The 42,126-nt window shown below is 59.2% G+C and carries 43 protein-coding genes; 27 read left to right on the top strand and 16 right to left on the bottom strand.

Annotated features, from left to right (window positions below):
* From MOV14_RS02515 to MOV14_RS02490, 6 genes are all read right to left on the bottom strand, one after another.
* Window positions 1-844: ABC transporter permease (locus MOV14_RS02515; RefSeq protein ID WP_318537660.1), on the bottom strand; the 844-nt coding region annotated here is incomplete at its 3' end.
* Window positions 845-860: 16 nt separating this feature from the next.
* Complete coding sequence (locus MOV14_RS02510) at window positions 861-2,150, bottom strand: extracellular solute-binding protein (RefSeq protein ID WP_318537659.1); 1,290 nt, start codon at window positions 2,148-2,150, stop codon at window positions 861-863.
* 310 nt (window positions 2,151-2,460) lie between these two features.
* Window positions 2,461-2,940 (bottom strand): hypothetical protein, encoded by a 480-nt coding sequence (locus MOV14_RS02505; protein ID WP_318537658.1) that lies wholly within the window; start codon window positions 2,938-2,940, stop codon window positions 2,461-2,463.
* Window positions 2,933-4,705 (bottom strand): hypothetical protein, encoded by a 1,773-nt coding sequence (locus MOV14_RS02500; RefSeq protein ID WP_318537657.1) that lies wholly within the window; start codon window positions 4,703-4,705, stop codon window positions 2,933-2,935. The genes MOV14_RS02505 and MOV14_RS02500 overlap by 8 nt, the downstream gene beginning before the upstream one ends.
* A gap of 91 nt (window positions 4,706-4,796) precedes the next feature.
* Window positions 4,797-5,687 carry an ABC transporter ATP-binding protein gene (locus tag MOV14_RS02495; protein WP_318537656.1) on the bottom strand — a complete coding sequence of 297 codons (891 nt, stop codon included), beginning with the start codon at window positions 5,685-5,687 and terminating at the stop codon, window positions 4,797-4,799.
* Window positions 5,680-6,840, bottom strand: coding sequence for an ABC transporter permease (locus MOV14_RS02490; protein WP_318537655.1), 1,161 nt, complete (start codon window positions 6,838-6,840; stop codon window positions 5,680-5,682). Before MOV14_RS02490 ends, MOV14_RS02495 begins: the two co-directional genes overlap by 8 nt.
* A gap of 381 nt (window positions 6,841-7,221) precedes the next feature.
* On the opposite strand from MOV14_RS02490, the gene MOV14_RS02485 reads away from it, so the two are divergent.
* Complete coding sequence (locus MOV14_RS02485; protein ID WP_318537654.1) at window positions 7,222-8,340, top strand: MFS transporter; 1,119 nt, start codon at window positions 7,222-7,224, stop codon at window positions 8,338-8,340.
* On the opposite strand, the gene MOV14_RS02480 is transcribed toward MOV14_RS02485, so the two are convergent.
* The 4 genes from MOV14_RS02480 to MOV14_RS02465 form a co-directional block, all read right to left on the bottom strand.
* On the bottom strand, window positions 8,294-9,334 hold the full coding sequence (locus tag MOV14_RS02480; protein ID WP_318537653.1) for a radical SAM protein: 1,041 nt from the start codon (window positions 9,332-9,334) through the stop codon (window positions 8,294-8,296). The genes MOV14_RS02485 and MOV14_RS02480 overlap by 47 nt on opposite strands.
* 115 nt (window positions 9,335-9,449) lie before the next feature.
* Window positions 9,450-10,664: a SufD family Fe-S cluster assembly protein gene (locus tag MOV14_RS02475; RefSeq protein ID WP_318537652.1), complete on the bottom strand. Its 1,215-nt coding sequence runs from the start codon at window positions 10,662-10,664 to the stop codon at window positions 9,450-9,452.
* Window positions 10,645-11,364: an ATP-binding cassette domain-containing protein gene (locus MOV14_RS02470; RefSeq protein WP_318537651.1), complete on the bottom strand. Its 720-nt coding sequence runs from the start codon at window positions 11,362-11,364 to the stop codon at window positions 10,645-10,647. Before MOV14_RS02470 ends, MOV14_RS02475 begins: the two co-directional genes overlap by 20 nt.
* Window positions 11,365-11,416: 52 nt before the next feature.
* Window positions 11,417-12,409 carry an NAD(+)/NADH kinase gene (locus MOV14_RS02465; protein ID WP_318537650.1) on the bottom strand — a complete coding sequence of 331 codons (993 nt, stop codon included), beginning with the start codon at window positions 12,407-12,409 and terminating at the stop codon, window positions 11,417-11,419.
* Between the two features lie 135 nt (window positions 12,410-12,544).
* Here MOV14_RS02465 and nadA point away from each other — a divergent pair, with 135 nt between their 5' ends.
* The 7 genes from nadA to MOV14_RS02430 all read left to right on the top strand — a co-directional run bounded on the left by nadA (window position 12,545) and on the right by MOV14_RS02430 (window position 17,751).
* Window positions 12,545-13,459 carry a quinolinate synthase NadA gene (nadA, locus tag MOV14_RS02460; RefSeq protein WP_318538118.1) on the top strand — a complete coding sequence of 305 codons (915 nt, stop codon included), beginning with the start codon at window positions 12,545-12,547 and terminating at the stop codon, window positions 13,457-13,459.
* A complete protein-coding gene (nadC, locus tag MOV14_RS02455; protein ID WP_318537649.1) occupies window positions 13,456-14,304 on the top strand; it encodes a carboxylating nicotinate-nucleotide diphosphorylase in 849 nt (282 codons plus the stop codon). Before nadA ends, nadC begins: the two co-directional genes overlap by 4 nt.
* A 1-nt stretch (window position 14,305) precedes the next feature.
* Window positions 14,306-15,088: an aspartate dehydrogenase gene (nadX, locus tag MOV14_RS02450; protein ID WP_318537648.1), complete on the top strand. Its 783-nt coding sequence runs from the start codon at window positions 14,306-14,308 to the stop codon at window positions 15,086-15,088.
* Between the two features lie 61 nt (window positions 15,089-15,149).
* Window positions 15,150-15,791 (top strand): nucleotidyl transferase AbiEii/AbiGii toxin family protein, encoded by a 642-nt coding sequence (locus tag MOV14_RS02445; protein WP_318537647.1) that lies wholly within the window; start codon window positions 15,150-15,152, stop codon window positions 15,789-15,791.
* Window positions 15,788-16,408, top strand: coding sequence for a type IV toxin-antitoxin system AbiEi family antitoxin domain-containing protein (locus MOV14_RS02440; protein WP_318537646.1), 621 nt, complete (start codon window positions 15,788-15,790; stop codon window positions 16,406-16,408). The genes MOV14_RS02445 and MOV14_RS02440 overlap by 4 nt, the downstream gene beginning before the upstream one ends.
* A gap of 130 nt (window positions 16,409-16,538) precedes the next feature.
* Entirely contained in the window at window positions 16,539-17,333 is a 795-nt protein-coding gene (locus MOV14_RS02435) for an SDR family oxidoreductase (RefSeq protein ID WP_318537645.1), read from the top strand.
* A gap of 115 nt (window positions 17,334-17,448) precedes the next feature.
* Window positions 17,449-17,751, top strand: coding sequence for a hemerythrin domain-containing protein (locus tag MOV14_RS02430; RefSeq protein ID WP_318537644.1), 303 nt, complete (start codon window positions 17,449-17,451; stop codon window positions 17,749-17,751).
* A 53-nt stretch (window positions 17,752-17,804) separates the two neighbouring features.
* On the opposite strand, the gene MOV14_RS02425 is transcribed toward MOV14_RS02430, so the two are convergent.
* Together MOV14_RS02425 and MOV14_RS02420 are read right to left on the bottom strand one after the other, a co-directional pair.
* Entirely contained in the window at window positions 17,805-19,682 is a 1,878-nt protein-coding gene (locus tag MOV14_RS02425; RefSeq protein ID WP_318537643.1) for an aldehyde ferredoxin oxidoreductase family protein, read from the bottom strand.
* The gene (locus MOV14_RS02420) at window positions 19,679-20,182 is read right to left on the bottom strand and encodes a 4Fe-4S dicluster domain-containing protein (protein ID WP_318537642.1); all 504 of its coding nucleotides are present in this window, start codon (window positions 20,180-20,182) and stop codon (window positions 19,679-19,681) included. The genes MOV14_RS02425 and MOV14_RS02420 overlap by 4 nt, the downstream gene beginning before the upstream one ends.
* 112 nt (window positions 20,183-20,294) lie before the next feature.
* Here MOV14_RS02420 and MOV14_RS02415 point away from each other — a divergent pair, with 112 nt between their 5' ends.
* From MOV14_RS02415 to MOV14_RS02395, 5 genes are all read left to right on the top strand, one after another.
* On the top strand, window positions 20,295-20,588 hold the full coding sequence (locus MOV14_RS02415; RefSeq protein ID WP_318537641.1) for a HypC/HybG/HupF family hydrogenase formation chaperone: 294 nt from the start codon (window positions 20,295-20,297) through the stop codon (window positions 20,586-20,588).
* Window positions 20,585-21,634: a hydrogenase expression/formation protein HypE gene (gene hypE, locus MOV14_RS02410; RefSeq protein WP_318537640.1), complete on the top strand. Its 1,050-nt coding sequence runs from the start codon at window positions 20,585-20,587 to the stop codon at window positions 21,632-21,634. The genes MOV14_RS02415 and hypE overlap by 4 nt, the downstream gene beginning before the upstream one ends.
* Window positions 21,635-21,641: 7 nt before the next feature.
* A complete protein-coding gene (locus MOV14_RS02405) occupies window positions 21,642-22,238 on the top strand; it encodes an MBL fold metallo-hydrolase (protein WP_318537639.1) in 597 nt (198 codons plus the stop codon).
* A gap of 5 nt (window positions 22,239-22,243) precedes the next feature.
* Window positions 22,244-24,082 carry an AMP-binding protein gene (locus tag MOV14_RS02400; protein ID WP_318537638.1) on the top strand — a complete coding sequence of 613 codons (1,839 nt, stop codon included), beginning with the start codon at window positions 22,244-22,246 and terminating at the stop codon, window positions 24,080-24,082.
* A gap of 148 nt (window positions 24,083-24,230) precedes the next feature.
* Window positions 24,231-25,193, top strand: a complete 963-nt coding sequence (locus tag MOV14_RS02395; RefSeq protein ID WP_318537637.1) for an asparagine synthetase A — start codon at window positions 24,231-24,233, stop codon at window positions 25,191-25,193.
* 4 nt (window positions 25,194-25,197) lie between these two features.
* Here MOV14_RS02395 and MOV14_RS02390 read toward each other — a convergent pair whose 3' ends face one another.
* Window positions 25,198-25,854: a glycerophosphodiester phosphodiesterase gene (locus MOV14_RS02390; protein WP_318537636.1), complete on the bottom strand. Its 657-nt coding sequence runs from the start codon at window positions 25,852-25,854 to the stop codon at window positions 25,198-25,200.
* A 47-nt stretch (window positions 25,855-25,901) separates the two neighbouring features.
* Window positions 25,902-26,795: a phosphate uptake regulator PhoU gene (locus MOV14_RS02385; protein WP_318537635.1), complete on the bottom strand. Its 894-nt coding sequence runs from the start codon at window positions 26,793-26,795 to the stop codon at window positions 25,902-25,904.
* A gap of 87 nt (window positions 26,796-26,882) precedes the next feature.
* On the opposite strand from MOV14_RS02385, the gene MOV14_RS02380 reads away from it, so the two are divergent.
* The gene (locus tag MOV14_RS02380; protein ID WP_318537634.1) at window positions 26,883-27,317 is read left to right on the top strand and encodes a hypothetical protein; all 435 of its coding nucleotides are present in this window, start codon (window positions 26,883-26,885) and stop codon (window positions 27,315-27,317) included.
* A 15-nt stretch (window positions 27,318-27,332) separates the two neighbouring features.
* On the opposite strand, the gene MOV14_RS02375 is transcribed toward MOV14_RS02380, so the two are convergent.
* The gene (locus tag MOV14_RS02375; protein WP_318537633.1) at window positions 27,333-27,935 is read right to left on the bottom strand and encodes a mechanosensitive ion channel family protein; all 603 of its coding nucleotides are present in this window, start codon (window positions 27,933-27,935) and stop codon (window positions 27,333-27,335) included.
* Between the two features lie 285 nt (window positions 27,936-28,220).
* On the opposite strand from MOV14_RS02375, the gene MOV14_RS02370 reads away from it, so the two are divergent.
* The 11 genes from MOV14_RS02370 (at window position 28,221) to MOV14_RS02320 (ending at window position 39,988) form a co-directional block, all read left to right on the top strand.
* A complete protein-coding gene (locus tag MOV14_RS02370) occupies window positions 28,221-28,880 on the top strand; it encodes a hypothetical protein (protein WP_318537632.1) in 660 nt (219 codons plus the stop codon).
* 38 nt (window positions 28,881-28,918) lie between these two features.
* The gene (locus MOV14_RS02365; RefSeq protein ID WP_318537631.1) at window positions 28,919-29,431 is read left to right on the top strand and encodes a hypothetical protein; all 513 of its coding nucleotides are present in this window, start codon (window positions 28,919-28,921) and stop codon (window positions 29,429-29,431) included.
* Window positions 29,432-29,541: 110 nt separating this feature from the next.
* A complete protein-coding gene (locus tag MOV14_RS02360) occupies window positions 29,542-30,771 on the top strand; it encodes a S8 family peptidase (RefSeq protein WP_318537630.1) in 1,230 nt (409 codons plus the stop codon).
* Between the two features lie 37 nt (window positions 30,772-30,808).
* Window positions 30,809-31,582: a radical SAM protein gene (locus MOV14_RS02355; protein WP_318537629.1), complete on the top strand. Its 774-nt coding sequence runs from the start codon at window positions 30,809-30,811 to the stop codon at window positions 31,580-31,582.
* 54 nt (window positions 31,583-31,636) lie between these two features.
* Window positions 31,637-33,028 carry an NAD(P)/FAD-dependent oxidoreductase gene (locus MOV14_RS02350; RefSeq protein WP_318537628.1) on the top strand — a complete coding sequence of 464 codons (1,392 nt, stop codon included), beginning with the start codon at window positions 31,637-31,639 and terminating at the stop codon, window positions 33,026-33,028.
* Entirely contained in the window at window positions 33,007-33,975 is a 969-nt protein-coding gene (locus MOV14_RS02345; protein ID WP_318537627.1) for an NAD(P)/FAD-dependent oxidoreductase, read from the top strand. Before MOV14_RS02350 ends, MOV14_RS02345 begins: the two co-directional genes overlap by 22 nt.
* Entirely contained in the window at window positions 33,975-35,417 is a 1,443-nt protein-coding gene (locus MOV14_RS02340) for an FGGY-family carbohydrate kinase (protein ID WP_318537626.1), read from the top strand. Before MOV14_RS02345 ends, MOV14_RS02340 begins: the two co-directional genes overlap by 1 nt.
* On the top strand, window positions 35,381-36,781 hold the full coding sequence (locus MOV14_RS02335; protein WP_318537625.1) for an FAD-binding oxidoreductase: 1,401 nt from the start codon (window positions 35,381-35,383) through the stop codon (window positions 36,779-36,781). The genes MOV14_RS02340 and MOV14_RS02335 overlap by 37 nt, the downstream gene beginning before the upstream one ends.
* Before the next feature lie 5 nt (window positions 36,782-36,786).
* Entirely contained in the window at window positions 36,787-37,557 is a 771-nt protein-coding gene (locus tag MOV14_RS02330; RefSeq protein ID WP_318537624.1) for a hypothetical protein, read from the top strand.
* A gap of 59 nt (window positions 37,558-37,616) precedes the next feature.
* A complete protein-coding gene (locus tag MOV14_RS02325; RefSeq protein ID WP_318537623.1) occupies window positions 37,617-39,413 on the top strand; it encodes a phosphoenolpyruvate carboxykinase (ATP) in 1,797 nt (598 codons plus the stop codon).
* 38 nt (window positions 39,414-39,451) lie between these two features.
* The gene (locus MOV14_RS02320) at window positions 39,452-39,988 is read left to right on the top strand and encodes a QueT transporter family protein (protein WP_318537622.1); all 537 of its coding nucleotides are present in this window, start codon (window positions 39,452-39,454) and stop codon (window positions 39,986-39,988) included.
* Window positions 39,989-40,057: 69 nt separating this feature from the next.
* Here the strand turns inward: MOV14_RS02320 and MOV14_RS02315 are convergent, their stop codons facing one another.
* Complete coding sequence (locus tag MOV14_RS02315) at window positions 40,058-40,399, bottom strand: hypothetical protein (protein ID WP_318537621.1); 342 nt, start codon at window positions 40,397-40,399, stop codon at window positions 40,058-40,060.
* 135 nt (window positions 40,400-40,534) lie between these two features.
* Here MOV14_RS02315 and MOV14_RS02310 point away from each other — a divergent pair, with 135 nt between their 5' ends.
* Both MOV14_RS02310 and MOV14_RS02305 read left to right on the top strand, forming a co-directional pair.
* Complete coding sequence (locus tag MOV14_RS02310; protein WP_318537620.1) at window positions 40,535-41,380, top strand: hypothetical protein; 846 nt, start codon at window positions 40,535-40,537, stop codon at window positions 41,378-41,380.
* 12 nt (window positions 41,381-41,392) lie between these two features.
* Window positions 41,393-42,126 (top strand): BREX system Lon protease-like protein BrxL (locus MOV14_RS02305; RefSeq protein WP_318537619.1); only part of this gene is annotated, 734 nt, incomplete at its 3' end.

The raw sequence follows: 42,126 nt of genomic DNA, 5'->3' as shown, positions 1-42,126 counted from the left end.
TCCACCCCCACCTCGTGATTTTCGAGTAGAAGTAGGTTATCACAAGAGAGGTTACGAGGTATATGACCGCGCCGACCGACGCGAAGCTCCACTTGTAGAGAACCGCAGCGTCCTCGAAGATCCTCACGGAGAGGTAGTTGGGGAAGCTGGCGCCGAGGATGTACGCGACTGAAAAGCCGCCGAACATGCTTATGAAGACGAGCTGGAGGCTTGCAAGGATGCCGGGTATGGAGAGGGGTATGAAGACGTACCGGATTGTCCGCCGCATGTTTGCGCCCAAGACCCGCGCGGCCTCTATGAGCTCCGGGTTTATGACCTTTAACGTTCCTATGGAGATGAGCATCACGTACGGTATGTGCATCCAGACGTTGGCGAATATTATGCCTATTCCGAGCGGGTCGTTGGCCAGTTTAACCTGCTCGTTGATTAAACCCAGGTGAAGGAGTAAGTCGTAGACGTAGCCACGGGGCGTCAGAAGCAACCACCACATGAAGGCTGCGATGAGGTAGGGCACGAATAGAGGGATCTTGGAGATCATGTTGAAGACCCTTTTGCCTTTAAACTCATAAATGAACGCGATAAGCGCCGTGAAGTAGCCTATCACGAGAGCTAGGAGGACCGCCACTAAGCTGTTCCAGAAGCTAAACCACAAGTAATCTAGGTATCTCGTCGAGAAGAACGTCACATAGTACGTGAGCGTGGGGTATTCTCCCTCGGCCCTCGTCGTGAGAGCGGGTATACCGAATGACTGTAAGACTACTAAGAGTAGCGGGTACAGCCAGACGAGGATGTAGAAGCTGAGGATCGGTATTAAAAATAGAAAAATAATTATTTTTTCGTTCATCGGGTTATCCCGCTCTTTATCCTCCGCCCACTTTAGTTGCCCACTGCTGCATGGCGTAGTACATGAAGTCAGCGTGCCTCTGCAGGAACTTGCTCTGGAGTTCCTCGATGGGGAGGTACTTCCACTTGTCCTTGAAGGTCTGCGGCACTTTCTCCCAGACGCCTTTGACGACCGGGTAGACTCCGCCTCTCTCAACGACGTTGCGGTACTGGACTTCTTCGCTGAGCAGGTAGTTTATGAACACCAGGGCGGCGTACTTGTGCGGCGCGTTCCAGGGTATGAAGACTCCGTCGAAGCCGCCGACAGCTATACCCGGATCTGGGTCGTAGACCCCCACGTCGTCAGGGTTGACGCGGCCCTCCTTCATCCACTCAGCAACCACGTCGATCCACTGCGGCTCGAGCCAGACCTCACCTCTCGCGAAGAGCTCCATTGCCGCCGAGTTACCGGGTGGGTAGCTGCCAGGCTGGTACATGTACTTCTCAAGTTCGTTGAGGTAGTCCCATAGGTTCATGCCGTTTTTGCCCGGGCTGCTGAAAAGCCTGTCAGCGTACGCCTGGTCGAAGGGCCTCATGACGAACTTGTCGTAGCCGTAGAGCCAGTAGATCACGGAGATTAAAAACGTGTGGCCAGAGCCACCCTTGTTGGGGTCGCAGTACGTGAAGCGCCCAGGGTTCTTCTTAGCCCAGTCGAGGAGAGTGTCTAAGGTGGGTAGCTGGTCTGGCTTGACGTACTTCTTGTTGTAGATGAAGACGACCTGCCACCACACTACGGGGATGAACTTTCCTCCAGTGGGTATGAGGTCGTTGAAGTAGAGGAGCGAGGGGTCGATGAGGTTCTTGGCGTTGGGTATCACCTCTGCTATTGGAACGTTCCAGACCAGATCCTCAGTTAGCGCCTGCTTGAAGGGAACCGACCAGACGAGGGCTACGTCGACGTCACCGACAGCTTTCCCAGCCTTTTTGTCGGCCTCAAGCTTCTGGATCGTGCTGAACCAGTCCCCGTGGACGTACTTGACCTTTATCCCGTACTTCTGCTCGAAGGCCTTGGAGATGTTCTCGAAGTAAATCCTGTCCCAGTCGGCGCCATAGCCGTAGAACGTAACCTCGCCCTCTTCTTTAGCCTTCTGCACTATTTCATCCCACGTCATGCTGAAGAGGTCCTTCGCAGCGGCGGGGGGCGTTACCGTTGTTGTCGGCGCGGGCGCTGTTAGCCTTCCCGCGAAGAAGCCAACAATGCCTGAAAGCAGTATGAGGATTATGGCGATGGCCAGCGTTGTTTTGGAAGCGCCTTTAGGGGTGCTCATACCCTTTCGGCAAGTGTTCCTGCAATTAAGTATAATATAAAGTTTTCTATTTGGATTAAAATATACACTCTAATACGAGGTAAATAAATAAACGTTAAATATAAAGATATATATAGGATTCTAAAAACCTAGGTATTTTGTACAAATCAACGTAGCTACCAATCCATCGAGGCAGGCAATGTAACTCTAGTCCAGCTGATCTGGGAAGCATTTAATTATTTCATTAACCGGTGTTCTCGGAACAAAGTCCTGAGAAAAACTGAGATGTTAGCCCGCCTTAAGGTAAAAATTTCTCTACAACGGCCATACCCTAAATTTTCTCCACTACTTCTCGCACGAACAGCGACCTCGAGAGTAGGGTGAGCTTGTCTAAGCCTCGGTGTATCACTACCCGGCCGCAGTCCACGATCCTCAAGACTTTCTCCTCGAACAGCTTCGTGTCCACGCTCGGGTCGAACACCAGCTCCTCGATCCCCACGAGGAAGAGGGGGCCGGGGGCTTTCTCTAAGTCCTCTCGGGAGAGCACGAGCCTGCCGATGTGCCGGATAAACACGGGCTTCTTCTTCAGCGCTCCGATGGGTATAAGCCTCTTCACGATCTCCGGTGTGTCCTGCGGCAGGCCGGCGAGCTGTGGGCCCGCGTCCACCAGGGCTAGGATGAGCTTGAAGGCCTGCGACGCAACCGCACCCACGCTGAGCCCCATCCTCCTGGCAAGCCGGGACATCTCCTCGTAGGCCGACGCGTCTACCCCCCTTATCACCACGTTCTTAATTCTCCCAGCCTCAGACACCGCCCATCCCCTCCAGAGCCCTGAGCTTGCTCTTGAGAGCCTCGATCCGCCCGCGCAGCTCGGCGCTGTCCCTTTGGGCGAGGTGCCTCTCCTTTCTACCGCTGAGCGTGAAGTATGCTCCAGCCGCCAAGACAGCCAGGACGGCGGGCCAGTAAGCCTGTACCTTTTTAGTCGCGGGCTCGAGGCTTACGTTCGAGACTTGTGGCTCGCTCCGCTTTACCTTGAACAGGGGCAGGGACACGTACACCACGTCCCCCATGAGCTCCGTCCTCAGCTGCTTATCCCCGGCTGTCGCTATAGCTCTCTGCGAGAGGATAGTGGTGTTGAACTGCTTGAAGCTATCCGGGTAGAGGGGCCCCTCGATCATGTTTGAGAGCCTCACGAGGCTTGAGTCGATGAGCCGGGCTGCCTGCCTTAAACCACCCGCGAGTTCGCGGAGCTTGCGCGCCGACTCTCGTAACACGCCAGCCATGAGTCTAAGCTTTGTGGAAGCCGCTCTCATGTTCTCGGTTGCGGCGTACAGCTGGGACTTGACAGCTCCGTACTCTCCGACAAGCATCTTGAGGTCGTTGACCTCGCTCTCGAAGAGGGACAGCTGTTTTCTAGCCTCAGCGAGGAGGGAGTCCACTTCTGACACAGTGAGGTTGAGGCCCGTGATGTTTAACGACTCCAAGAGCCTTCTGAGCTCGTCCTCACGCGCCGAGAGGTTCCCCTGAATCCTGTCCAGGGTGTCCTTAGCCCTCCTAAGCGCCAGCGAAGCGTTCTCGAGCACCGGTTTAACCCTCGCCTCCACGGAGTTCATCATGTCGAGGCCCCTCGTCAGCTGAACGGCCGCGTTATCCATAGCGGTGGAAGCGGCGTCGGCTAGGCTGGAGGCGTTATCGAGCAAACGCGCCTCCTCGTCGAACCCGTTGCTGAGGTTGTACAGCAGGTCCCTGAGGGTCGTGACGTTCTCCTGAAAGGCCGTCAGGTTCCCGACGTTCTCCTCTAGGAGCTTTAGGGTGAAATCCCTGTACCTCTCAATGAGAGACGCCTGCAGCCTCGGATCGAGGCTTACAGTTACCGTGGGTGGAGGAATGAGTACCTCACCCCACGGGTTCTCCCCCCTCACCTCGAAGACAACGCTCAACCTGTAGCTACCGTTCATGAAGGAGGTCCACTGGAACGAGACCTCCGTTCCGCTCTCCCTCAAGCTCTGCGGGCTCTCACTGTAGCTTATAGGGTACAGGTAGAGGGGGTCTATGCTCCAAGAAATCGAAATAGGTAGCTGCTGCTTTTTCAGCAGGTCTTCTCTCGCCTCGACTTCAACTGTGTAGTTGAGGGTGTGGGCCTTGAGCGCTACAACGTAGCAGTAACCCCTAGAGCAGTCCGCGTGAACTTCTCTGCCGTCTGCCACAAGGCGCACGTTAACGTCGAACAGGTTCTTACCGCCAACACTGTACTTTATAGAGTCGCCTGGCTTAAGCTCCACCTTTTCCCATGAAACGCTGAGGAACCCCTGCGACACGCCTACTCGCACGGGAGGAACAGTGGCGGATAGAGCGTCAGACGTGGCGAAGGCGAGGTGGTCGGTTAGCCCACCTGTGTAGGCTGAGTCGAAAACCAGGGTCACAGTAATCGTCGTGTTCTCACCGCACCCCGGGAGGACGTCAAGCTCCCGGATTATCGTCTTTCGGACAGTGATCGTCTCAACAGGATACGCTAGCACGAGCGAGGAAATGAGCAAAGCTAGGATTACCGCGCTCAAGGCAGTCCGCACAGACATGAGAGCACCTGAAGAAACGAATGTATATCAAACATTTAAGTTTAACGCTTAATGAAATGCAATTTTTCGACAATAAGCGAAATCAAGGCTACTAGGCGTACTTCTCAAGCCTGCTGATGCGGCGTTCAAGGGCCTTGATCTCCGCCTCGAGGAGTAGCTGGTCTATTCTCCCGACTTTCGCCGCCCTCTCCAGGGCCTCGAGCTTGGTTCTGAGGATGCTGATCTGCGTCTTCCTAATGTCCTCGGACTCGCCACCTGCCTTCAGCTCTCTTATAATGTCCATGAGGGTTTTCTTGGGTGGTTCCTCGTATATCCTGCCAGCTCTGATGTAGAATGTGCGCGTGGCAAGCTCGGCGATTTCGGGGTTGTGGGTCACAATTATGATGGTCTGCCCGAAGGCCTGGTTGAGCCACTTCACGAGCGAGAGCACCTTCGCCGCTGTGTCTACGTCGAGGGCGCCGGTGGGCTCGTCCATGAGTATGATGTCGGGGTTTGGGGCTAGCGCCCTTGCTATCGCGACTCGTTGTTGCTGGCCCCCGCTCAGCTGGCTGGGGAACTTGTCCTCGTGGCCTTTGAGCCCGACGATCTCGAGGATCTTCGCCGCTATCTCCCTGGCCTCCTTCACGCTGTAGATCCCGGTGAAGAGAAGCGGAAGCATCACGTTCTCGAGGGCCGTGTAGTTTCGGATTAGATTGAATGACTGGAAGACGAAGCCTATCTTCCTGGCCCTGATTTTCGTCAGCTGCTCCTCGCTCATATCCGTTATGTCCACTCCCCCCACCACCACGCGGCCAGACGTGGGCCTATCCAGGCCGCCGGCTATGGAGAGGAGGGTGCTCTTCCCGCTGCCAGAGGGCCCCATGATCACGGTGAGCTCGCCGTCTAGGACTGTGAGGTCGATCCCCTTCAGGACCTCGATCTCCTCGGTTGCGGTCCTGAACACCTTCCTGACCTCCTTAAGCTCCAGGGCAGCCTCACTCACTCTTCAACACCTCTACAGGCCTTATCGAGGTGGCTCGCCAGACGGGGTAGATTGAGGCTAGGACGCTCAGCGCTGTAGCGAGAGCCACGCCAAGGACGAGCGTGGGGACCTCAAGTATCAGGGGAGGGTCAAGGAAGCCGTAGGAGGAAACGATTTCGATGCCGACGCGCGCGCCAGCGACGCCGAACGCCAGGCCTATAAGGCCCCCTGAGATGCCGTAGATCAGCGCCTCCAGCATGAATATTGCAGCGACGCTCGCCCTGCTAGCCCCCTGAGTGCGCATGATCGCGATTTCCCTCTGGTGCTCGCGGACAGTGGAGGTTATCGTGCTCGTGGTGCCGAAGACTGCCACAGCTAACCCGACCAGAGTCGTGGATAGCAGGAGGCCCTCTATGAGAGATATAACCTTGAAGACAATGCCTATGACCTCCTCCCTTAGCATGACCCTCGAGCCCGGGTAGACCATAGATATGAGGTTCTTCACGGTAGCGGGATCCACGCCGTCTTCAACCTTCACGACGGCCATGCTGACGTAGCCCGGCCTTCCGAGTAGGTTTTGAGCCTCGCGCAGCGGAAGGATGATGTAGCCTCCTGCCGCGCCTATCTCCTCGATCTTCATCGTGACTTCCGCTATGCCGATGACCTCGTACTGCTTGAAGAAGCCACCGTACGGAGGCCTAACGGTAACCTTGTCCCCTACGGTCAGGTTCAGCCTTTTCGCCAGGCCGATGTCGGCGATGGCATACGGTCCCGATAGACTGCTGAAACCTGTCCCCGCGTCGAAGCGTGAAACTACGTTCTTTAGGTCCTCCGGCCTGACTCCTAGAACGAACACAGCGTTTCTTCCAATGTAGCCTGTAACGAGGATCGCCGGCGTCACGTCCTTAACTCCCGGGAGCTTCTTGAAGTCGTCTAGAACGTTCTCGGAGACGTCGTAGAGGCCCTGCCCGTAGACGACGACCTCACCCGGAAGCACTTGCTCTACTATACTCTGCGCCGCGGTGCGGCTGCCGACGCTGAGGATCCTGAGCGATATGAACGTAGCAACGCCGCTCGCGATAGCCAGTATGGTCAAGGCGGCTATGAGCTTCTTGAACAACATGTCTCTCTCTACGAACTTTAGGGCTATGTAGAGCAGGCTGGTCTTAGACACGTTCTCTTAAAACAGCGAGGCTATTTCAATGTGTCTTGCTTTTCATTACCTCCGAAATTCCCTTAATGGCTTCGTCGAGGGTGATCGCGTTCAGGTGAACCCCCTTGTCCCTCAGGATGAGGGATGGTTGAACGATTTGAGGCGGCTTTATGGCTGCTTTTCTCAGAACGTCAACCGCGTACAGCACCTCTCGGTGGGCCCATCGAGTAGGATCTGGCCTTCCGCGACGAGGACTGTTCTCTCGGCGACCTCTGCCACGAAGCGCATGTCGTGAGTTGCCACAGCGCTAGGGAATCCCTTATAAGAATTTCTACATCAATATCATCACCCAGCCGAATAAAAGCATTTTAACCTGGCCCCGAGCGGTGAAGGGGTGTCTCGATGAGTGCTCAGAGGCTTCTCGTTGCCGCTTCATTCACGTTCATGCTGGGCGTCGGCTCGGCGGTCTCCACTCTCCCAATCGTTCTCAGGCAGATCAGCTCCAATGAGCTTGAGGTCAGCCTCGCGGTTACCGTGTGGGGGCTAGCGTACCTTGTCTCCAACATACCTGCAGGCGTGCTCGCGGACAGGCTGGGCGCTGGCAGGGTAGCCCCCTTAGCCTTTCTCTCCAACGTGGCTGTAGGCTTGGCGTTGTTCACTTCCACATCAGTAGCTGGCTTCGCCGTTGCCAGGGCTGCTGAAGGCGTGCTGGAAGCCATGGTGTGGACCAGTGTCCTCGGCCTCGCGGCTAAAAGCGAGGGCCGGCTACTCGGGATAAGCGGCGTCTTCGCGGCCATCGCGCTGGGTTTCTCGCTGGGGCCCATTGCGGCGAGCCAGATAGCGCTGATCTCAGCCAGGTTGCCTTTCCTGGCTTACTCCCTGTGCGCCCTCATATCCTTCATTCTAACCCTCCCGCTGAGATCCGAGCGTCAAGCTAGGGTTGAAAAGCCGGTTATCCGCGCGCCAGCGTCGTTGCAAATCCTACCTCCGCTCATAGTCTCCCTGACGGTGGGGCTAACCGAGAGCCTCATCATCGTGTACTCGCCTGTCATCGCTGAGATAGCAGGCCTAGGTGACTCTAGGTTAATAGTGTCAGGCTACTACCTCTTAGGACTTTTAGGGCAGGTTGCCATCAGGCTGAACCCCCGCGCAGTAACGCGGGAGTACTACGTGCCAGCCTCATTCCTCCTAGCCGCGCTGGCGCTAGCCTTCACCCCGCTGAAGTTTACAGCTCTAGGCGTGCTGCTCCTAGGCTTCGTCAACGCCCAGGCGGCGAGCAGGTCGCAGGCTAAGGTCGCGGAGCTCATGCAGGGGGTGGAGTCCACGGGAGCAGGGCTGGCAAACCTTGCCTGGGCTCTCGGCTACTTCGCCGGCTCTCCTCTTTACAGCTCTGCCTTGGCAACGTCGCTAGACCCTCTCATGGGGATTGCTCTGTTCCTTGCGGCATCGCTGGTGCTTCAGATCACACTCGGATTCACAGCCAGATCACGGGCTTCCCGGGCACGTACGAGCCTCGGATAGGTATTTCGTAGCCGCAGTACGGGCACCTGTACTTCCCGCTCTCCACGTCCAGCTTGAAGTAGGTAACCCTGTAGTTCTCGCGCCTCACGAGAAGCCTCCGGCACCTCGGGCAGTATGTTGACTCGAGCTCGGGCTCGTGTAGGTTGCCGACGTACACGAACTCCAGCCCAAGGCTTTCAGATTTCCTCTTCGCGCCCATCAGCTTGTCGATAGGCGTAGGGGGCTTGTGCCAGGCGTGCGCGGGGAAATACCTGTTTATGTGCAACGGGACGCTGGGCCCGAGCACGTCGAGGTGCCTTCTGAGAACCCAGTCGATGCATTCCTCGCTGTCGTTCGCACCGGTCACGACGAGGTAGACCATCTCCACGTGCCCCCCGCTGTCGAGGATGTAGCGAGCGTTCCTCAAGACCTTCTCGTGGTCAACACCCCTGAGCACGCTCATACCGGGACACCCCTTCAGGTCCACGCTCCACCCGTCCACCCCGAGCTCAATCAGCAGCTTGAGCGCCGAGAGGGTAAGGTAGCCGTTCGTCACCATCATGAAGTAGAAGCCCCGCTTCACGGCCAGCTCCGCTAGGTCCGCCACGTAGTCGAAGTTGGTTGAAGGCTCGTTGAAACTAGCCGAGAAACCCTCATCCCCCCTAACGCCGGCCAACTCGAGAAGCTTCTCGGGAGGCGTAACCTCGTCGCGCTCGTCCGGCTTCCTGAAGCTGATGTGGTGGTTCTGGCACCACGGGCAGTAGAAGTTGCAGCCCCAGTTTGAGAACGTCAGCGCGGTGCTGTTCGGCCAGTAGTGGAATAGAGGCTTTATCTCGATAGGCCTGCTCTCGACGGCGCTCAACCTGCCGTAGCCAAGGTGGTACAGCTCCCCGCCGACGTTCAGGTAGTTGCCGCATATTCCCGTACGCCACGGTTTAACCTTGCACCTTCTCTCACACACACCGCACTCTACAACACCCTCATCAAGCTTCTCCTGTAGCCTCGCCCGCCTCATCCTTCACGAAGATTACGTGCTTGTGCGAGATAAGCTGTTATGTGCAACAATGTTTTATTTGAATAAAATAATGTTACGGAACAATGTAACAAAGTTACACTTAAGTGTAACCTCGTTATCCTAAAGCGTGGCGGACGATGTAGTCGACGACGCGGTCTATCTCCGCCTTCACAGCGTCGGGTATCCCGGACGCCTCAGCAGTCAGGAAGCCTCGGAGTAAAAGTGACCGCGCCTCATCCTCGCTGAACCCCTTGGACATCAGGTACTCGATCTTCTCGCCGGCGATCATCCCTATGGCCGCCTCGTGGGTCAGCTCAACCTCCTGCGCGCGGGAGGAGAGCACAGGCACCGCCTCTATGCTTGACTCGTTGTCCATCAGGATACCCAGGCACTCAATGTGGCCCTTCGTCTTCCCCGACCTGGCTTCGATCATCCCCCTGGAGTACACCCTAGCCCCCCTGCTCGCAAGCACCCTTGAAACAAGCTCAGCGCTAGCGCCCTCGCCCTCAAGTACCGCCACGCCCCCTACGTCGTAGATGCCGCTTCCCGTGCCCGACACAACCGATATCATTTTAGCGTGAGCCCCTCGAGCGAGGTAGACTTTAGGCTCAGTCTGTATGGAGGCAACAGGGCTGTACACAGCGTAGTAGCTGATGTACTGGCCCCCCTCTTCCACCCTGACGACAGTCCGGGGCCTCACGTGCGTCCCCTCTCCCCAGCTGTGCAGCATCGTGTAAACCAGCTTAGCCCCCCTAGCTACGTAGAACTCAGAGATCCCGATGTGCAATCCCCCTCTGCTCCCGTGCGGGACCAGGCACCCGGTTGTCACGACGACCTCAGCGCCCTCATCGACGTAGACGATGTTGTGGGCGTGCTGAACCTCCTCCCCGCCGGTGAACAGGCTCAGGCAGGTGTACACGGGCCAGGGAGCCTTGACCCCCGGCGGTACGTAGACGAAGTACCCGGCTTCTCCTCCGTAGAGGTAGGTGTGCGCAGTGTACTTGTCCGTGGCTGGATCCACGAGCCTCCAGGAGAGGCTGGAAGCTAGCTTGTTTTCCTTAAGCGCCCTGGTGAGCGGCTCAACCACTACGCCGATCGACCTGAACCTCTCGGACATGACCCTGGCCAGGACCGTCTCCCCAACCTGGAGGTAGCTCAGCTGCTCGGGCCGCACTCCCACCTTCCTCTGGATGGACTCCTCCACCAGCGCGCCCCCGCCTTCACCTAGCTCCGGCTTCGCGACCTTGTAGGCTGCGAGGTCCAGGTCTGGGCCGTGCGGGGAAGGCTTGCTCAGAGCCTTCACGATGTCCTCAATCAGAGCACGCTCCATCGAACCCCCTCTCCTCAAGCCTCTTGAGTATTTCGAGCGCCCTCCCGGTGCAGGTCAACCTGCCGTCGCTCAGCACGTAGCCTGTAGCCTGACCCCCGAGCTGCTCCGCCAGCAGCCGGGTGTGCGTGACGACCAGCACGCCGGAGTTGAACTCCTCGACGAGGAAGTCGATGGCGTGAGCTATCAGCTTTACGCTGTCGACGTCCACCCCGCTGTCAGGCTCGTCGAGCAGGGCAAACCGGGGCCGCATGAGGGCGGTTAGGAAGACCTCGACCCGCTTCCGCTCACCGCCGCTGAACCCCCTGAAGGCGTCCCTGCCGAGAAGGTACCCGATCTCCAGGATCTCCACCAGCTGCTGCACGAACTCCTGTGTACCAGCCCTCCTGGAAATAAGGTCGGCGAGCCTGGAGACGCTCACACCGGTCAGCTCGGGTGGGATTTGGTACGCTAGCACAATACCCCTGCGCGCCCTCTCGTAGGCCGGGAGCGGCGTCACGTCCTCCCCGTCCAGGATCACCCTGCCGCCGGTCACCCGCACGTGGGGGAGCCCGGCTACCGCGCATAGCAGGGTGGTTTTCCCGGCCCCGTTAGGGCCGAAAAGTAGGGCTTTCTCGCCGCCTCGAATAGTCAGGCTCACGCCCCTCACTACCTCACTCGAGTCCACGGATGCGGTAATGCTGTCAACGGTTAGAGTCGCCATCCTTAAGCTAAAGAGGGGGTGCACCTAAAGTATTTTGCCCCCGAAAGGGGGGTTATGCAACTGCTTGAGAGACCCTATATAGAATCCTCTTCGGGTTCACAGGGTCTTCCAGCTTAGCGATGAAGCCCCTGGACGAGAGCAGGGCCAGTGCGTGCCTGACCGTCCTCTCCGGCAGACCAGTCAGGTCGATGATTTCGCTTATGCCCAGCTCGCCCTCCTCCTCAAGCACTTTAAGCACAAGCTTAGCGCTTGGAGGCAGGTCCCGCAGCTCGGCGTACGTGAGCTTTCTCTTAACCAGCGCGGTACCCCTGCTCTCGGTTACCACGAGGTTTAGGTAGCCGCCTACAAACACTCGAACCTCCTCCTCCACTTCAACCCTCTCCACGCCGTCAGCCACCGCCTCCACAGCCGTGCGGGAAGCGATGCCCCCCACCCGTATGCTACTCCCCAGGCTCACCACAACCGGCCTCCGACCCGGCTCTGTGCTGTTGACAGAAACGATGACCAGCGCTTCGGTGTCGAGGAGCACCACGGGCCCACCTGCTGACAGAGCGTACGCCGTCGAACCCAGCGGGGTGGCAACGATCACCCCATCGGAAGTGTCGTGCCACAGGAGGTCCCCGTTCACCTCCAGGTCGTACTCCATGAGAGTGGCACTCCTCCTGGGGAACACCGCGACCTCGTTGATTGCTCTCACGTTTGCCGTACCGTCCACCGAAGCAGACAGGACGGGTACACGCAGCGGCTCGATCCTGCCAGCTTCAAGTTGCTCGACCACCTGGGCGCATTTCTGGAACGGGGTTAAAGCCACGTAACCTGTGTACGAGGGTGGCGCCACGGGCAGAACCGTCGACTGGTACGGTGCGTGGTGAAGGGCCTCGAGCACCTCCCTGTCAAGCCCCAATACGATCAGGAGGCCCCTTCCTAGCTCCTCAACCTTCTCGAGGGCAATCGCCTGAGGGGGGTACCCTCTCTGCGCTAGCTCAGCCTGGAGCCTCTTAGCGTACTTCTCGAGGCGCGACGGGTAGATGAGTTGAACCTCCACGTGTAAAACCGACTCTCCGGACGATTTAAACGTTATAAAAGCTCTGTGACTAATTGCAGAGAATAACTTGGCCCCCTATGCAACCTTGGCAGAGAACCGTTATATCCCAACGTCATCCCCCGATGCACGGTGGCTATGCTCTACGAAGAGATAGCCAGGCTGAAGAAGCTCCGAAACGCGGTGATCCTGGCGCACAACTACCAGCTACCGGAAGTCCAGGACGTGGCGGACTTCGTCGGCGACAGCCTCGAGCTGGCGCTGAAGGCACAGGAGGTAGACGCGGACGTGATAGTGATGGCTGGAGTGAAGTTCATGGCGGAAATGGTGGCCGCGCTGAACCCAGACAAAGTGGTCATTCACCCTAACAGCTACGCTGGCTGCCCCCTCGCCGACTTCCTCAATGGCGGCGTGCTGAGCGGGTACAGGTCCAAGTTCCCGGGAGAGCCGCTAGTGGTCTACGTAAACTCCCCGATCGAGGCCAAAGCATCCGCGGACTACGTGGCCACGAGCTCCTCCGCGGTGAAGCTCGTCTCAAGGCTTGGCGCTGATAGAGTGCTCTTCGGGCCTGACAGGAACCTCGCGGAGTTCGTAGCCGAGAAGACGGGGGTGGAGGTGATCCCCGTGCCCCCCAACGGCCACTGTCCTGTCCATGAGTTTCTGATCTCACGCTACTACGCCGAGAAGGCCCTCGAGGAGCACCCCGGGGCAGAGCTAGTAGTGCACCCCGAAGCGCCTAGGGAGGTGAGGCGGATGGCCAGCTTCGTCGGTAGCACGAGCCAGATGCTGGAGTACGTGCAGAGGACGCGGGCCAGCAAGGTGCTTCTGGGCACAGAGGAGGGGCTAGCCTACCGTGCGCGGAAGCTCGCGCCCGGTAAGGAGATACTCCCTCTGAACGCGAGGGCCGTCTGCGCGGACATGAAGAAGATCACTCCCCGCCACCTCCTCGAGTCTCTCGAGAGGCTTGAGCCAAAGGTCACCCTCGACCCCCGAATAGCCTCTAGGGCCCGTGAGGTAATTGAGCGGAGCCTGGAGCTGGTGAGGCGCGGATGATGGCTAGGCTACTTGCGGATAAAATACTCAGGTGGGTGGAGGAGGACGCGCCCCACGGCGACCTGACCACCAGCCTCGTGGTGCCGCGGGGGAAAACCGTGGCGGCAGAGGTCGTGCTTAAGAGCGAGGAGGCCGTGGTCGCGTGCACGGAGGACTTAGCCGAGGCACTGGAACTACTCGGCTTCAGAGTCACCTCGCTTATGCCCAGTAGCGCGGTGGCGCGCAAAGGGCAGGCGGTCATGCGCTTGGAAGGGGATGCAAGAGGAATCCTGCTCGTGGAACGCACCCTTCTCAACATCCTAAACTACTGCATGGGGGTCGCGATGACTGCCAAGATGTTCGTGGAAGCCGCCAGGAGAGCCAACCCCGCCGTCAGGGTAGCAGTGACGAGGAAGACCCCACCCGGCCTGCGGGACTTCGCGAAGCTCGCAGCGGCGGCGGGAGGGGCGGACACGCACAGGCTCTCTCTGAGCGACGCGGTGCTGATAAAGGACAACCACATCGCTGTCGCGGGTAGCCTCGAGGAGGCCGTGAGGAGGGCTCTAAGCGGTAAGAGCTTCATCCACAAGCTCGAGGTCGAGGTTCGCACGCCTGAGGAGGCCGTTCTAGCCGCGAGGCTGGGGGTGGACGTCGTCATGCTCGACAACTTAAGCCCCCCTGAGGTCAGGAGGGCGGTCAGGCTCCTTGAATCCGAGGGCCTGAGGGGCAGGGTTCTCGTGGAGGCGAGCGGAGGGATAACGCTTGAGAACGTGGCGGAGTACGCTAGCGCGGGTCCCGACGTCTTAAGCTCCAGCGTTATAACGATGAGGCCTCTGCCCGTAGACATAAGCCTAGAGGTGGTCTAGCGTGAAGAGAGTCGCGATCATCGGTTGCGGCGCGATCGGCGGCGTGATAGCCCGCGCGGTCGACCAGGGCTCGGTTAGGGCTGAACTCGTAGCGCTCATGGACGCGAGGCCCGACGCCTGCCGGGAGCTGGCTAGCCGGCTCGAAAGGAGCAGACCCGCGATCACTTCCCGCTTAGAGGACGTCTTGGCCCTGAATCCCGACATTGTCGTTGAAGCCGCGAGCCAGGAGGCGGTTAGGGAGTACGCCAAGAGGATCCTCGAGCGCTCGGACTTACTCGTGCTGAGCGTAGGGGCCCTCATGGAGGAGCAGACCCTCCGCGAGCTCCTTGAGGTAGCGCGGAGGAGCGGTAGAAGGATCTACGTACCCGCGGGGGCCGCTGGCGGGCTCGACGTGCTGAAGGCCTACTCGCAGGTGGGGGTCAGCAGGCTTAAGCTGGTGACGCGCAAGCCGGCGAAGTCCCTGGGGGCGGAGGTGCAGGGGCCCACGGTGGTCTTCAGGGGGAGGGCCAGCGAAGCGGTTAAAGCCTACCCGAAAAGCCTGAACGTCGCAGCCACCCTCTCGCTAGCGGCAGGCGTCGAAGCGGAGGTCGAGGTCGTGGCGGACCCCAGCCTCAGCAGGAACGTGCACGAGGTCGTGGCGGAGTCTCCCGCGGGCAGGGTTAGAGTGACCCTCGAGAACGTCCCCTCTCCCGAGAACCCCAAGACGAGCTACCTCGCAGCCCTCTCTGCCGTCCGAGTGCTCAAAGAGATCTGCTCAGCTGAGGGAGGGCTTGTCATACTCTAATCCAGGTGTAAGAAGAGGGGAAAGCATATACCTAGGTTACGGTTTTTCATAACCTAGGTATATGAGCATAAGGATTTACATACGAAGGCGCGAGCAAAGGGAGATCGCCGAGCTTCAGGACATAGTCGTCAGCGTCCTATACAGGGTGCTCAAGCCGCCGCCCGTGCTTCACGGGGGGACTGTGATCTGGAGAGTGTACAAATCCCCACGTTTCTCAGAGGACTTGGACTTGTACCACGAGAATCCGACGCTGTACCGGAGCCAGCTTGAGAGAGAGGTGGAGTCGTTTGAGCTGACTCTTAGGAAGTTGCGCGAAACGGCAAACGCGGTTTTCATGGTCGTCGGCGACCGCCGCGAGGTTAGGGTTGAGTTCACTAAACGTGATATGAGCAGTGTCTCCGTTGAGGCGGAGTTCGAGCTGGTTGACGGGGGCTTTATCGTCGTTCGCACACTCCCTCCGGAGCTTCTGCTAAGGGAGAAAGTCCAAGCTTACATCGAAAGGCGTAAGGCCCGGGATCTCTACGACGTGTACTACCTCTTGAGCCACCTGGACCCCTGCTCGGTGCGGGAGGAGCTCCAGAGGCTCTCAGCTCACCTCGACGAACCTCCTCGGGACTGGGGGGAGCTCAGGGTTTTAATACTGAAGGGCCTTCCCCCGAGCTTCGAGACTGTAAGGGAGAGGATTGTAGGTGCTTTGAAATGAGGCACGTGGATAAGGTGAGAACCTACCTCAACAGACCCGACAAACCGGCTTTCTCGGTGCACGAGCTCTACGCGCTCGGAATACCCCCCTCCTACGCCAAAGTGCTAGTTCACACCCTGTTGTCGAGGGGTGAGGTCGTCAGGCTGAGAAAAGGGTGGTACAGCTTCCACAAAGACCCACTCGTCTTTATATACACTCTGCCACCGCACACAGCGTACTATGGCCTCGGGTTTGCGGCCTACCTCCACGGAGCCTGGGACCAGGTGCCGAACCCCGAGGTGCTCACCTACGCCGCGCCTAGGAAGGTGAGAGCCGGCGTCTACACCGTGCTCGATACACCGCTCGTCGTTCGCCGCATATCCAGGAAACTCTTCGGCTCCTACACTCTCGTCAGGTACGGAGACTGGAGCCTGCCCGTCTCCACCCCCGAGAAGACGCTCACGGACCTCTACTACTTCGACTACCCATTCCTGGACGAGATCCTACCCCACCTGTTAGAGAAAACCCGACCAGAAGCCGTCAAAGCTATTCTAGAAGAGTACCCGTACCCGCGGAGCGTGAAGAGGAAAGTACTCAAAGCCCTAAAGGCTAACTCCGCAAGCTCCTTTGAGCTATGAACTTGGAACTGCGTCACCAATGTATCGTTCTCACAAACATTATCTCCCCGTCCCTCGAGAGCCTTAAGCGTTATCTGCACACCTTGAGCCGTAGAAACCGTTATCTGAGACCACCCGCATCTCTAGATGCATGACGCTGGAGATAAGCCTTAAGGGTAGGAGAGCGCTGGTCACCGCGGCCTCGAGCGGCATCGGCCTAGGTGTGGCGAAAGTCCTCGCCTCGGCTGGCGCCAGTGTTGTGATCGTGGCGAGAAATCCAGAACGGCTGGAGAGGGCGAAAAGGGAGGTTGCGGCTTTTTCGGGGCAAGAGCCCTTCGCGATCAAAGCCGATCTCACGAAGGAGGAGGACCTCACTGAGGTCGTCAGGAAGCTCGAGGAGGCAGGCCTCCCCGACATCTTCTTCTACTCGACCGGCGGTCCCAAGCCCGGTGCATTCCTCGAGATGCAGATGCAGGATTGGGTCGACGCCTTCAGGCTCCTCGTCTACCCAGCCCTGTACCTAACGAGAGCCTTACTCCCGCACATGATCTCGCAGAAGTGGGGCAGGATCATCTACCTGACGAGCCTCGCCATAAAGGAGCCGATGCCGAACCTAGCTCTCAGCAACGTCGTGCGGATAAGCCTGGCAGGCCTGGTCCGAACACTAGCCAGGGAGGTCGGGAGGCACGGAGTCACCGTGAACGGAATCATGCCCGGCGTCATCAAGACGCCAAGAGTCGAGGAGCTCGCCAGAGATACCGCACGCAGAGAAGGGGTGAGCTACGACGAGGCGCTCAGGAGGCTCTCCTCCGACGTGCCGGCTGGCCGCTTGGGTACTCCTGAGGAGATAGGGTACCTTGTAGCCTTCCTTGCCAGCGACTACGCTTCGTACATCAACGGCGCGATGATACCCGTAGACGGAGGCAAGCAAGTGTCGGTCTTCTAACGGAAAATTCATCGGAAACACCGCACGAGCAACATAATGTTTATTTTTGTTTACGCTTTAATACTGTGTCCAGTACTCAAAAGGCCTCGGAGAGAAGGGAAGCGGTTAGGGAGGAGTGGCTGAGGCAGCACGGGCAGTAGAGGAGAACGTTATCAGCTACGCGGATTACGTCCTGAGCGATTACGGGAAAGATCCGGAGAAGTACTCGAGGCACATCAACGACTTCATTGAGAGGGTTGAAGGCCTCCTGTACCCTCACAATCGGCGGGAGGAGGAGAAGGCGTTTCCCCTATTCCGCGGCCACCCGCTAGTTAACGCCCTCACCTCACAGCACAGGGAGTTTGAGCAACTGCTTTCGGGGGCGAAAAGCGAGGTAAACCCCGTGAGGAAGGTTCAGATGCTGAAGACCTTTCTCTAGGTTTTCAGGATCCACGTTAAAACAGAGAACGAGCAGCTCATCCCTATGCTGCGCTAGGCCCCAACAAGGGGAATTAAGCTCTTAGCGAACCCCAAGCCCAGGGCGTCGAGCGTCTCTGGGGTCGGCACGCCGCGCTCATCCCAACCCATGAAGGCAAAGTACTCGGCACGCGCCCTCTCCAGCTCACCCCTGTCAACTGCCTTACCCTTGAAGGGGCCTGAGGGTAGCGGCTCGTAGAACCGCGGGGGCAGGTCGTCGTCTACGAGTGGCCTCCAGCTGACGTCGGGGCCACCGAGGAGCAACGCGATGCGTTGCAGCGCGAGTATCCTCTTGCCGTGCACGCTCATCCACTCCTCGCGGGTTATCCCGAAGCCTGTTATGGCTTCGAGGAACTGGAACATCAGGTCGTCGATCGCGTTGAATGCGCATATGACTGCGGAGTCAGGGAACGTCATCCATAGCTCTCCCCATGGGGCGTCGAAGGGCTTCCTGGGGGCCGAGGTGTGGTCCCCACCCTGAGTGCTCGTCGCATAGGAGAAGTGCGGCAGGTAGTCTTTCCCACTTCTCACGCCGTGCGCGCCGATTCCAACGCCTTTGGAGTGGACCGCGTACCTCGTCGCGTCAACTCCTTTCCGCTTGCTCACCGCCAGCGCGAATCGCAGGGTGCCCTCGGCCATAAGGTCTCCTATGCCCTCCCGCCTCGCAATGAGCTCCATGAGCCTAGCGAACGCCTCCGCGTTCCCCCACCTGGGCTCTATCCCGTGAAGCTCCTCCCTGGTGAGGATACCCTTCTCGTACAGCTCGGCCACGAACCCCAGCAGGTTGCCGGTCTGTATGCCGCACAGCCCCAGGTCGTCTGCGACCGAGGAGAGGTATATGCACGCGCGCGGCTCGAAGACGCCCAGGTTGGTCCCCATGTACGCCTGTAGCTCGTAGTCAGGCGTATCGGTCAGGGCACCTTTCCTGTCCCCGGACCTGAGATAGGATATCTTCATGCAGGTGGACGGGCAGCCGTAGTCGCCCCAGTACCGCTTAACCCAGTGGGCCTCGAAGTTCTGCTGACCCATGGAGCGGTTGTCGTGCCACTCCTCCTGCCAGTTCCTGACAGGCTCGCTGCTCGTCAAAGCGCCCGTAGCGTAGCCGCCCGACCCGGTCCCCCACTGCTTGAACGTCGTGTTCCTGTTGAGGCGCGCCCAAGCCTCCTTAATCAGAAGCTTCACCCAATCGGGGTGCTTGGCGCGGGGCATGGGCCCGTAGCCCTTGACAACCACGGCTTTAAGCCTCTTCGAGCCCATGACCGCGCCGTAGCCACCGTAGCCCGCGGCGTGGGTGAGCTTGGCCATGACCGCCGCCGTCCTCACGAGGTTCTCCCCCGCTGGGCCAATGTACAGGAAGCTTGGCTCCTTCGTGAGGCCCTCCCGCGCGAGGTGCTTGCGCTTGAGCTCAGACCACACCTCTCTCATCAGCTTCTCGTAAGTCTCGCGCCCCCTAAGCCCCCACAGGTGCTCCGCACCCCGTATCTCGACGTTGTCGCCCTCCACGTACAGGTACACGGGGTCGCGCGCCCTGCCTCTGACCACGATCCCGTCGTAGCCGGCGGCCCTGAGGTCTATCGCCACCTCGCTCGAGAGGACGCTGCCCAGTATGCCGTTGCTCTGCGGTGACTTACCTGAGACCGCCAGCTTCACACCAGGGTAGTAGCCCGTCAAGGGGCCTGTGAGGAAGAGGAGGATGTTCTCCTCCCCGAGAGGGTCAAGGTCGCGCCAGCGATCCCCGAGCTCGCGGAGAAGGAGGTACGCCGCTAGCCCGCGCCCACCGAGGAACATCCTCAGGACCTCTTCCTCGAGCTCCCTGACCGTCGCCTTCTCCCTGGAGAGGTCCACCTCTAAGAGCCTCCCGTTGTAGCCGTACACCACTCCAGACCACCTCATGGGCCTCCGAACATTGTCTCGAAGAGCCTCCTCGAGACCTCCTCCGGGAAGGCCGAGTAGACCTTGTAGGCGACGCTCTCGTAGGGAACCACCTTGAGCGCAAAGTACCCGGCCTCCTCGCAGGCCTTAACGCACTCAGGCTCGCCTCCGCACAGGTCGCAGACCATCGCCTTCCGAGTTCTGGGGTGCAGGCGCATCACTTTCCCGGGGCAGGCGCGCACGCAGGCCCCGCAGCCCGTGCACTTAGTCTCGTCGACGAGGACGGCGCCTGTCCGCTCGTCGGCCCTGAGGGCACCCTCCGGGCACGCCTTTACGCAGGGGTAATCTCTGCACTGAGCGCACGTGTGGGGGACGTCGACACCCGGGAAGAGCTCGAAGACCCTGATCCTGCTGGCTTCGGGCCACACGGTCCCCTCGTGCTTCAGGCTACAGGCAACCTCGCAGAGCCTGCAACCGGAGCACTTCAGGGGGTCCCTGAGGATGAATATGTGCTGAGCCATTGACTAGGGAAGTCTCACTACGCGCAATTATTCTTTTCCGTTTACCGCGCGGAGTTGCCCACAAGCTGTGCAACCTTTATTAAGCTGTCATAATACAGTCAGGGTGGTTAGCATGTGCTGGGGAGCGCCCGCGGTTGTCGTCGAGTCCAGTGGGTCGATCGCTAAGGTGGACTACGGCGACGGCGTGATCCGGGAAGTATTCGTGGGCATATCCGAGGGCCGGATCGAGCCCGGAGACCTCGTGATGGTGCACGCTGGCGTCATCATTACGAAGCTGACCCCCGAGGGGATTCTCGAGCAGATAGAATTCATCAAGAGCGTGGTTGGCGAGGAGGCCTCAGCCTGGACGAGCATGTACGAGAACATCCTGAGGCTAGCCGATGAGCTGAAAAGGGGTGGCCGATGAGCCTCGAAGAGGCAGTCACGCTCGCCCACGGCCAGGGGGGCTCGGAGACCCTCGAGCTCTTAAGGAGGCTCGTTTTCTCCAAGGTGGATGAAAGCCTGAAGAAGGTTCCCAGGGGGCTGGGCATCGACAAGCCCGACGACGGCTCCCTAATACCCCTGCCGGACGGCCGCTACCTGGTGGCGACCGTCGACTCCTACACCGTCAACCCGCCCTTCTTCCCCGGTGGGAACATCGGGAGCCTCGCGGCGCACGGGTCGATCAACGACGTGGTCATGATGGGCGGAAAGCCCCTAGCAATGCTCGACTCGATAATCGCCGAGGAGGGCTTACCCATGGAGAGCCTCGAGAGGATAGTGGACTCATTCATCTCCGTCCTGAGGAGCGAGGGCATCGCCCTGATAGGCGGGGACTTCAAGGTCATGCCGAAGGGCCAGGTCGACAGGATCGTGATAACCACAGTCGGGCTCGGGGTAGCGGAGCACCCAATAGTCGACGAGCCCAAACCGAGTGACAAGATCATCGTCACCGACTACGTCGGAGACCACGGGACAGTGATACTCATGTCGCAGCTGGGCCTCGGAGACGTGGAGGAGATAGCCAGCGGCCTCCTGAAAAGCGACTCGAAGCCACTAACCCCCCTCCTCCCCGTTCTAGAGAAGTTCCACGGCTACATTAACGCCGCCCGCGACCCCACGCGAGGTGGCCTAGCGGGTGTCCTAAACGAGTGGGCTCAGGAGTCTGGCCTCGTCTTCGTGGTGGAGGACGCTGAGCTGCCGATCCGGGAGCACGTGAAAAGGTACGCGGAGATGCTGGGCGTGGACCCCGTTTACCTCGCCAGCGAGGGAGTCGCTGTGCTCAGCGTGCACCCCGAGGTAGCGGAGGAGCTCCTGAGGGAGCTCAGGGCGAGAGGTTTCCCCAACGCGAGGATCATAGGCGAGGCTCGCTCCAGCGAGAAGTACAGGGGCTACGTTCTCTCCAGAACGCCGGTGGGCGGCTTTAGGGTCATCGAGCCCCCGCGCGGCGTGCTTGTGCCAAGGATATGCTGAGGGAGAGGTGAAGAGCCTGAGAACGCTCAAGTTCAGAGGGGTTACCCTGACCAGGAGCGGCTTCGCGGGCGTCAAGCTCTCGTACATGGAGTCCTCCATATGCATTGACGTGCCTCAGCCTGACGGCTGCACTGCGGCTCTCTACACGCATAACCACCCGAGGCACGCGCCCCAAACCCCTCCTCAAGTGCCCGTTTACTCCCCGTTCGCTGGCCGTAGGGTAGCCCCCGGTGAGCGGCTAGAGCTGGTTGCTGGCGTAAAGCTTCTCACGGTCCACGCGTACAGCCTCGGCTACGGCGGCGCTGAAGCCCACCCCAAGGGCGTGGGGGTGGGTTTCCTGCTCGAGTTCCCCACCAGGCTCCGCGTCTACCACGCCGGGGACACGGACCTCGTCGACGAGGTGCTCGAGCTCAGGGGCCTCGTCGACGTGGCTTTCCTCCCGGTCTCCGGGAGGGGAGTAATGAACCCGGAGGAGGCCGCGGAGGCCGTGAGGACGCTGAGGCCCGCCATCGCGGTCCCCGTGCACGAGGAGACCATCTCTCAAGCCCGCACGTTCAAGAGGCTGGCGCAGCCCTACACTCAAGTCGTCTTAATGGAGGCCTGAGGCTCATGAGTGTCGAGAGGATTGTCCCTCCGTCCATGAGGTTTAAGGCTATCAGCCTCCAGGAGTACCGCAAAGCCTACGCGGCGAGCATCGACGACCTTCAGGGCTTCTGGAGCCAGCAGGCTAAGGGGCTTGTGTGGAAGCGCGAGTGGGCAGCGGCCGTAGCGGGGCTTGGGCCGAGCACCAGGTGGTTCGTCGGCGGGGAGCTGAGCCCGTACGAGAACGTGATCTTGAGGCACAAGGAGACGAACGTGTGGTCCAAAACTGCAATCCTCTACGTGAACGAGAACGGCGAAGGCCACACCCTGACCTACAGCGACCTAGACTCGCTGGCCGAAAGGGTGAGCTGCGGCCTCAGGGGGCTCGGCTTGAGTAAGGGTGACTGGGTGGCCGTCTACAGCCCCCCGAACGTCGAGAGCTTCGCTTTCATGCTGGGAGCGCTCCGCGCGGGGCTACCCTTCGAACCAATATTCACGGGCTTCTCGCCGGCGGAGATGGCGCGCAGAGTGCTCAGAAGAGGGGCTAAGGCGCTTTTCGTGACTCCCAGCTACCTCAGGAGGGGGAGGCTCGTGGACTTCATGGGCTCGGGGAAGACCCAGCTCGAGAAGCTCGCTGAAGCGGGAATCAAGGTGATTGTCAACGACCCTGCCGGCGCGTACGAGTCCTTCACAGGCTTCGCAGACATCCTCGAGAATTGTAGCGCTGGGGCTGAAAGCCTGGAGTCGAGTAGCCCGCTTTTCGGGCTCCACAGCGCATATGCGGACGGGTTCAAGCCCATAACCCACCCAGCCGGAGGCTTTCTTGTTCAGACCTACGCCACTTCGAGGTGGGTCGGGCTCAGGCCCAGGGATACGGTCTTCTGCACGGTCTGGCCCGGGTGGATCACAAGCGTGACGTACCAGTTCTTCGGCTCTCTGATGCTCGGATCAACCATTCTGCTCTACGACGGGGCACCCGACTGGCCAAGCTGGAGCAGGTGGATTGACATGATCGACTCCTACGCCGTCACGGTGTTCCTGACCACGAGCAGCGCCCTCCGCATGCTCTCGAAGCAGGACTCTACGATCTTCGCGGGTAAGAACGACACCCTGAGGGAGATCATCGTCACCGCCGAGCCCCTCGAGCCAGAGGTCTGGCGCTGGGCGTACACCACCATAGGCACCCTCCCCTACCCCGTCGTCGACTCGAACCCCGGGAAGGGTGGAAGCATCCCCGTCCTAAGCATGTTCATACAAAGCGAGGTCGGGACGTTTTTCACAGGAAACCTAGTGAACTACACCTTCACGCACATCGAGCCCGGCTCCTCGGGCCCACCATTCCCAGGCTTCCACGTAGACGTGGTCGACGATCTTGGGAACAGTATTAGAGGAAAGCCCGGAAGGCTAGTACTCAGGAAGCCCTGGGTCTCTGTGCCCGTGGAGGCCCCTGAGGAGTTCTACGAGGCGTGGAGGAACGGGTACTACGACACAGGCGACCTCGCGTTGATGAACCCGGAGGGCTACGTGTATCCTCTCGGCAGGAGGGACGAGGTGATGAAGGTCAGCGGTTACAGGCTCAGCCCCGGGGCTCTAGAGGAGGCTGCACGACTAGCCGGCGCGGACTGGGCTTTAGCGTTGCCCTTGAGGAACCCTGATAGGCTGGAGGCCCCCGTGCTCATCTATCACGGTGACGCTGAAGAGGAGGAGGTGATTAGGGCGGTGCGCGAGGCTGTAGGTCCCATAGCGACCCCGGTCAAGGTCATCCAAGTCAGCGGTAAACCCGTGGTAAATGCATCGCGCGTGGATTTGGCGTCTCTCACGAGGAAAGGGGAGCTGGAGTCCGTGCTAAGGCTACTCTCCTCCTAGGCGAAATTTCAAGCATACAAAAGGTCTAGCGGAAAATTTTTCATGATATTTGTGGAGAAACCTGTTTAACTTGCAACTTTTTCCGGATAAAGCTCAGAACGCTTTTATGAGTGTAGTTCATGGACTCAAACCGCAGAAGGGTGAAAACATGAAGACCCAGGTTCTCCTCGAGAACATACAGGTCTCCGACTTGTTCGAGTCTCTTTCAAGCGCCCAAAAGAGGCTCGTTCTCCACGTATTCTCAGAAACCCTACGCGCCTTAACATCATCCTTCCTAAGGAGGGGTTTCACGTGGCTACTACCGGTAGTGACGAGTAAAGCGACAGACCCCCTATGGCCCGATCCCGTGGCAAGCATTGAGGCGCGCCCAGAGCTGGAACTCTACGGGGAGCGTGTGAGGCTGACGCAGAGCATGATCCTCCACAAGCAGCTACTGGTGGCGGCCGGTTACGAGAAGGTATTCGTTCTCTCACCGAACGTCAGAGTCGAGAGGCGCGACCGCGCGAAAACCGGGAGGCACGCGTACGAGTTCACGCAGCTCGACTTCGAGGTAAAAGGAGCCAAGCGCGAGGACATTTTCAGGCTAGTTGAGGGTGTGCTGTCGGAGGTTGTAGAGCACCTGGAGGAGTGCTGTGAGAAACAGCTATTGGAGCTCGGCGCTGAGCTGGAGAAGTTCAGAGCCCCGTTCAAGGTTTACAGGATGAAGGAGCTTGAAGAGAAGTACGGCCCCGATTGGGAAACACTGGCCTCAATCGAGTCGAGCGAGCCCTTCTGGGTGACGGACATCCCGAGGGAGTTTTACGACTACGAGGACCTCGAGAGGGGGGAGTGGCACAACTACGACCTGATTCTCCCTGAAGGATACGGGGAGGTGCTGTCGGGCGCTGAGAGGGAGTGGCAGTACGACAAGATAGCTTACAAGATGAGGAGAGACGGCGTGAGCATGGACTCTTACAGGTACTACTTAGAGCTCGCGAAGAGGGGAGTACTTGTACCGAGTGCCGGAGCGGGGATAGGTGTGGAGAGGCTTGTTCTCTGGCTCACGAAGCGGTCGCACATCGCGGAGGTTCAGCCTTTCCCGAGGATCCCCGGAATCGTGACGCCCCTATAGGATTTTACGCCTCCCGAACAACGTTTCTTATTTTTTCTGGCACATCTGTTATAATGTAATCCACTCCGAGATTCGAGAGCTCTAGCGCCTTCGCCGGGTCATTCACGGTCCAGACCGCCACCTTGTACCCAGCAGAGTGGAGCTCCTCGACGAGCCCCCCGTCGATGAAGTCGTAGTGTATGGATACCCCGTCAGCGCCGGCCAGCTCAACCTCCTTCACGGGGTCAGCGGGGCGGTACTGGACGTTCCCGAGAAACACGAGAACCGCGCTGTCTGCTTCCTTGGCGTGGCGTAGAGTGTGGTGGAAGCCGCTACTGACTATCACCTCCTTTACGCCGAACCGGCGGGCGAGAGCTACAGCCCCCCTCTCTATCCCCCGGGACTTCAGGTCCAGCCAAACGCCGCTCCTGCCGTCTACAATCGTCAAGTGCTCTTCAAGAGTGCTGGGCCTTAGCAAGGGGTCGCGGCCCTCTATGAGGAGGTACCCGTAGCCCATTATCATCCTCCTAATCCCGTGGGATGCTGTCTCGGTCCCGTGCCTGACGACCAGGGCTCCGTCACTCCTGCGAGCCACGTCGAACTCTATAACCTTAGCTCCCTCCCTAAGGTACTTCAGAAGAAGGCTTCTCTTATTGGCCTTGTGGGCCACGATAACGGGCATACCGCTACGTTTCCTAACCTCACATTGGGAGAATATATCGCTTGCGTTCAAGCAAGGTCCAGTATGTCCCGGAGGAGCGATGACACGCCGTCAAGAGTCTCCAGCACTCTAGGCGAGATAGACGTCCTGCTACCCTCTAGCGCCTTCTCCAGCTTACTGTAAAGCTCGAGCGCATTCTCTCTGCTGCCGCTCTCGCCTAAAACTAGCGCCACAGCGCTCCTCTGGAGGCTTTCCAGCAGGCTTAGAAGGTCACCTGGTACCTTCTCGGGCTCGATTCCGCCCCGGAGCAGCCTCTCGTATAGGTCGCCGATGTTCTCGAGGTTGCGCACAACAAGCCTGATGTCCACGAGGCGCGGCTTCTCAGAGCTCGGGTACAGAGGGTCCGAGACCCTGCTCCTGATTATCCTGACAGCCAGAAAGTAAAGCCTGTCAACGATGTCGTCCATGGCAAGGACTTTCTCAGCGAGAGAGGGGTCCCCGGTTTCCAGCACCTGAAAGGTCAGCCTAAGCATCGCGAGGGTTATCGAGCTCATCCTCTGCACGATGGAGTTCAAGTCGTAGTCCGGTCTCGTGAAGCACTGAAGAGTGATCGTGCCTGGCTCTTCTCCAACCACCTCCAATCCGAGCAGTATCTGCCTAGCCCGCTCCACGACCCTTAGAACCTCATCGCGGCACTCATCGCTAACGGCTACTTCCACGACCTCAAACCCCCTCAGGTACGCGGAGACGAGCTTCCTGTGTAAGTCGCCTCCGCAAGTGACCCTGATGCTCTTCACTCCCTCCCTCCTGTCCCTGATCTTCAAGGGCGTGATTCGTAGCGACCCGTCCTCCTCAGCCTCGAGGACCACTACACCCCTGTCTCCAATGTTCTCTGACACCCAGCTCCTCGGCAAGGCAACGTAGTAGCTACCACCTATCTTCACTACGCGACGAGTTTCCACAGTTGATTAAACATGTTTAGCCTATTAAAGTTTGGCTCTCATCGCAAAGCATATTACTGCTCCGCGCAAGTGTGGACGCGAGGGGCTTTGCCCAGCACGCTCAGAACCGCACTGATTGTCGCCGGGTCCCTACTCTACGTTGTACTCGTGATGCCGATCAAAGCCCTACTGAACCTCATGGAGGCTGGTCCCGACGGCGTGCTGCTTATAGCCCCCGGAGCCGGCAAGGTGGTAGTGGAGCCCAGGGTCAGGGGAGAGGTGCTCGGCCTCGTGTACTCGTGGAGCGCGGGGGCAGGCCTCCTGCTAACCCCCCAGGGTAAACTCATCAGAAAGCTCCGCTCCGTAGACTTCAAGGGCTACGTCTTAAGCCTCGCAGCGTCCCTGAAAACGTACCTTGAGTCCAGGGGCTACAGCGTCAAGGTGGTGCTAAGAGAGGTATTCCAAGAGGAGCTGGTTGCCGTCGTGGAAGTTAAAAAGAAAAGCGTGGCGACGCGGATTCTCGAGCTGCTCAGAAACGCGTAAAACGGCTCAGCCCCCTTAGGATCTTTTAATGATGTAGATTTTCGAACCGATAAGCTGGTTGTTTGGGACTAAAGCCAGAGTGCCGTCGTCCTTCTTAATGAAGGTGAACAGCGTCGAAATATCCTCGACGATCCCCTGCTCCCCTGCAACATTCACGTAGTCGCCTATCTTTATTGGCCGCACGAGGAGAACGAACAGGCCCGCAATAGCCTGGCCGAGAACCTGCTGCGTCGCGAAACCGATAACCATTCCTATGAAGCCTCCCAGCGCTACGCCAGCCGCTCCACCAGCGGCCCCTCCAGCTATCCCCGCCGCAAGGGCCCCTATGCCCAGGATCGTGAATATGCTCCTCACAGCCGCGGCTGTGCTGTGCGGGTACTTAACCCTCAGCATCCAGTAGACGAGGTTGGAGAAGCTCCTAATTATCATGTAGCCGAAGAACAGGGCGAGACCTATAGCTACATAGGAGGAGTACGGGTCCAGGAGAGGCTTCACCTGCGGGATGACCGACGGTAGCGTTGCGAAAATCAAAGCGCTCACGACGATGTAAGCCGCTATCCAGGAAACAAGGTTTACAATGCTACCCCTAATCTTACCGGCAACGTTATCTCCCGACATCATTGACGAAGAACACAGCTTGCATTTAAAGCATTTAGTTCAAAGCTCTCCAGGGCAGGACGCAGCTTGTAAGCCCTTGTATTAGGTTGAAAGTTCTCTGCGACTCGGTCCGGCCAGCGCTCCTCTATCCTCACTTTAATCTGCTTTAAAGCCCCGAAAGTCTATCGGAGGTAGGCAAAACTGTGAGCACTGAGTACCACTGCTACAAGAAGCGCGGAGGATCGAGAGCCGGACCAGCGGGTAAAAGCTAATGAGTCGCTACTTGTTTGAAAACCAGTGGCGGGTATGAGGTGCGCAGTAGCTCTGGTTACTATGGTTGTCGCATGGGCTATCCTCGTTCAGGCACAGTGCCCGGAGCCGTTAGACGCTAAGGCATGCGAGGTGGTTCTGAGCATTCCTGGGGCCAGGCTCGACGCCCTTAAGCTTACTGCTGTAGCCCAGGTGAGGGAAGCGGCTCCCGGCGTTTACGCCTACAGGAGCGGGTTTGACGAGAGGTTCGCCGTGATCCTGAGCTTGGAGGTGCTACCTGCAACGGGTAAGCAGTACCCTGTGATACGTGTACAGGCGATGCCCGAGGCTCAAGGGGTCACGGACTCCGACATCAAGAGGGTGCTGGGTCTGGAGCTCGACAGGCTGACGGGCAAGGGCATCATCCAGGGGGTCAGCGAGGAGAAGAGGTCTGCTCTCGTCGCCACTGCCCGTCTGGGCCTCGCGGGTTGGGACAGGAGGCTCGTGTTCGACGGCGGCGCTTGGAGGCCCTTCAACGAGTCCTCGCTGTACACCCCTCAGCGCGGTTGCCTTGTGCAACCCGTCACGGACTACTCCTCTCTCCCGGTTTGGCCGGCGGAACCCGACTTCAGCTCTCTAACCTTCCTGGCCTTAGCCGCCTGTGCAGTTGTAGCGGCCCTCGTCGCGTGGAGGCTCTTAGCAAGGCGCAAAAGTTAATTTACGGCGTACGTGTCATCTGTAGTGGCGCAAGGGATATGGTGCACCTGCTCGGCTTCTGGGACTCGGTTCTGCTCATCCTGCTCGGAGTGTTCACGGCTATCTGGGGCGTTAAGCTCGCGCGGCTAGTAGCGTCCCTGGTGTTCGGCTTCGCGATGGGGTACGTGCTTTACGCTTACTCCACCCCAGCGCTCCAAGCCACCTTTACGCCGCTCGTCCTCTTCCTCGTAGGCTTCATCGTGGGGGCAATGATCGGCTTCTCGGCTTTCAAGATGGTTGTATCCCTGCTCTCAGGCTACATCCTCGCGCAGCTTCTCGTCTCAACAGGCTACGTGGCAAGCGGGGAGACGGCTGTCCTCGTCCTAGCGCTGGCTTTCGCGGCGATAATCTACGCCCTCATGGATAAGGCTCTGGCCATCGGCTTCGCCCTGCTCGGGGCAGGGATGGTCTACCAGGGTCTCCTCGCCGCCGGGATACAGGGAAGCTTAGCGCTCATCCTGGCTCTAGCCGTCCTCATTATCGGAGTGCTACCCCAGACGAGGAGGCTGTGATGTAAAAATTTCAAAGGCGAGTCTCGCGTAGTTTTTAAAAGATGAAAAGCCTTCACCTCAAGAAGCCGTAAAGTATAAGTAGAAATGCTCCGTAGCCGCCTGGAAAAGACATGAGAGCCGTACCCCTGGCTCTAGCACTGCTCGTAGTCCTGGCAACCTTTTCAGCGGTAGCGCATGCCCCACCGCAGTACAAGCGCGTAGCGGTAGGCTACACGGACCCCTCAGCTCTCTCCACGATAGCCTCGATGCACGGCGGAGTAGTCGTGAAGACGATACCAGAAATAAAGGTCGCAGTCCTCCAGATACCCCAGTCAGAAGACCTCAGAGGGCACGTAGGGAAAGGGCTAAGGTACGTGGAGGAGGAGAAAACCGCCGTAGCCCTAGAGCTGAGCTCCTACTCAGACGTCCAGTGGAACATGAAGATGATCAACGCGACCAAGGTCTGGGACACCTTCTACCCCTCCCTCAACGGCGCCGCGCTCGGTAAAGGAGTGAGGGTCGCAGTCCTCGACACCGGCGTCCTGTACACCCACCCGGACCTGAAGGGAAGGGTCGTGTGGTGCGTGAACACCGTCCTCACGAAGACATACAAGGGCACAGACCTATCCAAGTGCACCGACAGGAACGGCCACGGAACCCACGTGACCGGCATCATCGCGGCCCTAATAAACAACGCGGGCGTAGCCGGGGTAGCCTCAAACGTCACGATATACATCGTCAAGGTCCTTAACGACGCCGGCTCCGGAACCTACACGGACATCGCCGAGGGGATCATCGAGGCTGTGAAAGGCCCAGACGGGGTAGTGGGCACAGCTGACGACGCCAAGATCCTCAGCATGTCGCTGGGAGGGTCGAGCGACAGCAGCGTTCTCCGCGACGCGGTGACGTGGGCCTACCAGAACGGCGCCGTCTTGGTGGTGGCGGCTGGTAACAGCGGCGACGGAGACCCCTCCACCGACAACGTTTCATACCCCGCTAGGTACCCGGAGGTCATCGCAGTCGCGGCGGTAGACAGCTCCTACAACGTCGCCAGCTGGAGCAGCGACGGGCCGGAGGTCGACGTAGCCGCGCCTGGCGTGAACATCCTGTCAACCTACCTCAGGAACGGCTACGCTACCCTCAGCGGCACCTCAATGGCCACCCCCCACGTCACGGGCGTTGTGGCGCTGATCCAGGCTCTGCGGCTGGCCAGCGGGAAGTCCTTGCTGACGCCTAGCCAGGTCTACGACGTGCTGACGAGCACGGCGGTTGACATCAACGCCAAGGGCTTCGACGTTTTCACGGGTTACGGCCTCGTAGACGCGATAGCGGCGGTGAACAAAGCCTTAAGCCTGCCCTAAAAAAAGCACATATTTCTCTACTCTGAAATTCTCTCTTGTGGATTTTGACTCCGGGTACAACCCCCTGCTTCTCGGGGAAGGGGTCAGGCGCATGGTCTCCCGCGGTGAAGAGAGGAAGTACTACAGGTTCAGGGGCGGAAAGTGGTACGGGGGAATCGCCACCGCGGACTGCGTCGGCTGCAACTTGAGGTGCGTTTTCTGCTGGAGCGGGGAGCCGAGGGACAGGCCGTGGCTGAGCGTGTGGAGGTTCTATACTCCAGAGGAGGTGTACGGAAGGCTCCGCTCGATCGCCCTGAGAAGGCGGTACAGCCAGATCAGGATCTCGGGGAACGAGCCCACCCTAGCGTGGCAACACCTTTTGCGTGTGCTCGAGCTCGTGGAGGAGGACGGCCTCTTCACGTTTATACTCGAGACGAATGGCATCGAGCTGGGCGCCGACAAGGGAAAGGCGAGGGACCTATCCAGGTTCACCAGGGTTCACGTGCGCGTGTCGCTCAAGGGCGCCTCTCGCGAGGAGTTCCACAAGCTCACGGGGGCGAGGCCGGAGTTCTTCGACCTGCAGCTCAGCGCGCTAAGGCACCTGGCGGACTACGGCGTGCCCGCGCACCCAGCGGTCATGCTCTCCTTCTCCTCACAGGAGTCCGTTAAGCGCCTCGTGGAGGAGTTGGGGGAGATACACCAGAGCTACGCGCGCGAGTTAGAGGAGGAGTACGTGTTTCTGTACCCCCATGTCGTCGAGAGGCTTAAGAAGGCCGGCCTCACACCCAGGGTTGCTTACCACCCGGACGCGATTCCCGAGGAGCTTATATAAAAAGGTGAACATGAGTAAAGTTTATATAATGATTTCTGGCAACCCTTATAAGTGATGGAGGAGTACGACGTAGCCGTCGTGGGTAGTGGAGTCGTCGGCCTCATGGTCGCCTACAACCTCGCCCACTACAAGCTAAGGACGCTGGTTTTGGAAGCAAACCCCGAGCCGGGGTGGGGGGTTTCGAAGGCGCACGCGGCGATCGTTCACGTGGTCCAGCTACCCTTCAAGTCCGTGAAGAGCAGGATGGCCCGCGAGGGAAACAGGAAAATGTTCCTGATAGCAGAGAGGCTGGGAGTCAGGTACGTAAAAACCAGCACCCTCGTGGTGGCTACCAAACTGCACCACCTCCTGGCGATGCCGTTCGTCGCCCTGTACCTGAGGCTCAACCTCGGGAGAGATTTCCCAGTCAAGCTGAGAGGAAGGCGGTACCTTAGGCAGGCGGAGCCTAACCTTACGAGGAAGGCTCTCGGCGCTATCGAGGTGTTCGGGTACGGCTGCGTGGACAACTTTGACTTGCTTTATGGGCTGTACGAGTTCGCGAAGGCCAACGGCGTCGAGTTCAGGTTCGGGGAGCGGGTTGTCAGCGTTGAAGACAGGGTGGACGGGCTGGAGCTGCGCACGGATAAGGGCAACGCCTTCAGAGCGAAGTTCCTCGTGAACGCTGCCGGTCTATGGGCGGACGAGCTGTACAACAAGCTGGGCGACAGCGTGGAGTTCGAGCTAGGGAAGGGCGCGATGCTGGTTTTTGACAGGAAGGTTACGAGCCGCTTCGTCGCCCCTCTTTACCTAAAACCCGACCCGAAGACGAAGGGGGGTGCTATAATGTTCACAGTTGACGGGAAGGGGCTCTGGGGGCCGAACCTCAGGCCTGCTAGAGACAAGAGCGACGTCTCGGTTGACGAGGAGGATGTGGAGGCTCTGCTGAAGAAGTTCTCTCCGCTTCTCGAAGCACCTCCGGGTACTCCGATTAAAGCTTACGCTGGCATAAGGCCGATCCCTCCCGAGAACGACTTCAGGATTACCTACTCCTCTAGGACGAAGAGGATTGTGCACGCTGTCGGTACGGAGTCTCCAGCCTTCACGGCATCTCCTGTGATAGCCGAGAAGATCCTCGAAATGCTCAGGGAGGCGGGCCTCAAGCTCGAGAAAAAGGAGCACGTCGTCGAGAGAGCCCCCTTCAGGAGGCTCAGGGACAACCCCAAGGCAGGTAAGGGGAGGGTTGTCTGCCCCTGCAACCTCGTGACCGAGGAGGAGGTCAGGGAGGCCGTCAGGAGAGGCTCAAGGACGCTTCAAGGAGTGATGTTCAGGACCGGGGCCGGGATGGGGCTGTGCCAAGGCTCAAAGTGCATGGCCGAGGTTCTAAGGATAATAGCGGACGAGCTGGGCGTTGACCCGGAGGAGGTGACCTTAAGGGGTGAGGGGTCTTGGCTGGTGAGGAAGAGATGAGGAGGGCCCTTGTAGTTGGAGGCGGCCTCGCTGGCATGGCCTTCGCGGCGACTTACGGCGACGCCGTGGTCTTCGAGGCTAGGAAGCAGCTAGGGGGCTTCTTCGCGAGCGACGAATTGAAGGTGGGTGAACACAGCGGCAGGGAGCTCGTCGAGGGGCTAGCAGGTCGCGTGCGGGCACTACTAGGGGAAACGGTCTTCGAGTCTGAGGGCAACGGTGTGTGGAGCGTGGGCGTCAACGGCGCAGAGTTCCACGAAGGCCTACCCGTGCTGGCTACAGGCTTCAGAGAGAAAACCCCTGTGGAGCTGGGGGTATACGGCTTTCGGCCCGCAGGTGTTTTCCCCCTAACAGCCGCATGGGACCTCGTGAACATGGGGTACTCTATCGGCGAGAGAGTTGTCGTGTACGGCTTCAACCACTACTCGCTCTCGCTCATAGCCAAGATCCACAAGGTCTGCGAGAAGCTGGTCGTCGTCTACGACGAGGAGAGCTACGTTCACAAGCCGGAGGAAGCCGGGGACTACGGCGCTGAGTTGGTAAAAGGAAGGGTCCTGTACGTCGAGGGAAGGCAGCGCGTCGAGAGGCTGAGAACATCTGCTGGCTACGTTGAAGCAGATACGCTGGTGCTAGCCAAGCTTGCCCCTCTAAGGTTGCTTAACGCAGAGCTCGCCGTAGGCAACGCTGGGATGGTGATCGAAGATCCCGCGAAGGTTGCTGAGAGCGCGAGGCTCCTCGCGCTCACGCTCACCGAGGGGGGTGAACTAGGGAGAGTCCACGGAGAGGTCCCCGCGGTCCCGAGCGTGTTCTCCGTGAAGCACCCGTACGTGATGGTCGGCGTACCCTCCGGCGTCAAGCTTGAGGTGGCTGGCAGAGTGTTCTCAGCGGAAGAGCCATATCCTGTCGTGGAGTTGCCGCCCGAGAGGAAAGTGGTCATCAGGGTGGTGTAGTGTACGGTGTGATAGACGTCGGAACGACGGGCGTGAAGCTCTCGGTGTACGACTCTCAGGGTAACCACGTTCACTATGAAAAAGTTGTCTTGGGGTTCGAGAGGCTCCAAGGCGGTCTGGTCGAGCAGAGCTCCCAAGAGCTCGTCAGGACCGTTAAAGGCTTAGCGAGGAAGGCGCGAGAGCTGGGCGCCAAGAGCCTCGGGGTCTCCGTGTACAGGGCATCCGTCGTCGCGTGGGACAGGAGCGGTAGACCGCTGACAAACGTCATCACGTGGATTGACGGCAGAGGGAGGAGCGTGGTGGAAAAACTGCCCATCACAGCTAAGATGCTTTCACGGCTGAGCAGACCCCTCGCCTACATACTCAGCCCAGACTCCCCAGCAGTGCTCATGAAGTGGGTCTACGAGAACATACCAGGCTTGTACGAGAGGGTGAAGAGCGGAGACGCGTTCGTGTGGACCCTCGATTCGTACCTGCTGTACACCTCCTCGGGAAAGTTCATCGCGGATCCGTCGAACATAACCCTTACCGGCCTCGTCCACCCGAAGAACTTCGATGAAATAGGCCTGGTTTACGACATCCTGAGGCTTCCACGCATCCGCCCCGAGCTCGTCGACAACGTGGGGGACTTCGGTAGCATCGAGGGCTTGGAGCTAAAAGCATTCATAGCGGATCAGCAGTCCGCCGCCCTGGGCCTCGGCGCGGTCGAGAGGGGGAGGGTGGAGAGCGTCCACGGGACAGGTAGCTTCATGGAGCTCTGCACAGGGAATTTTGTCATGCCTCCGGCGGGCCTCATACCAGTCGTGCAGGTGAAAGTAGGCAAAACTCTGAGGTACGGTGTAGAAGGCTTCCTCAGGACCTCTGGCTCAGTGGTGGACTGGCTTCGAGACATCGGTTTCTACAGCAGCTACGAGGAGATGGAGAAGCTGGCAGGCGAGGGCTCGCGCCGCACGCTGATCCTCCCATCCTTCGGAGGCTTGAGGGTCCCTAAAGCCCAGAACGCTGCGGGCATGATGTTGGGCCTCACGTTGGGGACAAAGAGGAGCGACGTGGTAGCCGGGCTAGCTTGGGGGGTTGCGCTCTACATGGGGTACATTCTCCGCATGATGGAGCAGGTAGCCGGACGCCCCGAAGAGCCCTTGTGGGCGGCTGGAGGCTTTTCGAAGTCGGACGTCTTCCTCCAGTTCCTCGCAGACGCTACGGGCCTAACCGTCGCGAGGCCAGCCGATATCGAAGCCAGCTCCCGAGGAGTGCTGAAGCTCCTCATGCTCGCCGATGGGTCTTCAGGCGAGGAAGCTCTCGGGCACCCCATGCCAGCTTCCGCGGTGTTCGCTCCCAAGCTCGACGAGGACGCTCGGAAAGAATATATGTCGAATTTTAAAGATATTGTGGAGGCGCTTCCCGAATGGGAGGAGAACATCTTTCTAAGGAGAAGTTGGTAGAAGCGGTTGAGAGGGAGTTCCCGGGCAGAGTCTCTAAGGACGAGACCACCCTCAAGCTTTACTCTAGGGACTACTGGCCTCTTGCCTTGCTACGAGAGACGAGAGGCGAGGCTCTCCCAAGGCCACTCCTGGTTGTGTGGCCCGAGTCCGCGGAGGAGGTTTCGAAGCTTGTGAAACTCTGCAACGAGTACAGGGTGCCGTTCGTCCCGTACGCTGGAGGCTCAGGCGTCATAGGGGGTACGATGTGCGAGGGGTGTGTGGTCATCGACGTAAAGAGGATGAACAGGATCCTCCGCTTCTCAGAGGAGGACGCGCTCGTCGTTGTCGAGTCGGGCGTGATGCTCAAAAAGCTGGAGGAGTACTTGAACTCCAAGGGCTTCACGCTAAGGCACATTCCGCAATCCTTCCCCGAGGCGGCTGTAGGCGGGCTCATAGCTACAATGAGCACCGGCCAGTTCAGCACGAAGTACGGGGGGATAGAGGAGCTCGTGATGGACCTCGAGGTCGTGGCCCCCGACGGAGGCATCGTCCCCTTGAGGAGAAATATCGTCCCGAGGGCAGCGACAGGCCCGGAGCTTAAACGACTTTTCATTGGGAGCGAGGGGCAGCTTGGAATCATAACGAAGGCCGTGCTGAAGGTCTTCCCCCTGCCAGAGCACCAGTGGAAGAACGCGTACGCTTTCCCAGACTTCGAGTCCGGTCTACGTGCGGTTCGAGAGATGATGCTCACTGGTGCCGTCCCGGCGGTCGCGAGGCTCTACGACAAAGACGACTCCGCGGCCAGGTTCCACGACGCCCGGGACACGCTGATCCTGGTATTCGAGGAGAACTCCAAGGAGATACTCAATGCTAAGGTGTCTGAAGCGCGGAGAATCGTCGCGAAGCACGGGGGCAAGGAGGTCGGGGCAGCACCCGTGGACAAGTGGCTAGAAACGCGCTTCGACGTGATATCCGAGCTGAAGAAGCTCGTCGTGCCTCTCAACCTATGGTTCGACACGATCGAGACCGCTGCCACGTGGAGCGCGCTACCCAAGGTGTACCGAGCATTCAAGGACAGGGTGAAGAGGGTTAAGGGAGTCTACGCTGTGCTGGCGCACGCATCACACTTCTACACGACAGGCGCTTGCATATACTTCACGCTGACCTACGAAGCGGACGAGCAGACGTACTGGCGTATGTGGGAGGAAGCCATGAGAACCCTCCTCGAGACCGGTGCGACTATAAGCCACCACCACGGCGTCGGCCTCCTGAGGGCCAAGTGGGTCGCTGAGGAGCTGGGGGCAGGCTTGCAGTACCTCAAAAAGGTAAAGCGGTGCCTAGACCCCCAAGGCCTCGCGAACCCGGGGAAGTGGATGGGTGATTAGCCTTGGTGAGCCTCACAACGCTGCGAGCCATCAAGCTCACCCCCACCCTTGTTGCACGGTTCGCCACCCTCCCGTTAAGAAAGGTCAAAAACCCCTGCCTATACTGCCCCGGGATATGCCTCACCGCATGCCCGACGTTCACTCACTCGGGTAGCCTTGCCCTGAGCCCCCTCGGCTACGCACGCGACAGGAAGCTCGGCGTGGAGAGGTGCGTGAAGTGCTGGAGGTGCGTGGACGAGTGTCCCCTGCACTTCCCCCTCCCAGAAACCTACTGCGACACCCCGGTAAAGCTAAGTGCCCAAATCCTCAAGGAAGGAAAACCTCTGCTGGTCGCCTCAGAGAGGCTGGAGAGCGAGCTCGGCGCTAAGCTGGCTGAAAGGTACGGGCTGGGGCTTGCGGTGGTGAGCGGCGTCGAGGAACGCTACAATCTAGGGAAACCGCTCGAGTCCAGGTCGTTGTCGGAAACGTTAAAGAAGCTCCGCCCGCATGAACCGCTCGCTCTGTCGCCTGAAGTCGCGCACGCTCTAGGAATACCTTTTGCGCTTGAGAGGCCTGAGCTCTTCGGTCAGGTAAGCTTCACAGGTAAGGTCCACCTCCCCTGCCTTCTTCGAAGCAGGAGAGAGGGGTTGCTGAAATCCCTTGAAAGGCTAGGGGTTAACGCCACGTTCTTGGACGTGGAAACGTGCGTGAAGGTTTCAGTGGACAGCGAGACCCTATACCTGTGCCCCAGGGCGTCTTCCCAAAAGGCTAAAACGATATTCGAGATGTTGCTCTAAGCGCATGCTTAAACTCTTAACTAAAAGGTTTTTAATACACTTTTCGGCGCTTAGATCACGTGGCAGAGACTCGTTCTAAGCTGATCCCCCCTCTGGAGGACCTGAACCCCTCAACATTCAGGGAGTCCTTCAGGCGCATACTTGCGTTCAAGGAGAGCATTGGCTTGGAAGCGTTTCTGGACAACCCGCCCGACCTCCTCGAGAGAGCCAAGCTCTACGCGACAAAGTTCAGAAACGGTGCTCTGGGCTGGGCCAGCAACATCTGGAGCAGGTCCGCGGCGAACACGGTTGTGGTGAACAGCGACGCGGAGCTCAGGCAGGAGCACAAGCTACTCATGCAGAGAGTGCTCGAGCACGTCCTAGCTCAGGGCCCACTCATCAAGGTGGACGGCTACTACGGGAGGCCTGGCAGCAAGGTGCAGATGCACACGACGGTGTACGTCGACCCCCAGTTCCCCGACCTCGCCTACAGGTGGAAGCAGCTCGTGTTCCCAGCCCCGCCGGACGAGAAGCCCGAAGCAGAGCTCATCGTCGTGCCGCACTACCTCGGCAACCCCCTCATACCCGGCACTAACAGGCTGATGGCTATCCTCGTCTTCCCCCACCACAACCTTACGATAATCACCCTGTCTAGCTACCAAGGGGAGATAAAGAAGGGAGCCCTGCGCCACTGGATCTACCACGTGTACAAGAAGGGTTGCACCGGCGAGCACGCAGCCCTCAGGGAGTTTACGGTGAAGACGGTTGACGGCTCTTGGAGGAGGATCACGCTTGTCATCTGGGGCCTGACGGGCTCAGGCAAGTCCACGCACGGCTTCTACACGTGGACCCCAAGGAACGCTCGAGTGTACGTGGAGAAGTTCGGCGTGAACCCCTTGGACTACGTGAGGGACCAGAAAATACGCAACGACGACATAGTCGCGATATGCGAGGACAGGGTCTACGGCTCGGAGCGTGGCGCCTGGGTGAAAACCGAGGACCTGACACCCGAGCAGGAGGCGATGTGGAACGCCTGCATGAGCCCGCGGGCTCTGCATGAGAACACGGAGTTCTCCAGCGACGGAACCCCCAGCTTTGAGGGGAAGCTCTTCCAGTACTTCGGAATGCCGAACAGGAACGCGAGGTCCGTGGTGTACCTCGACGACACAGGCTACTTCGACGGCCAGGTCGACTCCGACGGACCCATGAACACAGCCGTTTTCCTGTCCCCAGGCTACTTCACAGACTACGCCTGGGTCAAGCTGAACACTCCGGAATTCATAGCCAAGGCGCTCGCTGACGGCAGGACCGTCGGGCACCCGGCGCAGGCGCGCGAGCTCGTAGGCAAGGTGAGGTTCGTCCCCCGGTACTCGGAGTTCACAATCGGGGTGGGCGACGACGCCCACGTCTTGAGATTTTACAGCTTCCTCAAGAAGTGGCAGGAGAGCGGTCACAGGGTGGACGTCTACATGTGGAACACAACCGGGAGGATAGTGGCGCAGTACAGGTGGGGGGAGGTCAGGGTCGGAGACAGAACGGTTAGGGTGCCTGAACCGGTGCTCGAGGTACGGGATGGCATCCCTAAGCCTGTCGGGGGCACGCGCCCCACGATAGAGGAGACGGAGCTCTTCCTCCTACAGGCGAGCCGCGGAGCCGTTAAGTGGAAGCCCCACCCAGTCTGGGGTGAGCGAGTCCTCGTCCCAGCTGAGGTCCCGGGCATACCAGCCGACAGGCTCAGAGAGCTGGACCCCACTTACTACCTCTCGATGGACGAGTTCAGGGAGCTGCTCAAGACCCAGGTGGAGTACAGCAAGCTTGTCCTGCAGCAACTCGGCATGAGGCTCCCGGAGGAGATTCTGACGGTTATGGATTTCTGACCACGAAATTTTTAAACCTAAGGCTCCGAGGGGAACCTGTGCGCTCGAGAGACATGGCCTTAGCCGGGATAGTGGCGGCGCTATACGCGGTTCTAGTCTACGTGCTACCTTTCACCTCGTTCCTTTTGTGGCAGGTAAGGGTTGCAGATGCCCTTATCGCCTTGTCCACCGTGCTGGGATACCCAGCGGTGCTGGGCGTTGCTGTTGGGTGCTTTATAGGCAACATCCTCGCCGCGCCTTGGGGAAGCCCAGCCCTAAGCGCCTTCGACGCCGTCTTGGGAAGCCTCGTGAACCTCGCAGCCGGGTACGCGGGCTACAGGATCTCCGGTAAAGGCGGCAGGAGAAGAAGGTTAGCGGCGTTGATCGCTCAATCCCTGGTCGTGTCGGTGGGTGTCGGGTCCTACCTCAAGTACCTGTTGTTGTGGGCTTTCGGAACCGATATCCCGCTCCTCTTGTCCGTAGCGGGTGTACTACCGGGGTCGTTAATCTCGATAGTAGTCCTAGGTTTCCCGCTTTCCCTAGCCGTCGAGAGATCAATCAGGGGAAGCCCGCTCAGAGCAGGACAAGCTTCATAGCGCTAGCTAAGAGTTTAGGGCAACTTTTCAGCCCCCGTCTTTTTGTGCCTTGACACGCTATATCCCCGCTCAGCGTACGCTACTGATCTCCTCACGCGTCACCGCGCTCTTGAGTAGCTTCAATGCGGCGTCACCGCACGCAAGCTCCTCAGGCTTGCAGCCCAGCAGCACTAGAAGTTTGCAAGCTCTCTCGGTGAGGTAAACGTAGCGCACATTGCCGAGAGTAGCCTCCTCCACGAGTCCCAGGGAGCGGAGCCTATCAAGTGTTCTTGCGATGTGAGCCATGTTCCTCGTGCCGAAAGCCCGGCTCACGGGCTTAGGCTGCTTCAGCCGCAGCAGCTGCTTCACGAGGCCGGTGAGCTCCAGCCACTTAGCAACGCTGCCCCAAACCTCTCCGTCGACCTCCACCATCACTCCGAAGAGAAGGCGCCGGGATAAAAATCTTGTCACATGGGCTGTGATTACAGGCTGCTGCGCCGTGATGACGTTGACTGAGGGAAGGGAAAGAATAAAAGTGCAACAGGCCAGTTTATTGGCTGAACGCTCATGGCGTTTTCCGACACGATCAGGCCTTCGAGGCTGTCAATGCTTTCAAGGTACTCTTTCCCGCCTCTGCTACTCCTTCTGACCCAGCTTAGGCCTCTAGAGGCGCACGACTGGCTCAACCCTCTGCTAGCCTACGGCGCTTACAGCCTCCTCGGCCTCCAGCTCGGGTGGAGCGAGAGGTTCTTCACCCTAGTAACGTACGCGTACGCGCTAGCCCTCTACATCACCGGCCTAGCAACGCTTGAAGAATCCCTGAGGCTCTCACTGCTCCTAGTAGCGCCAGTCACCCTGGTGACCATCGAGGTTGAGAGAGCGTTCACGGAGTACCGGGTGTCAGAGGTGGGGGTTGAGGTTCGGGGTGTAAGGCCCGATTCGTTGCTCCCGCGCCTCGACACGAGAAGGGTACTAGCGCACACCGTCACGAGCGTTAAAACCCACTACCCTCTCCTCTCGAGGATTCTAGGGAGGAGGTACGTGGACTTAATTGTAGGAACGCAGCACGGGAAGGTCGTCCTAAAGGGTATTCCCTCAGCCTCCGACTTCCCCGCACGGGCTGTCAAGGCGCTTGACGAGCAGCCTCCCACTGTCGCTTCGAGCAGCGTAAGCATAACCTCCGTCGGCGAAGGGTTCGAGGTAAAAAGCACGTTCAACCCGAGCTTGGCCGGCTCCGCTCTAGCCGACTTCTACCGCTTCATCAAGTTCTTCTCGTGGGAGCACAGGGCCAGCCTCAGACTCGAGCACTCCGCTACCGGTCAACCCGCTGGAATCGAGGGGAGCGAAGCCAAGCCCAAAGAAGAGGAGGCCTCCAGGGGCCGCAGGAGGAACCGCATCGAGAGGCTTCTCTAGAGGTGAGAGCCCATGGACGAGCTGGACGTGAAAGTAAAGAAGCTCTTCGGCGAGTACGCTGTCGACAAGCGAGTCGCCAGGCTAGGGATCATCCCGCGAATCCCGGCCTTCATCAGGGAATACCTCGTGGCTCGCCACTGCCCTGAGCCCTCACCCGAGTGCCTCAAAGAGGTTGCCAGCACGGTGAGCGAGCTTTACCCCGACCCCAGGTCGCGGGAAAGGTTCCTGGGTAAGCTGAAGGGGGAGGGCCGGCTCAAGCTGCTGGACGAGTACCGTGTTCTCGTTAACCTCAAGAAGAACGTCTTCCTGCTCCAAGTCCCGTCCCTGAGCATCAACGACGCCTTGGTGCGCGAGGAGATCATCCGTGCCAACGAGAGGCTCTACTCAGGCCTTTGGGGCGTGGGGGTGCTCGCTTACGAGCCTTCCCTCCAGACCCGGTACCCGGGCGTCACCCCGGTTATTATGGAGGACTTCGAGCCCTTCCAGGCTTACGAGATTGACCTTAAGCTCTTCAGCGAGGCCAGGGAGGCGCTGAGCCTGGACGAGTGGGTTGACCTGATCGTTAGAAGCGCTGGGCTTAACCCTAAAGCGTACACGTTCCAGCAGAAGCTCCTCCTGCTAGCCAGGCTCATCCCGCTGGCCGAGTCGAACGTGAACATCCTGGAGCTAGGCCCGAGAGCCACGGGTAAGACCCACACGTACCGCGAGCTCACGTACTACTCGAGGATTTACTCGGGCGGCATAGT

The organism is Infirmifilum sp. NZ, assembly GCF_022693705.1.
In the GTDB taxonomy this organism is placed as follows: domain Archaea; phylum Thermoproteota; class Thermoprotei; order Thermofilales; family Thermofilaceae; genus Thermofilum.
This window is presented reverse-complemented; position numbering and strand designations above follow the sequence as displayed.

Coding starts and splice junctions, on each gene's coding strand:
- MOV14_RS02510 (WP_318537659.1), bottom strand. CDS start 2,150: ATGAGCACCCCTAAAGGCGCTTCCAAAACAACGCTGGCCATCGCCATA.
- MOV14_RS02500 (WP_318537657.1), bottom strand. CDS start 4,705: ATGTCTGTGCGGACTGCCTTGAGCGCGGTAATCCTAGCTTTGCTCATT.
- MOV14_RS02485 (WP_318537654.1), top strand. CDS start 7,222: ATGAGTGCTCAGAGGCTTCTCGTTGCCGCTTCATTCACGTTCATGCTG.
- MOV14_RS02480 (WP_318537653.1), bottom strand. CDS start 9,334: ATGAGGCGGGCGAGGCTACAGGAGAAGCTTGATGAGGGTGTTGTAGAG.
- MOV14_RS02475 (WP_318537652.1), bottom strand. CDS start 10,664: ATGGAGCGTGCTCTGATTGAGGACATCGTGAAGGCTCTGAGCAAGCCT.
- MOV14_RS02470 (WP_318537651.1), bottom strand. CDS start 11,364: ATGGCGACTCTAACCGTTGACAGCATTACCGCATCCGTGGACTCGAGT.
- nadA (WP_318538118.1), top strand. CDS start 12,545: ATGCTCTACGAAGAGATAGCCAGGCTGAAGAAGCTCCGAAACGCGGTG.
- nadC (WP_318537649.1), top strand. CDS start 13,456: ATGATGGCTAGGCTACTTGCGGATAAAATACTCAGGTGGGTGGAGGAG.
- MOV14_RS02445 (WP_318537647.1), top strand. CDS start 15,150: ATGAGCATAAGGATTTACATACGAAGGCGCGAGCAAAGGGAGATCGCC.
- MOV14_RS02440 (WP_318537646.1), top strand. CDS start 15,788: ATGAGGCACGTGGATAAGGTGAGAACCTACCTCAACAGACCCGACAAA.
- MOV14_RS02435 (WP_318537645.1), top strand. CDS start 16,539: ATGACGCTGGAGATAAGCCTTAAGGGTAGGAGAGCGCTGGTCACCGCG.
- MOV14_RS02425 (WP_318537643.1), bottom strand. CDS start 19,682: ATGAGGTGGTCTGGAGTGGTGTACGGCTACAACGGGAGGCTCTTAGAG.
- MOV14_RS02420 (WP_318537642.1), bottom strand. CDS start 20,182: ATGGCTCAGCACATATTCATCCTCAGGGACCCCCTGAAGTGCTCCGGT.
- MOV14_RS02415 (WP_318537641.1), top strand. CDS start 20,295: ATGTGCTGGGGAGCGCCCGCGGTTGTCGTCGAGTCCAGTGGGTCGATC.
- hypE (WP_318537640.1), top strand. CDS start 20,585: ATGAGCCTCGAAGAGGCAGTCACGCTCGCCCACGGCCAGGGGGGCTCG.
- MOV14_RS02400 (WP_318537638.1), top strand. CDS start 22,244: ATGAGTGTCGAGAGGATTGTCCCTCCGTCCATGAGGTTTAAGGCTATC.
- MOV14_RS02395 (WP_318537637.1), top strand. CDS start 24,231: ATGAAGACCCAGGTTCTCCTCGAGAACATACAGGTCTCCGACTTGTTC.
- MOV14_RS02390 (WP_318537636.1), bottom strand. CDS start 25,854: ATGCCCGTTATCGTGGCCCACAAGGCCAATAAGAGAAGCCTTCTTCTG.
- MOV14_RS02375 (WP_318537633.1), bottom strand. CDS start 27,935: ATGTCGGGAGATAACGTTGCCGGTAAGATTAGGGGTAGCATTGTAAAC.
- MOV14_RS02370 (WP_318537632.1), top strand. CDS start 28,221: ATGAGGTGCGCAGTAGCTCTGGTTACTATGGTTGTCGCATGGGCTATC.
- MOV14_RS02365 (WP_318537631.1), top strand. CDS start 28,919: ATGGTGCACCTGCTCGGCTTCTGGGACTCGGTTCTGCTCATCCTGCTC.
- MOV14_RS02360 (WP_318537630.1), top strand. CDS start 29,542: ATGAGAGCCGTACCCCTGGCTCTAGCACTGCTCGTAGTCCTGGCAACC.
- MOV14_RS02350 (WP_318537628.1), top strand. CDS start 31,637: ATGGAGGAGTACGACGTAGCCGTCGTGGGTAGTGGAGTCGTCGGCCTC.
- MOV14_RS02335 (WP_318537625.1), top strand. CDS start 35,381: ATGGGAGGAGAACATCTTTCTAAGGAGAAGTTGGTAGAAGCGGTTGAG.
- MOV14_RS02315 (WP_318537621.1), bottom strand. CDS start 40,399: ATGGTGGAGGTCGACGGAGAGGTTTGGGGCAGCGTTGCTAAGTGGCTG.
- MOV14_RS02310 (WP_318537620.1), top strand. CDS start 40,535: ATGGCGTTTTCCGACACGATCAGGCCTTCGAGGCTGTCAATGCTTTCA.